Raw genomic sequence first — 55,580 nt, forward strand, 5'->3', positions numbered from 1 at the left:
GCCGACCATCAGCTCGGCGAGTTCGGCGCGGTTGGTGAAACGGGTGTCGCGCTCGGCGACGACGCGGCCGCCGCGCAGCACCACGACGCGGTCGGCAGCGCCCATGACCTCGCCGAGCTTGTGCGAGATGAAGATCACCGACAGCCCCTCGGCCGCCATGCCTTTCAGCGTGCCGAACAGCCGCTCGGCCTCGACCTGGGTCAGCACCGCGGTCGGCTCGTCGAGGATCAGGATCCGGGCGTCGCGGTAGAGCGCCTTCAGGATCTCGACGCGCTGGCGCTCGCCGACCGAGAGGTCGCCGACCCGGGCCTCCGGCTCGACGGCGAGACCGAAGCGGGCGGCGATTGCCACCAGCCGGGCGCGGCCCTTGCGGCGGTCGGACGCGATCGCGTCGAGCCGCTCGGTGCCGATCATCACGTTCTCGAGCACGGTGAGGTTGGGCGCCAGCGTGAAATGCTGGTGCACCATGCCGACGCCGGCCTCGATAGCGGCGCGCGGCCGGCCGGGCGGCAGCACCTTGCCGAACACCGAGACCTCGCCGGCGTCGGCGGTGTAGTGGCCGAACAGGATGTTCATCAGCGTGGTCTTGCCGGCGCCGTTCTCGCCGAGCAGGGCCAGCACCTCGCCCTCGCCGAGGGCGAGCGAGACGTCGTCGTTGGCGGTCAGCGCGCCAAAGCGCTTGGTGACGCCGGAGAGGGCGAGGACGGTCCGCCGGCTCACGTCGGCATCCCCGCGATCGCGTGGGGGAACACCACCGGGCGTTCGGCGGCGACGAGGTCGGCGAGCGCCAGCGCCAGCATGTCGCCGCCGATCGGGGCGAGGATCTGCACGCCGATCGGCAGGCCGCCGCGGTCGGCGCCGCAGGGCACCGACAGCGCGGGCACGGCGCCGACGTTGGCGAGCGCGGCGAAGGGAGCGGTCGCCGCCATCTGCGCGAACAGCCGGTCGGGATCGCCGTGGTCGGGCGGGAAGGCGCCGACCAGGGGCGGCGGGCCGGCGAGCACCGGCGTCAGGATGGCGTCGGCGTGCTCGAACAGCCGCCACAGCCCGTGGGCGACCAGCACGCCGTCGCGGTCGGCGGCGAACAGGGCGGCGGCGGGCATCGCCGCGCCCTCGGCGCGCACCGCCGCGGCGTTCGGCGAGATCTCGTCGTCTGAAACGCCGAGCCCGTCCATCCAGCCGGCGAGCGAGGCGGAGAAGATCGCACGCGCGATGCGGCCGGCGCGGGCGGCGAGGTCGGCGAGCGCCCCGGCGTCGACCGGCACCAGCCGGTGTCCGGCGGCCTCGAGGATGCGGCCGGCGGTCTCGACCGCGGCGGCCTGCTCGTCGCCGATCGCGACGCCGGGTGCCGTCGGCACCACGGCGATCCGGAGCGGGCCGTCGAGGTCGAAGCCGTCGACGTCCGGGTCGGCGAACGGACCCTCGGCGGCGCCGGAGAGCGCGAGCAGGGCGGTGCGGACGTCGCGGACCGCGCGCGCCAGCACCAGTTCGCCGGCGATGCCCATCAGGTGGTTGCCGAAGGCCGGGCCGTTCGGCGTCGCCCCGCGCGAGGGCTTCAGGCCGACGAGGCCGCAGGCGGCGGCCGGCACCCGGGTCGAGCCGGCGGCGTCGGTGCCGTGGGCGATCGCGACGATGCCGGCGGCGACCGCGGCGGCGGCCCCGCCCGACGATCCGCCCGGCGAGCGGGCGGGATCCCACGGATTGCGCGCCACCGGGCCGCCCGGCGGCTCCGAGGTGAGCGCGAGGCCGAACTCGGGCGTGGTCGAGAGCGCGAAGGGCACCAGCCCGGCGCGGCGGAAGCGGCGGGCGAGGGCGCTGTCGACGCCGTCGTCCGTGACGCGGCGGCGGATCGCGGGCGAGCCGGCGGCGGGCGGCAGGCCGCGGGCGGCGTTGCCGAGGTCCTTCATCAGGAAGGGCAACCCGCCGAAGGGCGCGCGGGTGGCGCGCGGGCTGCGGCGGGCGGCGAACATGTCGAAGCGCGCCGCGTCCTCGCGGGCGAGGTCGGGCGCGGCGAAGGTGATCGCGCCGAGCGCCTCCGTCTCGGCGGCGCGGGCGAGCGCCGCCTCGAGGAGGGCGCCCGCCGTCGTCTCGCCGCGCCGGACGGCGTCGGCGAGGGCGGTGGCGTCGGCCGGAGACGGGCTCGCCGCGGTCACCGGGCCGGCTCAGGCCGGCTCGTTGGCGTCGATCGGCACCTCGAAGGCGCCGGACTTGATGGCGGCCTCCTTGGCCTCCATCGCCGGCAGCGCGTCGGCGGGCACCTGATCCTTCACGTAGATCAGCTCGTTGCCGCCGTACTTCATGAAGGAATACTCGGTGTAGTCGCGCCCGACCGGCTTGCCGGCGAGGACGTCGGCGACGATGGCGTCGACGGTCGGCCGGAAGTTCCAGATCGCGTTGGCGAACACCGCGCCCGGATAGCGCGGGGTGTAGTCGATCAGCGAGCCGATCGCGAGCACGCCGCGCTCCTTGGCGGCGTCGGCGGTGCCGATGCGCTCGCCGAACAGCACGTCGGCGCCGGCGTCGATCTGGGCGAGCGCGGCCTCCTTGGCCTTCGGCGGGTCGAACCAGGTGCCGATGAAGCCGTTGAGGAACTTGGCGTCCGGCTTGACCTCCTTCACGCCGAGGCGGAAGGCGTTGATCAAGAGGTTGACCTCGGGGATCGGATAGCCGCCGACCGAGCCGAACACGCCCGACTTCGACATCTTCGCCGCCAGCATGCCGGCGAGATAGGCGGCCTCGTGGTTGCGCGTGCCGAAGACGCCGAAGTTGTCGCCCTCGGGACCGCCCGAGGAGCCCATCAGGAACGCGGTCTCGGGATAATCGGCGGCGACCTGCCGGGCCTCGGCCTCGAGCGCGTAGGACTGGCCCCAGATCAGCTTGACGCCCTGGTCGGCGTATTCGCGCATGGCGCGGGCGTAGTCGGTGGCGGCGACGCCCTCGGAGAAGACGTAGTCGATGGTGCCGTCGGCCGCCGCCGAGGTCAGCGCCGCGTGGATGCGCGAATTCCAGGCGTTCTCGACCGGGTCGGCGTGGATGCCGGCGACCTTGAGCTTCTCCGCGCCGATCGCGGCGCGGCCGAAGAGCGGCAGCGCGCCGAGCGCCGCGGAGGTGGCGAGAAAGCGGCGACGCGTGAACGGATGCGGCATGGTGCTGTCCCCCTCGGTTGCCGTACCGGCCGTCGCGGCCGGGCGGTCCCTCGTTAATTTGTCCAGGTGGTCAAAGGAACGCCCTGCCCAATCCGTTGTCAAGCACCCGAGATGGGCAGGCGATGCCACTCGCGCGGGCAGTTCGCCGCGGTCAGTCCAGCGGCGGCGCGTAGGCGGCGGGGTCGATGGCGTCGGGCCGACCGTCGAGGAACAGCTTCGGCCGCTTCTCCGGCGTCTCGGCGATCACCTTGCCGCGCCGGACCACCGTCAGGCGCGTCGCCTTGGTGCGGATCGCCTCGATCGGGTCGCGGGCCTGGAGGACGACGAGGTCGCCATGGGCGCCGACCTCGAGGCCGTAGCCGGCAAGGCCGAGCGCCCTGGCCGAGTTGACCGTGACGGCGTCGAAGAGCGACCGCATGCCGTCGCGCGAGGTCATCGGCGCGACGTGGACCGCCATGTGCGCGACCTCCAGCATGTCGCCGGAGCCGAGCGAGTACCACGGGTCCATGCAGCAGTCCTGGCCGAGGGCGACGTTGACGCCGGCCGCCATCAGTTCGGGCACCCGCGTCATGCCGCGCCGCTTCGGATAGCTGTCGTGACGGCCCTGGAGCGTGATGTTGATCAGCGGGTTCGGCACGGCGTGCAGCCCGGCCTCGCCGATCAGCGGGATCAGCTTGGAGACGTAGTAGTTGTCCATGGAGTGCATGGACGTCAGGTGCGAGCCGACCACCCGGCCCTGGAGCCCGAGCCGCACGGTCTCGGCGGCTAGCGTCTCGACGTGGCGCGACATCGGGTCGTCGGTCTCGTCGCAGTGCAGGTCGACCGGCAGGCCGCGCTCGGCCGCGATCTCGCAGGACCGCCGCACCGAACGGGCGCCGTCCTCCATCGTCCGCTCGAAATGCGGGATGCCGCCGACGACGTCGACGCCCATGTCGAGGGCGCGCAGGAGGTTGCGCTCGGCGCCGGCCGAGCGGTAGAGGCCGTCCTGCGGGAAGGCGACCAGCTGCAGGTCGATATAGGGGGCGATCCGGCGCTTGACGTCGAGGAGCGCCTCGACGGCGGTGAGCCGGTCGTCGCAGACGTCGACGTGGGTGCGGATGGCGAGGAGGCCCTGGGCGACCGCGAGGTCGCAGTAGCGCAGCGCCCGCTCGGCCACCGCCTCGACGGTCAGCAGCGGCTTCAGTTCGCCCCAGAGCGCGATGCCCTCGAGCAGGGTGCCCGAGCGGTTCAGGCGCGGGATGCCGAGCGACAGCGTCGCGTCCATGTGGAAGTGCGGGTCGACGAAGGGCGGCGACACCAGCCGCCCGGTCGCGTCGATCACCCGGCCGGCCTCGGCGTCGATGCCGGGTCCGATGCCGACGATCCGGCCGCCGTCGATCGCGACGTCGACGCCGCTGCGGCCGTCGGGCAGGTTGGCGTTCTTGACGAGAAGGTCGACCATGGCGGCGTCCGGGCGGCGAGGGCAGGGGCCTCCATCGCACCCGGAAAATCGTGGCCGCGCAAGAGCCTCGGGGCGGTCGTCCCCGGTTCGCGGTCAGGGCTCGTGCCGTTCCGGCGGCATCAGCCGGCGCTCGACGACCCTGAGCAGCACCAGCACCACCACGGCGAGCGCCAGCGTCAGCAGCGCGAGCCGCCACAGCCCGGCGCCGAAGGACAGGCCGACGATGCCGCAGGCCCACAGGTTGGCGGCGGTGGTCAGTCCGCGGACCCGGCCGCCCGAGCGCATGATGATGCCGCCGCCGAGGAAGCCGACGGCGGCCACGAGGCCCTCCAGGATGCGCAGCGGATCGGCGTTGGTGTTCGGGTGCAGCCGCAGCAGCTCGGCGTGGAGTTCCAGCGCCAGGATCGCGGTGGCGGCGGCGGCGAGGGCGACCAGCGCGTGGGTGCGCAGGCCCGCCGCGTGGCCCTTGAGCTCGCGGTCGAAGCCGATGACGAGCCCGGCCAGCGTCGCCGCCGTCAGCTTGGCGAGCATGGTCGAGAGGCCGGCGGTGGACGGTTCGGCGAAGACCTCGGGCATCCGGTTCCCCCTTGCGGCGTCACTCCCGCGGTTCGCCGATCACCGCCGCCGGCAGGCCGGCCCGCTCCAGCCGGATCAGGCGGCCCTCCTGGCGAACCTCGGTCGAACCGGCGATGCGGCGCCAGCGCCGCGGTACGCTCTCGCCGAGGTCGAGCAGCACGTCGCCGCGGGCCGGCGCCAGTGCCCGGGTCGGCACGGCGACGACGAGCAGGCGGGAGCCGTGCCGGCGCGCGAAGGCCAGGACGTCGCTGCCGCCGGCGACCGGCACCGGTTCGTAGCTGCCGGCCCGGAACAGCTCCGGATCGGCGCGGCGGGCGGCGAGCAGGCCGGCGAGCAGGCGCTGCTTCTGCGCGTCCGGCCCCTCGGGCGGATCGGAGGCGAGGGCGCGGACGCGGGCCTCGAAGTCGACGGGGGCGCGGTTGTCGGGATCGACCAGCACGTGCTCGAGGAACTCGGCGCCGCGGTAGACGTCGGGCACCCCGGGCAGGCAGGCCTGCAGCACCACCTGGGCGAGGCCGTTGCGCCGGCCGGCCGGCCCGACCACCGCCAGGATCGCCGCGAGCTCGTCGCGGAAGGCGGCCCCCGCCGCGCTCTCGGTCAGCGCCCGTACGAAGGCCGTGGTCGCCGCCTCGTAGGCGGTTCCGGGCTCGACCCAGGCGGAATGCCGCCGCGCCTCGCGCAGCGCCTTGACGACGTAGCGCTCGGCCCGCGCCGCGTCGATCGGCCAGGCGCCGAGCAGGGTCTGGTAGATCAGGTCCTCGTCGATCGCGTCCGGGGCGTCGAGGCCGGCCACGGTGGCGCGGAGCCCCCGGTGCCGCTCGTGCCAGCGGTCGCAGGCGGCGAGCCAGTCGTCGGCCATCTCGGAGAGCACGTCGATCCGCGCCCGGGTGTCGGCGCCGCGCTTCGTGTCGTGGGTGGAGAGCGGCGTCAGCGAGGCGAGCCCGCGCGCCGCCATCGCGCCGGCGGCCGCGTGGAAGCCGTCGATCGACAGCGTCGGGCGCTCGGGATGGCTGCCGACCTCGTTGACCGAGACCAGCGCGACGGCGCGGTAGAGCTCGGTATCTTCGTAGCCCTTGGCCATCGCCGGCCCGGACAGCTGCTGCACCCGGCGCACGAATTCGGCGCTCTCCGCGTCGGCCGCGCCGTCGGCGAGGATCCCGGTCACCGTCGCGAGCGCCCGCTTCTCGCCGCGCGACAGCGCCGGCCGCGCCAGCGCCGCGGCGGTCTCGAGCAGCCGGACGTCCTCCGGATCGGCCGAAGCGGCGACGTAGGTGCGGTAGACCGGCAGCGCCGCGATCAGGCCGGCGACGACGTCGCGGGCGGTGCCGAGCCGCACCGGGCGGTCGGCGCGGCGGGCGAGGTCGGTGGCGAGGCGGGCGAGCGCGTCGAGTTCGGCCGAGAACACGCGCTCGAGGATCTCGCGCTTGGCCGCGATGCGCCGCGTCACCGGTTCCCCGCCGTGGCCGTTGGCGGCGAGACGGGCCGAGAAGCGGTCCCAGCCGGCGAGGTCGACGAAGACGGCGTTGATCAGGTTCAGCGTCTCGTAGCCGGTGGTGCCGTCGACCGGCCAGGGCCGGAGCGCCTCGCCGTGGCCGAGGATCTTCTCGACGTGCAGGCTGGCGCCGGGTCCGGCGCGGGCGCGCAGCCGCTCGCAATAGGCGGCGGGGTCGGCGAGGCCGTCGACGTGGTCGACGCGCAGGCCGTCGACGACGCCCTCCTCGACCAGCGCCAGCGGCAGCCGGTGCACCGCGTCGAACACCTGCGGCTCCTCGACCCGGAGCGCCGCGAGGTCGGTGATGTCGAAGAAGCGGCGGTAGTTGATCGCCGCGGCGCCCTCGCGCCAGTGCATCGGCGCGTAGTGCTGCTCGGAGACGACCGCGCCGACGTCGGCGCGCCCGATCGCGGCGTCGAGCGCGGCGCGGGCGCCCTCCGCCGCGAGCGCGTCGGCGAGGGCGCGGCGGCGCTCGCGGCGGGTGCCGGCGGTGAAGCGGCCGTCCTCGAGGCCGGCCCAGGCTTCGGCCGCGGCGCCGAGGGCGGGATCGTCCGCGGCTTCCGCGGCGGCGGCGGCGAGATCGCCGACGCTCTTGGGGCGCAGCGGCAGCCGCGTCTCCTCGACGGCGAGGAAGAACCGGCCCTCGTCCGGTTCGACGACGATGCCGGCCCGACCCTCCGCCAGGATCTCGCCCAGCGGCGCGCCGAGCACCGGCAGCACCAGCGGGCCGGCGCTCCAGTCGATGTCGAAGAAGCGCGCGTTGCGCGAGCGGCGGCCGAACTCCAGCACGTCGCGCCAGCGCCGGTTGTCGCCGCCGCCGATGCCGGCGTGGTTCGGCACGATGTCGACGATCAGGCCGAGACCGGCGGCGTGGAGCGCCTCGGCGAGGCGGCGCAGGCCGGCCTCGCCGCCGAGTTCGGGACTGACGGCGTCGTGGTCGACGACGTCGTAGCCGTGGGCCGATCCGGCCCGGGCCTGGAAGATCGGCGAGGCGTAGAGGTGGCTGATGCCGAGGTCGCGGAAATAGGGCACCAGCCGGCGGGCGTCGTCGAAGGTGAAGGCGGTGGAGAACTGGACCCTGTAGGTCGCCGTCAGTGGTCGGATCGTCATCGTGGGGGGCGCGCGCTCGTCGGGTCGTCGGAGGGGCATCCCGCCGCCTCGTCGACGGAATGACGCGGCCAGGGGCAACGCATGGGGCGGAACGACCGACCGGCGAAAAAGGATCCATGGTTTCGCGACCGTCCGGGAACCTTTTGCCGTCTCCGCGCTTTTCTCCAGCGGCGACGCGGGGACGGACCCGCGCGCGAGAGGGTGCGACCGAAGCGTGAAGACGAATTGGGGCGGCCGGCCGGAGGGCCGCGGCGACGACGAACTCGGCTTCCGCACCATGGCGGACCTGATGCCGCAGATGGTCTGGTCGACGCGCCCGGACGGCTTCCACGACTATTTCAATCGGCGCTGGTACGACTTCACCGGCGTTCCCGACGGCTCCACCGACGGCGAGGGTTGGAACGGCATCTTCCATCCCGACGACCAGCCGGTCGCCTGGGAGCGCTGGCGCCGTTCGCTCGAAACCGGCGAGATCTACCAGATCGAATACCGCCTGCGCCGGCGCGACGGCGTCTGGCGCTGGGTGCTCGGCCGTGCCCTGCCGGCCCGCGGCGAAGGTGGCCGCATCCTGCGCTGGTTCGGCACCTGCACCGACATCGACGACCTCAAGCGCGCCGAACTCGCCCTGCACGACAGCGAGGCGCGGTTCCGTTCGCTGGTCGAGGCGACCTCGGCGGTGGTCTGGCGCTGCCCGCCCGACGGCCGGCTCGGCCGCGACCAGGAAGCCTGGGGCGCCTTCACGGGCCAGACCCCCGACGAGTTCGAGGGCGACGGTTGGATCGGCGCGATCCACCCGGACGACCGGGCCCGCACGCTCGCGGCCTGGCGCGAGGCCGTCGCCGCCGGTCGCCTCTACCACGTCGAGCATCGCCTGCGCCGGGCCGACGGCACCCATCTGCCGATGCTGGTCCGCGCCACGCCGATCCGCGCCGCCGACGGCCGGGTCGTCGAGTGGATCGGCGTCCACACCGACGTCTCCGACCTGAAGCGCGCCGAAGCGGCGCTGCGCGACCTCGCGGACGGGCTCGAGACCAAGGTCAACGAGCGCACCGGCGAACTGGTGCGCACCCGCATCGCGCTCGAGCAGGCCAACCGCGGCCTCGAGGCGACCGTGGCGGCGCGCACCGAGGCACTGCGCACCGCCAACGAGGAGATCAAGCGCTTCGCCTACATCGTCAGCCACGACCTGCGCGCGCCGCTCGTCAACATCATGGGCTTCACCGCCGAGCTCGAGATGGCACGGCACACGGTGGAGGACTTCTACGCCCGCGCCGTCGCCGCCGCGCCCGAGCTCGCCGGCGGCGAGATGGCGGCCCTGGTCGAGACCGACTTCGAGGAGGCGATCGGCTTCATCCGCACCTCCACCGCCAAGATGGACCGGCTGATCAACGCCATCCTGACGCTGTCGCGCACCGAGCGGCGGGTGCTGCAGCCCGAACCGCTCGACATGGCGGAGCTTTTGGAGCCGCTCCGGCGCAGCCTCGCCCACCAGCTCGGCCAGCGCGACGCCGTGATCGAGATCGGGCCGCTGCCGACCATCGTCGCCGACCGCCTCGCGGTCGAGCAGGTGTTCGCCAACGTGGTCGAGAACGCGGTGAAATACCTGCGCGACGACCGGCCCGGGCGCGTCGCCGTCACGGCCACGGATGCGGGCGATGACATCGACTTCGCGATTTCCGATAATGGCCGTGGCATCGACCCGCGCGATTTCGGCCGGATCTTCGAACTCTTCCGCCGCGCCGGCGTTCAGGACAGACCCGGCGAAGGCATCGGTCTCGCCTACGTCCAGCTGCTGGTGCGCAAGCTCGGCGGCCGCATCGCCGTGGCCTCCGAGCCCGGCGCCGGAACCACTTTCACCATCACGCTGCCGAAGCGCTTCGACGGCGAGGGGACACGATGACGAATCTCTCCCGGCAACAGCCGGTCACCATCCTGATGATCGAGGACGACGAGGGTCACGCCCGTCTGATCGAGAAGAACATCCGCCGCGCCGGCGTCTGCAACGAGGTCCGTCACTTCTCGAGCGGCACCGCGGCGGTCGAGCACCTGTTCTCGGACGCCCGCGAGGACGGCCCGGTGCTGGTGCTGCTCGACCTCAACCTGCCCGACATGAGCGGCATCGACATCCTCGCCCGCATCAAGGGCGACGAACGGCTGAAGCGCGCGCCGGTGGTGGTGCTGACCACCACCGACGACCAGCGCGAGATCCAGCGCTGCTACGACCTCGGCTGCAACGTCTACATCACCAAGCCGGTGATCTACGACACCTTCGCCCAGGCGATCCGCCAGCTCGGCCTGTTCCTCTCGGTGATGCAGATCCCGGAGGCGCCGTGACCGCCGAGGGCAGGCCGATCAGGCTCCTCTACATCGACGACGACGTGGCGCTCGGGCGCCTCGTCCAGAAGACCTTCGCGCGCCAGGGCATCGACGTCGTCCACGTGCCGAGCGGCGACGCCGGACTCGCATTGCTCGCCGCCGGCGGTTTCGACGCGGTGGCGCTCGACCATTTCATGCCCGACCGCGACGGTCTCGACATCCTGCCCGACCTCGCGGTCGCCGACGGCGCGCCGCCGGTGATCTACGTGACCGGCGCCAACGAGGGCCGCATCGCCGTCGCCGCCATGAAGGCGGGGGCGGCCGACTACGTCATCAAGGACGTCGGCGGCGTGTTCCTCGACCTCCTGCGCGGCGCCGTCGAGCAGGCGCTGGAGGCGCGCGAGCTGCGCCTCGCCCGCGAGCGCGCCGAAGCGGAGATGCGCGTGGCGCGCGAGCGGGCCGAGATGCTGTTGCGCGAGGTCAACCACCGCGTCGCCAATTCGCTTCAGCTGGTGGGGTCGATGGTGGCGATGCAGCAACGCGGTGTCGCCGATCCCGCGGCGCGGGCGGCGCTCGCCGAGACCCAGGGCCGGATCGCCGCGATCGCCCAGATTCACCGCCGTCTCTACACTTCCGCCGACGTCGGCGCCGTCGAGATGCAGTCCTATCTCTCCGGCCTCGCCGGCGAGCTCGAGGCGGCGATGTCGGCCTCCGGCCACGGTCACCGGCTGGTGCTCGACGTGGCGCCGGTGCGCGTCGCCACCGACCGCGCGGTGTCGCTCGGCGTGGTGGTGACCGAACTCGTCACGAACGCGTTCAAATACGCTTACGGGGAGGGCGTCTCGGGCGAGATCCGCGTCGGCCTCGCCGAACGCGGCGGGGGCGGCATCGCCCTGGTGGTCGAGGACGACGGCGTCGGCATGGCCGAGGGCGACGTCAAGGGCTCCGGCCTCGGCATGCGCGTGGTGCGCGCCATGCTCGACGCCCTGCGCGCCACGGCCGAGATCGACCGCGCCCATGCCGGCACCCGCGTCGTCATCCTGGTGCCGGCCGAGACGGCGGCGGCCTGACGTTCGCGGCCGTGCCCGAGGCCCCGGACGACCGGGACCTCGGAAGCTGTTTCAGGCCGCGGCGGCGTGGTCGGGGTCGACCGGACGGGCGGCGAGGATCTCGCGGATCACGTGCGGCGGCACCGGCTTGCGGACGAACACGTGCTCGTGCGCCTTGAGCGCGCTCGGATCCGGCAGTTCGCCGGAGAGCACGATCGTGCGCACCCCGTACTGCTCCTGGACCAGACGGGCGACGGCGAGGCCGGTGCGTCCGTCGGAGAGGTTGACGTCGATCACCGCGAGGTCGATCGGGTGGCGGCTGGCGAGTTCCAGCGCGCCCTGCAGGCAGTGCGCGGGCCCGATCGGGGTGCACCCGGCTTCCCAGGCCATGTCCGCGAGGTCCATGGCGAAGATCGGGTCGTCCTCCACGATCAGGATGTTGCGCAGGGTCATGGGCGTCTTCCTCCATCGTCGCCGTCGGCGCCGTCCACGGACGGGCGGTTCGCGCGCCCCGTTGCGGGGCGTCGGCTCCCGGTTACGGGACAATGCGACGCTCCCCCTCCGGGTTCCGCGGCGGACCGGGCCTCGGCGGCGACGGAACCGCCGGCGCCGCGGTTCGTTCCCGACCTCGGGCCCACCCGCGCCGGGGACCCCCCGTCCCGCCCGCGCCAGGGAGATGACATGACCGATCTTTCCACCCTCGATCCCGCCGCGCCCGCCGTCCGAAGCGCGCGCCGGCGCGTCGAGCCCGGCCAGCCCTTTCCGCTCGGCGCCACGCCGGACGCCGGCGGCACCAACTTCGCCCTGTTCTCCGACCACGCCGAGCGCGTCACGCTCTGCCTGTTCGATCCGGCCGGCGGCGCCGAGACCGAGCGGATCGAGGTCGAGGAGTGCACCAACGGCGTCTGGCACGTCCGCGTGCCCGGCGTCGGCGTCGGCGCGGTCTACGGTTGGCGCGTCGACGGTCCCTGGGATCCGCACGCCGGCCACCGCTTCAACACGAACAAGCTGTTGATCGACCCCTACGCCCGCGATCTCGTCGGCGACCTCGTCTGGGACGACGCCGTCTACGGCTACACCGTCGGCGCCGGCGAGGAGGCCGACCTCGTGCTCGACGGCCGCGACAGCGCCGCCTTCGTGCCGAAGGCCCGCGTGGTCGCGGACGAGGCGCCGCCGCGCCGCGCGGCCGGCGTGCCCTGGCACAAGGCGCTGATCTACGAGGCCCACGTCCGCGGGCTCACCATGCGCCACCCGCGCATCCCCGAGCGCCTGCGCGGCAGCTTCGCCGCCCTCGGCCGGCCGGAGATCGTCGGCCACCTGCGCAAGCTCGGCGTCACCGTGGTCGAACTGATGCCGGTGCACGCCTTCGCCCAGGACCGCCACCTCGTCGAGAAGGGGCTGTCGAACTACTGGGGCTACAACACGCTGTCCTTCTTCGCGCCGGAGCGGCGCTATCTCTCGAGCGGCGCGCGCGAGGAGATCCGCGAGACCGTCGACCGCCTGCACGACGCCGGCATCGAGGTCGTCCTCGACGTCGTCTACAACCACACCTGCGAGGGCAACCACCTCGGCCCCACGCTGTCCTGGCGCGGCATCGACAACCGTTCCTACTACCGCCTGATGCCGGGCGACGGGCGCCACTACGACGACCTCACCGGCTGCGGCAACGCGCTCGACACCAACCACCCGCGCGTCCTGCAGATGGTGCTCGACAGCCTGCGCCACTGGGCGACCGTCCACGGCGTCGACGGCTTCCGCTTCGACCTCGCCACCACGCTCGGCCGGCGGCCCGACGGCTTCGACCCGCGCCACCCGTTCTTCCAGGCGATCCAGCAGGATCCGGTGCTCGGCAATCTCAAGCTGATCGCCGAGCCCTGGGACGTCGGGCCCGGCGGCTACCAGCTCGGCAACTTCCCCGCCGGCTTCTCCGAGTGGAACGGCGACTACCGCGACGTCGTGCGCGACTTCTGGGCCGGTGCCGACGGCCTCATCGGCGCCTTCGCGTCCCGCCTCGCCGCCTCGGCGGACCTCTTCGGCGAGGGACACCGGCGGCCGTGGTCGAGCGTCAACTTCGTCACCGCCCACGACGGCTATACGCTGCACGATCTCGTCACCTACCAGGACAAGCACAACGAGGCCAACGGCGAGGACAACCGCGACGGCCACTCCGACAACAGGAGCTGGAACTGCGGCGTCGAGGGCGAGACGGACGATCCCGACGTGCTCGCCCTGCGCGCCCGCCAGAAGCGCAACCTGATCGCCACGCTGTTCGTCAGCCAGGGCGTGCCGATGATCCTCGCCGGCGACGAGATGAGCAACGGGCAGGGCGGCAACAACAACGCCTATTGCCAGGACAACGAGATCGGCTGGGTCGACTGGCGGAACGAGGACGACCCGGATCTGTTCGAGTTCATCGGGAGGCTCTCGGATCTCCGGCGCCGGCGCACCGCGCTGGCCCGGGCCGAGTTCCTCACCGGCGACCGCGGCGTCCGCGGCCTGCCGGAGGTGACCTGGTACGGCTCGACCGGGGCGCGGATGTCCGCCGACGACTGGACCCAGCCGCACGTCAAGTGCCTCTCGGTCCGGCTGTCGCCGTCGCGCCGGCGCGAACCGGTGATGCTGGTGATGCTGAACGGCGCCGAGGCCGGCGTCGAATTCACCGTGCCGGGTCAGCCCGCCACCTGGCGCCTCGTCGTCGACACCGCCGGCGACGTGCCGGAGGGCGACGAGGTCGCCTCCGGTGACGTCGTCGTGCTGTCGGGCCGCTCGCTGAGGCTCTACGAGGCCGCCATGCCGACGGCGGACGCCGCCGAAACCCCTTCGGGAGACGATCCGACATGACCTACGAGCCCGACCGCACCACGTCCGCCCGTACGTCCGGCGACGGCCGCGACCCGGCCGCCCCGGTCCGCAACCCCACCGAGGCGCGCCAGGGCACGCCGCTCGGCCGCATGCGCCTCGTGCTGGCGATCGGCATCGTCGGCGTCGCCGTGGCGTTCCTGATCGCCTATTGGGCGACCCGCCCCTGACCGACCCCGCGCCGCCCAGGCGGCGCTTTTCCGGGAACCTCCGAAGCGCTTTCGGCATTCCCCTCCCAGCGCCAGGAGCGCTCCGAAATCAGAAGGAGAATCCGATGAAGACGACGTCCACGCTCGCGATCACGGCCGCTCTCGCCCTCTTCGCCGCCCCCGTGATGGCGCAGGACCAGACCTCGCCGACCATGCCGCAGACCACCCCGCCGGCGGCGAGCGACAGCGGCACCTCGGGCACTTCGACCATGCCGTCGACGACGCCCGACACCGCCCAGACCACCCCGCCGGCCGCCTCGACGACCGACACCGCCGCGGCCCCGAGCACCACTGCGCCGACCTTCCTGCAGGCCCAGACCGACATGCAGTTCCTCGGCTCCAACCTGATGGGTGCCGACGTCCGCAGCGCCGCCGACGAGGATCTCGGCGACGTCAACGACGTGGTGTTCGACATGAATGGCAAGGCGGTCGGCGTCGTGGTCGGCGTCGGCGGCTTCCTCGGCATCGGCGAGAAGGATGTCGCGATCCCGTTCGAGCGCGTCACCATCACCCGTCCGGACGCCAACGACGACGACATCCGCATCAGCCTCGACACCACCAAGGACGAGCTGAACGGCGCGCCCGAGTTCACCCGCTGGGCTCCGACCACCGCGTCGGCCACCACGGAGGGCGTGACGCCGAACACCACCGGCTCGACCGTGCGCGACGGTTCCGCCACCGATCCCGCGGCGCCGGTCGCCCCGACCGCCCCGGCGCAGTGACGGCCGGCGCACCCGGTCGACCGTGACGGTTCCGCCCCCGGGAAGCATCGCTTCCCGGGGGCTTTTCGCGCGCATCGTTCGTGCCGCCTCGTCAGAAGTGGAGCCCGCCTGCGGGATGTGCGATGGTGACGGCGATGTTCGCCGGAACCGACGCGATGTCCGAAGAAGACGATCAGCACGTCCCTGGCGCGGCGCTCCTGCCGACGGCGCGGCTCGGCCAACTGTCGGCTACGCTGCGGGCCGAATTCGGGCCGTCGGAGGACGAAGCGACGCCACCGGCGCTCGCCGCGGCCGGAGCGGCCCTCGCGGAGCGGCTCGGCCGCAGCGGCGACGCCGCGACCGCGGGGGACGACGCGGACGACGCACCGTCCGAAGCAGGGGCCGACACCGCCTCCGAGACCGGAGCCGCCGCGGCACTCGGCGGCCGGCGTTGACGGCGTCCGGACGTGCGAACGCCGCGGCCGGAGGTCGGTCCGCGGCGTGTCGGTTCGGGCTCTGGACGGATCAGGCGGCGACGACGGTGTCGCGCGGCATCCGCCCGTCGGTGACGAAGAGATCGTCGGCGCGTTCCGCCTCCAGGAAGGCCAGCATCCGGTTGCGCGCCCGGTTGAGCCGGCTCTTGATGGTGCCGACGGCGCAGCCGCAGATCTCGGCCGCCTCCTCGTAGGAGACGCCGAGCACGCCGATCAGGATCAGCACCTCGCGCTGCTCCGGCGGCAGCCGGTCGAGCGCCTCGCGCAGTTCGAGGCCGCGCAGCGACCATTCCTGGGTCGGCGGCAGCACGCAAGTCTCCGAGACGCAGCCGGCGGCGCCGGGATGCTCGCGTCCGGAGATCTTGAGGCTGGTGTAGAAGGTGTTGCGCTGGATCGTGAACAGCCAGGACTTCAGGCTGGTGCCGGGCTGGAAGCGATGGGCGTTGGCGATGCCCTTGGCCAGGGTCTCCTGCACGAGGTCGTCGGCGTCCGTCGGGTTGCGGACGAGGGTCCTGGCGAAGGCCCGTAGGGCCGGTATCAACGCCGCGATCTCGCGGCGCGCGTCCCACGTCGGTTCGGTCATCGTGCTCGTTCCGGATGGAGACCGCTGCGGACCGGGCGCTCCTCCCCGTCGTCCCCCGTTCGACAACGCCCGCATCACGTGTTCGTTCCCGCGCGCGGGCGGCCCGGCGCCCCCTTGGTGGAACCTGCGGGCCGCTTGGCGCTTCGGTGTCGGCAACGCGAGGAGAACGACGCGAATGGCGCACGTGCGGGTCCGCATCGAGGAAATGGAGTATCGCCCGGCCGACCGGTCGCTGGTCGTGCTGGGCGTCGACGAGTTCCACGCGATCGTCACCGTGGTGATCAGCCCGGTCTATCCGCGCCAGCTCGCGGCCGACCTCCAGTTCGTCGCCAGCCACCCCGACGCGCGCGTCGTCGTCGGCCGTTCGGACGAGCACCCGGTCGGGAACCAGGGTGACGGCACGGTCGTTCCGCGCCGTGAACGCTCGCAGGAGGATGCCATGGACACGGCGCGCAGGGACGAGGGCCAGCCGCTCGGGCGGAGCCCGGTGGACGAGGACGGCACACCGGTATCGCGCCCGTTCGACGACCGCGGCGGCGAGAGTGCCGAGCGTCGGTCGGAGGGCGGCGCAAAGCCTTATACCACCGAGGTCGAGTCCTACCGCTCGGGGCCGCACCGCGGACCGGACGAGCGGGGCCCGCACGCCGACGCGGAGCGGACGTCGCGGCGCCGAGCCGAAGGCGACGACACTCCGGGGCGGAGCCACGCGACCCCCGACGACGTCACCCCCCGCACCTCCGCGGCCGCCGACGAGAGCCGTGTTGCCGCGACCGGGGACCATTCCGGCCGGACGGCGGGTGGCAACCGATGACGGGCGAACCGGACGCCGGCCTCGAAGGCCGCCTCGCCGCACAGGGTCGCCTCGTCGAACTGCTGGTCGCGGCGATGGCGCTGTCCTCGCGCGATCCCGCCGGTCTCGTCGACGACATCGAGCTCCGGCTCGGTCCCCAGTCGGCGGAGGAGGATCCGGGCGCGCTGCCCGACCGCGCCTTCGCCGTCCAACGCGCCGCCGACGCCGAGATCGAGCGGATGCTGCGCTCGGTCCGCGCCATGGTCGCCGCGGCGAACACGGGCGCCGGCACGGGCTGAGCCATGCGGTTCCGGCGGTCTCGGGGCGACGACGTCGGCGCGAAATGCGATCGGCGCATGACCGAATCTGTGTGATCATGACCACGGGACACGGTTCGCGCGCCCGCTCCGGCGCCGCGCCGTCCAGCCAACGGCATTCCACCGGGAGACCATATCGATGCTCGACGACGAGGAGCGGATCCGCCGCAAGGCCTATGAACTCTGGCTCGCCGAGGGGCGGCCGGAGGGGCGGCAGGAGTTCCATTGGGCCGAGGCGCGCGAGATCGTGGCGCTCGAGGACGCCGGCGGCCCGCCGACGGTGCCGGTGACCGACGACGTCGCCGAGCCGGCGATCGCCGTCGAGAACCAGGGCGAGTTCCCCGGTCTCGCCGACCAGGGCGAGGAGAGGACCGGCCCGGACCTCGCGGTCGCCGCCGAGACCGCCGACGTCGAGCCGCTCGCCGTCGACAAGCCCGCGCGCAAGCCGCGGGCGCGCAAGACCGCCGCCGCCGGCGAGGGCGCCGAAGCCCCGGCCGCGCCGAAGCGGACGCGCGCGGCCAAGGCCGTCGCCGATCCGGATGCGCCCAAACCGGCGCGCCGCACCCGCAGGCCCGCGGCCGAACCGGCGGGCTGACCGGCGACCGTGCCAACGAAGCGACCGAGATCGGAGGGCGGGGGCGACCCCGCCCTTCGCGCGACCGAGGGCGTCGACCCGGCGGGTGCGGCGGATCGGCCGGGTCGCGGAACAAGTTCGCCGCGACGGGTGTTCTCGGAACGGAGGGGGCGGGGTCGGACATTCCGACGGTCCACCGAGGAGAACATCGATGGCGGACGATCGCGCCAAGTCACCCCGCGGTTTCGCGGCGATGAAGGGCGAGCGCCAGCGCGAGATCGCGCGCAAGGGCGGCGAGAGCGTGCCGGACGAGAAGCGTTCCTTCGCACGCAATCCGGATCTGGCGGCGGCGGCCGGACGCAAGGGCGGCCAGAACGTGCCCGACGAGAAGCGGTCCTTCTCGCAGAACCGCGACCTCGCCGCGGCGGCCGGCCGCAAGGGCGGGCAGAGCGTGCCCGACGCCAAGCGGTCGTTCTCGCAGAACCGCGAGCTCGCCGCCGCCGCCGGTCGCAAGGGCGGGCAGGCGGCCCACGGCGGGAGGGACCGCGACCGGGCCGACGACGGCGCCGACCGCGACCGTGCCGCGCCCTGAGCGGATTTCGGCGAGATCACGTTTCGGACGGAACGATGGCGCCCCTCGCGTGTTGGCGTTGCAGGTCCAGCATGCGAGGAGGCCGACCATGAGCTCGAACGACAGGGAAGCGCGCATCCGCGAGAGGGCGCACCGGATCTGGGAAAGCGAGGGGCGTCCGGAGGACCGTTCCGACGTCCACTGGGACATCGCCGCCCGCATCATCGACGAGGAGGACGCCGCCGCGGGCGAACCGCAGCGCGAAGCCGCGCTCGACGCGGCGCTCGCCGACACCTTCCCGGCGAGCGATCCGACGGTGATGCAGGAGCCGACCACCGCCATCGAGGGCGACTTGCCGGCGGTGCGACGTCGCAAGGCGTCCTGATCCCCGCCGCCGTAGCCCGGCGGCATGCTCCGTCCCGGGCCCCGGCCCGGGGAAAACGCGCGGCCCGCGGTTGACAACCCGGGCCGACCGCCCGTCTCTTCGCCGTCCCGCCGACCGCCCGGTCGGCCCCGACGCCGAGAGGAGGGCCTGATGGCCGACGCCACCGCCGAGCGCATCGCCGCCGAGATCGCGGCCGAGATCGGTTGCCGGCCGCAGCAGGTGACCGCCACCGTCGCCCTCCTCGACGAAGGCGCCACGGTCCCCTTCGTCGCCCGCTACCGCAAGGAGGCCACCGGCGGCCTCGACGACACCCAGCTCCGCAAGCTCGACGAACGCCTCGCCTACCTGCGCGAGCGCGAGAGCCGGCGCGCCGCCGTGCTCGCCGCCATCGAGGGCCAGGGCAAGCTGACGCCGGACCTCGCCGCCCGCCTCGCCGCCGCCCTCACCAAGGCCGAGATCGAGGACCTCTACGCCCCCTACAAGCCGAAGCGCCGCAGCAAGGCCGAGATCGCCCGCGAGAAGGGCCTCGGCCCGCTCGCCGAAGCGCTGCTCGCCGACCGCGCCCGCGCCCCCGCCGACCACGCCGCCGCCTTCGTCGGCGGTCCGGTCGCCGACGTCAAGGCCGCGCTCGACGGCGCCCGCGACATCCTGGTCGAGCGTCTCGCCGACGACGCCGACCTCGTCGGCCGGCTGCGCGCCACGATGCGCGAGCGTGCCGTGCTGCGTTCGCGCGTCGTCGCCGGCAAGGAGGCCGCCGGCGAGAAATTCGCCGACTATTTCGACCACGCGGAACGCTGGTCCGGCATTCCCTCGCACCGGGCGCTCGCCATGCTGCGCGGGCGCAACGAGGAGATCCTGTCGCTCGACCTCGAGATCGACGCCGACGATCCGTCGCCGTTGAAGCCGGTCGAGCGCATCGTCGCCGACGCGCTGGCGGTGCCGGCGGCGCCGAAGCTGCCGGGCGACGTCCATCTCGTCGAGGTCGCGCGCTGGGCCTGGCGGGTCAAGCTGTCGCTGCACCTCTCGCTCGACCTGATGACGACGCTGCGCGAACGCGCCGAGGAGGAGGCGATCCGCGTCTTCGCCGCCAATCTCAAGGACCTGCTGCTCGCGGCCCCCGCCGGGTCGCGCGCCACCATGGGCCTCGACCCCGGCATCCGCACGGGCGTCAAGGTCGCGGTGGTCGACGGCACCGGCAAGCTGCTCGCGACTTCCACCGTCTACCCGTTCCAGCCGCGCAACGACGTCCGCGGCGCCATGGCCGAGATCGCCGCGCTGATCCGCCGCCACCACGTCGAACTGGTGGCGATCGGCAACGGCACGGCGAGCCGCGAGACCGACCGGCTCGTCGCCGCGCTCCTCGCCGACTTGGCCCCCCCGAAGCCGGTGAAGGTGGTGGTGTCCGAGGCCGGCGCCTCGGTCTACTCGGCCTCCGAGCTCGCCGCCGCCGAGTTCCCCGGCCTCGACGTCTCGCTGCGCGGCGCCGTCTCGATCGCCCGCCGCCTGCAGGACCCGCTCGCCGAACTGGTCAAGATCGACCCGAAGTCGATCGGTGTCGGCCAGTATCAGCACGACGTCGACCAGTCGCGCCTCGCCAAGACGCTCGACGCCGTGGTCGAGGACGCGGTCAACGCCGTAGGCGTCGACCTCAACACCGCCTCGGCGCCGCTGCTCGCCCGCGTCTCCGGCCTCGGCACCGCGCTCGCCGAGGCGATCGTCGCCCACCGCGACGCCAACGGGCCGTTCCGCAGCCGCCGCCGCCTGCTCGACGTCGCCCGTCTCGGCGCCCGCACCTTCGAGCTCTCCGCCGGCTTCCTGCGCATCCGCGACGGCGACGAGCCGCTCGACGCCTCCTCGGTGCACCCCGAGGCCTACGGCGTCGCCCGCCGCATCGTCGCCGCCTGCGGCCGGGACCTGCGCCAGCTGATGGGCGACGCCGGCGCCCTGAAGGCGCTCGATCCCCGCCGCTTCGTCGACGATCGCTTCGGCCTGCCGACCGTGCGCGACATCCTCGCCGAGCTGGAGAAGCCCGGGCGCGACCCGCGGCCGGAGTTCCGCACCGCGAGCTTCGCCGAGGGGGTCGAGGAGATCGCCGACCTGAAGCCGGGCATGGTGCTCGAGGGCACCGTCACCAACGTCGCCGCCTTCGGCGCCTTCGTCGACATCGGCGTCCACCAGGACGGCCTCGTCCACGTCAGCCAGCTCGCCGACCGCTTCGTCAAGGACCCGCGCGACGTGGTCAAGGCCGGCGACGTGGTCAAGGTCCGCGTCGTCGAGGTCGACGTCAAGCGCAAGCGCATCGCGCTGTCGATGCGCAAGGACGACGGCGCGCCGCGCCCGGGACCGCGCGGCGACGACCGCCCCTCCGGCGGCCCGCGCCGGGACGACCGCGGCCCGCGCAAGGACCTGCCGCCCCAGAGCGCGCTCGCGGCGGCCCTCGCCGCCGCCATGAAGAAGTGAGGCGGCGCTCGCCGCCGCGACGAGGAAGCGAGGCGCGCGCGGCCGTTCAGCCGGTGACGCCGCGCGCGACGACGTAGAGGCCGGTGGCGATCACGACGGCGGCGAACAGGGTGCCGAGCGCGCGCTTGCGCGCGGCCAGCCGGCGGCCGAGCGCCATGCCGGCGAGGCCGCCGGCCAGCCCGCCGCCGACGAAGAGGGCGACCAGCGTCCAGTCGACCAGACCGGATACCGCGTAGTTGGCGGCGGTGGTCGCCCCGAAGGCGGTGACGGCCGCCAGCGAGGTGCCGACCGCGTTCGCCAGCGGCATGCCGGTGGCGAACACCAGCCCCGGCACCACCAGGAAGCCGCCGCCGATGCCGAAGAAGCCGGAGAAGGCGCCGACCGTGAAGCCGGTGCCGAGGAGGGCCGGCAGCAGGCGCCCGGCCGTCGCGGCCGTCAGCCGCACCGCCGGGTCGCCCTCGGCGCCGCGCCGGCGCAGCATGACGAGCCCGATCGCGATCATCAGGAGGCCGAACAGCGCGAGCAGGCGCGCGCCGTCGAACGCCTTGCCGACGCTCGAACCGGCGAAGGCGCCGAGGACGCCGGCGGCGGCGAACACGGCGGCGCAGCGGGCCTTGACGTTGCCGGCCCGCCAGTGCGCGACGAGGTTGGCGAAGGCGCTCGCGGCCACCGCAACGGCGCTTGTACCGATCGCGACGTGGGCCGAGGGCACGCCGACCACGTAGACCAGCAGCGGCACCGCCAGCACCGAGCCGCCGCCGCCGATCAGGCCGAGCACCAGCCCGACGAGGCCACCCGCCGCGATGGCGGCGACGTCCGTGACGATCAAGTGCGCCGCTCCCGTCCCTGCGAAGCGTGGTCCCGTTTCCGTCCGCCGCCGCGGTCACACCGCCGCGTCGGCCGCCGGTCCGGCGAGCCGGGTCACCACCTCGGAGCCGCGCCCGAGGGTGAGGCCGACCGGGCACTTGGCGGCGATCTCGACGAGACGGTCGCGCTGGGCGGCGTCGAGGTCGCCGTCGATGTCGAGCACGCGCTCGAACACGTCGGTGTCGCGGCCGTCGGCGCCGACGCGGCGGGCGTGGCGCAGCGTGACCGTCACCTTCCGGACCGCCCAGCCCTTGCGCTCGGCGTACATGCGCACCGTCATCGCCGTGCAGGCGCCGAGCCCGGCCATCACCAGCTCGAACGGGTCCGGTCCGGTGTCGCGGCCGCCGACGGCCTCGGGCTCGTCGGCGCCGAACACGTGCCGGCCCGCGGTCACCACCTGGCCGTAGGGGCCGTTGCCGCTCTCCGCCACGGTCACCAGCCGATCCTTCATGCCATCCTCCGACGCTCTTGAATATTAGAGTTCAATAATATACTTTTCTTCCTGTCCAACCTCAAGCGGGAGATTCCCCGATGCAGAACGTCGGCTCCACGGATCGCATGCTCCGGATCGTCGTCGGCCTGGTGCTCCTGGCCGTCGCCCTCGCCGGTCCGACCCTCGGCTTCTCGATCGTCGCCGGCCTCGGCGCCTGGAAATGGCTGCTCGCCGCCGTCGGTGCGGTGATGCTGCTCACCGGCGTGTTCCGGTTCTGCCCGGCCTACCTGCCGCTCGGCATCTCCACCTGCCGCCGGGACTGACCCGCGCGGCGTCCGGGGCGATCGACGCCGTGGCGGCGGCGGGGAGGTCGGCAATGGCCGTGGACGGGGACGACGGGCCGGTCGCGACGGCGGGGCCCTGTGCGCCGGGATCGCGCGAACTCGCCGTCCTCGAGGACAGGGCGGGCGAGGCCGCCCGCCTGCTCGCCGCTCTCGGCCAGACCAGCCGGCTGTTGGCGATGTGCCGGCTGATGGCGGCCGAGATGTCGGTCGGCGCGCTCGCCGAGGCCGTCGGCCTCGGCCATTCCGCGCTGTCGCAGCATCTCGCGCGCCTGCGCGACCTCGGCCTCGTCGCCACCCGCCGGGACGGCCAGACCATCTACTACCGACTCGCCTCCGAGGACGCGCGCCGGCTGATCGCCGTCCTCCACGACATCTACTGCCGCAGAGGGGATTCTTCGTGACCCACGTCGTCTGCCCGTCCTGCCTCGCCGTCAACCGCGTGCCCGACGACCGCCTCGCCGCCGACTGGCAGAAGGCGCACTGCCCGAAATGCGCCGCGCCGCTGTTCCCCGGCCGCCCGGTCGACGTCGGCGCCGAGGCGTTCCGGCGCACGGTCGAGCGCTCCGACCTGCCCGTGGTCGTGGATTTCTGGGCCTCCTGGTGCGGGCCCTGCCGCGCCATGGCACCGGCCTTCGCCGAGGCCGCCGCCCGGCTCGGCGGTGCGGCCCGCTTCCTCAAGGTCGACACCGACGCCGAACGGGCGCTGTCCGGCGCCCTCGGCATCCGGTCGATCCCGACGGTCATCCTTTTCCGCGGCGGCCGTGAAGTCGCGCGCCGGTCCGGGGCGATGTCGGCACGCGAGCTCGCGACCTTCGTCGCGGAGGCCGCCTGAGACGTATTCGGTGATACAATTCGTTGCACTCTATTGCAGGTGTTCTTGACCGCGATCAACAGGGTGCGTCGGTGAACGGCGGTATGATCTTCCCATCGGATCGAAGGATCCGCAAATACGGAGGAAAGATCATGTCGAAGATCTCCACGTTCACCCTCGCCCTCGCCGCCGCGACGATGATCGCCGGCGTCGCCCTCGCCCAGCCCGCCGGCGACGGCACCGGCTGCGGCCATGGCGCCATGGCCGGCCGGATGCAGCAGGGCATGGGCGCCATGAACGGCGGGGGCGGGATGGGCGGCTGCGGCGCGGGCCGCGGCGCCGGCAATCCGGACGCCCCCGGTCTCGCCCGCTTCGCCACCGTCGACGCCGACCAGGACGGCGTCGTCTCCGCCGAGGAGGCGGCCGCGGCGGTCGAACTGGTCTACGTCGCGATGGACGCCGACGACGACGGCCGGTTGACGCGCGAGGAATACATGGCCGTGCGCATGGGCCCGCAGACCGGCACCAACGCCGCCCGGCAGGCCGAGCGGCAGGACGCCAAGGCCGCCCGCTTCGACGCGATGGACGGCGACCACGACGGAACGGTCTCGCGCGCCGAGTTCCTCGACGGCGGCAAGGCCCGCTTCGAGGCGGCCGACACCGACCACGACGGCAAGGTCACGCCCTGGGAGTTCCGCCGCCAGCACCGCGGCTGACGGCGGCGCGGCAGCGACCGACGCACATCGGGTGGGGTTCGGGCCCCGCCGCCCGGAAGTGGCGGCGGGGCCCGGGTCGTTCGTCGGGGCGGCGGACGGCTCAGCCCCGGCGATCGACCAGGTCGTGCCGGACGGCGGCGTCCGACGTCATCTCGAACCACATCGCGTTGAGCACGGCGAAGGTGGCGGCCAGCGGCAGGCCGAGCAGCCAGGCGAAGTACCACATCGGGGAGTTCTCCTTTTCATGCCGGTCCCGCGAGGTCCCGATCCCCGGGGACCTCGCGGGGGGAAGCGTCAGTAGGCGTGGTCGGCGTCGCGGGCGACGGTGCGCTCGTCGACCTTGCCCCACAGCACCCGGTAGACCCAGGCGGTGTAGGCGACGACGATCGGCATCCCGACCAGGGCGACGACGAGCATGTTGAACAGCGTCGCCCGGCTCGACGAGGCGTCGAACACGGTCAGGCTGGAGCGCGGATCCACCGACGACGGCAGGATCATCGGGAACATCGACACCCCGACGGTGGCGACGATGCCGACCACCGAGAGCTTGGAGGCGAGGAAGGTCAGCCCCTCCCGCCGCGTCGACAGCCCGACATACGCCCCGATCGCGCCGAGGAAGCCGAGGGCGGGCACGGCCAGCAGCAGCGGATGGGCGGCGTAGTTGGCGAACCACGCCCCCGGCACCACCGCGACCTCCTTGGCGAGCGGGTTGGACGGCCCGTTCGGGTCGATCGCGGAGGTGATCGCGTAGCCATCGACGAACAGCCAGAGCGCCACCCCGCCGAGGGCGAACAGCACGATCGTGGCGAGCGCCGCGATGCGCCCGAGCGCACGCGCCCGCACGGCGACCGGGCCGTCGGCCTTGAGGCCGAGCCAGGCGCCGCCGTGCATGACCAGCATCGCCACCGACACGAGGCCGGCGAGCAGGGCGAAGGGGTTGAGCAGGCCGAAGAAGCCGCCGTCGTAGGTGATCCGGAGATCGCCGTCGAGGCGGAACGGCACGCCCTGGAGCACGTTGCCGACCGCGACGCCGAAGATCAGCGCCGGCACGGCGCCGCCGACGAACAGCGCCCAATCCCAGCCCGCGCGCCAGCGTGCGTCCTCGCGCTTGGAGCGGTACTTGAACGCGACGGGCCTGACGATCAGCGCCGCCAGCACCACGAACATGGCGAGGTAGAAGCCGGAGAAGCTGACCGCGTAGAGCGGCGGCCACGCCGCGAAGATCGCGCCGCCGCCGAGGATCAGCCAGACTTGGTTGCCCTCCCAGACCGGGCCGACGGTGTTGATGGCGACGCGCCGTTCGAGGTCGGTCTTCGCCACGAAGGGCAGGAGGGCGCCGACGCCCATGTCGAAGCCGTCCGTCACGGCGAAGCCGATCAGGAGGATGCCGAGCAGCGCCCACCAGACGAGGCGCAGGATCTCGTAGTCGACGAGTTCGTTGAGGATCATGACATGTCACTCCGCGGCGACGGGAACCGCACCGCGCGACGGGGCGGCCGGACGGTCGGTGCGCTCGGGCTCGTCGGATGGACCCTTGCGGACGTATTTCAGCATCAGGCCCATCTCGACCACGAACAGCGCGGTGTAGAGGGCGGTGAACAGCGCCAGCGTCAGCGCGACCTCGCCGATGCCGAGGTTGGACACCGCGACGGCGGTCGGCAGCAGGCCCTCGATCGCCCAGGGTTGGCGGCCGTGCTCGGCGACGAACCAGCCGAGTTCGGCCGCGATCCACGGCAGCGGGATCGACAGCACGGCGAGCCACAGCAGCCGGCGCGAGGCGTCGAGGCGGCGCCGCGAGGCGAGCACGAAGAACACCGCGGTGAGCGCGATGAAGTAGAAGCCGAGCCCGACCATCAGCCGGAACGACCAGAACAGCGGCGCGACCGACGGCACGGTGTCCCAGGCCGCCGCCGCGATCATCGCGTCGGTGGCCTGCCGGGGATCGTCGACGTAGCGCTTCAGGAGGTAGGCGTAGCCGAGCTGGTGGTCCTTGGCCGCGAAGGAGGCCCTGAGCGCGGCCTCGTCGGCCGCGCCGCCGGCCCGGATCCGCTGCAGCTCGTCATAGGCGACGACGCCCTCGCGGATGCGCCGTTCGGCGTCGGCGACGAGGTCGACGATCCCGGGGATCTCCTCGGTCAGCGACCGCGTCGCGATCAGGCCCATGACGTAGGGGATCCTGACGGCGTAGCGGTTCTCGCGCGCCGCCTCGTCCGGCAGGGCGAACAGGGTGAAGGCCGCCGGCGCCGGCTCGGTCTCCCACATGCCTTCCATCGCCGCGAGCTTCATGCGCTGGTGCGCGGTCGCGGAATAGCCGCTCTCGTCGCCGAGCACGACGACGCTGAGCGCGGACAGCAGACCGAAGCTCGCGGCCACCGCCATCGAGCGCAGCGCCAGTTCGCGGTGGCGGCCCTGCAGCAGGTACCAGGCGGAGACGCCGAGCACGAACAGCGCCGCGGTGACGTAGCCGGCCGAGACGGTGTGCACGAACTTCGCCTGTGCCACCTCGTTGAAGATGACCTCGTAGAAGCTCGTCACCTCCATCCGCATGGTGTCGGGGTTGAAGGCGGAGCCGGCCGGGTTCTGCATCCAGCCGTTGGCGATCAGGATCCAGAGCGCCGAGAGATTCGAGCCGATCGCCACCAGCCAGGTGACGACGAGGTGACCGACCTTGGACAGCTTGTCCCAGCCGAAGAAGAACAGGCCGATGAAGGTGGCCTCGAGGAAGAAGGCCATCACGCCTTCGATCGCCAGCGGCGCGCCGAACACGTCGCCGACGTAGTGGCTGTAATAGCTCCAGTTCATGCCGAACTGGAACTCCATGGTGATGCCGGTGGCGACGCCGAGGGCGAAGTTGATGCCGAACAGCGTGCCCCAGAATTTCGTCATGCGCCGCCAGATCTCGCGGCCGGTCATGACGTAAACGGTTTCCATGATGCCGAGCAGGACCGAGAGCCCGAGCGTCAGGGGGACGAAGAGGAAGTGATACATGGCCGTCGCGGCGAACTGCAGCCGCGAGAGGGCGACGACGTCCAGTTCCATGGGTGAGATCCCGGATGGGGACGCGGCGGCGCGCGGCGGCGCGAGGGAGCGCCGTCGGCGGGGCCGCGTTCGGGGAGCGGGGACGGCCGGGCGGCCGTCGCGGCGATGCGCGCCGGGTGCGACGGCGGCGGGTGGCCGCGGTCGAACCGGGGGCGGGGCCGCGCGGGAAGGGCGCGGCGGGGCGTCAGGCCGCGGCGGTCGGTGGTCCGCGCACCCGCACCGAGGCGACAGCGGCGGTGGCGTGCCGCGGCGCGGGCGCCGCGGCGAAGGCGAGATCGGTGCCGAGGGCGTTGCGAAGGCCGACCCCGTCGGCCGCGCCGGCGACGGCGTCGCCCTGCATCAGCGGCAGGCAGAACACGCAGTGGATCGCGCCGTCGTGGAACCCGCCGACCGGCGGGGCGGACGGCACGGTGCCGCCCGTCGACGTGCAGATCACGAAGGGATCGAAGGCGGCCGCCGCCGCGGCCGGGCGGTCGGCGAACAGGAGCCCGAGCACGACGTTGAGCGTGACCGCGAGCATGCCGAGCACGGCCGTCCACTCGCGGCGCAGACGGCCGCGTTCGGGGCTGGTCGACGTGTCGTAGGCGACGCGCATGGCGGTTCCTCGGCCGCGAGGGGCCGGTCGGCGCGGGTAACCGCGCGCCGACCATTGGTAGAGGCGGACACCTGCGCCCGCCATCCGCAGTTCCGCGGAAGGCCGCGGCTCGGGCGGTCGGACGTCGGTCAGAGGTGCTCCTCGACCTTGATCGCCTTCAGCTTGTCGATGCCGAGGGCCTGGAGGGCGAGGCGCTCGTAGAAGGGTTCGGACTTGCCGATCCGGATCTTGCGCAGGAAGTACTTCTCGAAGCCGATCTTGGCCGCGTGCACCCAGAGGCCCGACGAAGACCAGTTGACGTTGCGCGGCGGGATCTGCGGCTGGGCGACGAAGGCGACGCCGCCGTCGCCGAAGTCGGCGAGGCAGACCGCGTTCCAGGTCGCTTCCGCGTCCGGCTCCTTGCCGGCGACGAGCCGGGCGACGTTGTGCGCGGTCGCCGTGACCATGGACTCGATCATGAAGCCGGTCTTCGGCACGCCCACCGGCACCGGCGTCTTGCCGACCGGCGGGATGGCGACGCAGACGCCGACCGAGAAGACGTTGCGGAAGGTCGGGTTGCGCTGGTGCTTGTCGGCGAGGACGAAGCCGCGCGGGTTGACGAGCCCCTCGACGCCGCGCACCGCGGGCACGCCGCGGAAGGCCGGCAGCATCATCGAGAAGGCGAAGGGCAGCTCGTGAGTCGCCTTGACCGAGCCGTCCTCGGCGTGCTCGGCGACGACCATGCGCCCGGCCTCGACCTTCTCGACCTTGGCGTTGCAGATCCACTTGACGTGGTGCTGGCGCATCTCGGCCTCGAGCAGGCCCTTGGTGTCGCCGACGCCGTCGAGGCCGAGGTGGCCGACGTAGGGCTCGGCGGTGACGAAGGTCATCGGCACGCGGTCGCGCACGCGGGCGTCGCGCAGCGCCTTGTCGAGCACGAAGGTGAACTCGTAGGCCGGGCCGTAACAGGACGCGCCCTGGGCGGCACCGACGATCACCGGGCCGGGGTTCTTCACGAGCTCGCGGAAGGCGTCGCGCGCTGCCAGCGCGTGGTCGACGTGGCAGATCGACTGGGTGTGGCCGTCCGGGCCGAAGCCCTCGATCTCGTCGAAGGCGAGGTCGGGGCCGGTCGCGATCACCAGGTAGTCGTAGGCGACGCTGCCGCCGCCGACGAGTTCGACGCGGTTCTCGGCGGGAACCACGCGCGCTGCGCCCTCGGTGTGGAGTTGGATGCCGCGGTCGGCGAACACCGGCGCGAGGTCGACCTCGATCGCCTCGCGTTCGCGCCAGCCGACCGCCACCCACGGGTTCGACGGCACGAAGGAATAGGTCGAGCCCTTGTTGACGACCACGATCTCGTGCCCCTTGCCGAGCACGTCCCTCAGTTCGTAGGCCATGATGACGCCGCCCAATCCGGCGCCGACGACAACCACCCGTGCCATGTCCGTCTCCTCCCGGCAGGTCCCCGCGTCCTCCCGGTCGGCGGGGATGTTCACGTCGCCGATGGCCGAGGCCCTTGCGGCGTCGTTCATGACAGTATATTAGAAGATACGAACACACAAACGGAAAAGAGGCGCCGCATGTTCGGTTTCGGGACGAGGACCACCGTGAAGACGCTGTCGCCGCCCGAGGTGCGCGATCTCCTCGATCGCGGCGCGATCACCCTGGTCGACGTCCGCGAGGCCGGCGAATGGGCGTCGGGGCGGATCCCGGGGGCGATCCACGCCCCGCTGTCGCGGCTGCGCGAACTCGCGCCCGGCATCCCGACGGACAAGCCGGTGGTGTTCTATTGCCTGTCCGGCGGGCGCTCGGCCCAGGCGATCGCCGCCTGCGCGGCCGGTGGCCTTTCGCGCTACGACACCCACATGGCCGGCGGCATCTCGTCCTGGCGCGCCCACGGCCTGCCCCTGACGCGCTGACGCCCGACGGCGATCGACCCTTCCGCCCGCCCCCTCGAGGCGGAGGCGGCGACCCGGATGCGGTGCCGGACTTCCGACGGCACCGCATCCGGGGCACCACCGAGAGGGGTTGCGACCGCCGAATAATTCAGTATCTACTGAAATACGAAAATAGGAGTCTCCGCCATGACCCTCGACCGCAGCGTCCTCGCCTTCGCCGGAGCCATGGTGCTCCTCTCGGTGGTGCTGACCGTGCTCGTGCATCCGTATTTCATCTGGTTCACGGTCTTCGTCGGCGTCAACATGATCCAGTCCGCGTTCACCGGCTTCTGCCCGGCCGCCATGATCTTCAAGGCGCTCGGCGTGAAGCCCGGCACCGCCTTCTGACCCGGAGCCGACGATGCGCCTTCCGCTCGCCGTCCTCACCCTGGCGCTCCTCGCCGGCCCGGTCTCGGCCGGATCCGTCGTGGTGCGGCCGACCGCCGTCCCGGAGTGGAAGGCCGTCTACGGCCGCGTCGAGGCCCGCGACACCATCCCCGCCCGCGCCCGGATCGGCGGCACCCTGGTCGAACTCCTCGTCTCCGAGGGCGACCGGGTCGCCGCCGGCCAGCGCATCGCCACCGTGCGCGACGACAAGATCGCGTTCCAGGTCTCGGCCCTCGACGCCCAGCTGAAGGCGCTCGGCGCCCAGCTGAAGAACGCCGAATCCGACCTCGCGCGCGCCCAGGCTCTGGTCGACAAGGGTGTCGCCACCGCCCAGCGGCTCGACCAGCTCCGCACCCAGGCCGACGTCTACCGCAACCAGATCGCCTCCACCGAGGCGCAGCGCCAAGTCGTGGTGCAGCAGGGCGACGAGGGCGCCGTCCTCGCCCCCGCCGCCGGCCTCGTGCTGACGGTGCCGGTCACCCGCGGCGCCGTGCTGATGCCCGGCGAGACGGTGGCGACGGTCGCCGGCGGCGGCTTCTTCCTGCGCCTCGCCATTCCCGAGCGCCACGCGGCGCTGCTGAGGGAGGGCGCCGCCCTCGACGTCGAGACCGGCACCGGCACGGCCGCCGGCCGGCTCGCCAAGGTCTACCCGCAGATCGAGAACGGCCGCGTCGTCGCCGACGTCGAGGTGGGCGACCTGCCGACCGCCTTCGTCGACGCCCGCCTGCTGGTGCGCGTCCCGATCGGCGAGCGCGCCGCCCTGACGATCCCGGCGGCCGCGGTCGTGAGCCGCGCCGGCCTCGACTTCGTCAAGGTGCGCGCCGGCTCCGGCGAGAGCGAGCGCACCGTCGTGGTCGGCGAGCGCCACGGCGACGCGGTCGAGGTGCTGACCGGCCTCGCGGCCGGAGACGAGGTGATCACGCCATGAAGCTCGGCATCGCCGGCGGTCTGACGCGGGCCTTCATCGGGTCGGCGCTGACGCCCCTGTTCCTGCTCGCCGCGCTCGCCATGGGCCTCGTCGCCCTGGTGACGCTGCCGCGCGAGGAGGAACCGCAGATCTCGGTGCCGATGGTGGACATCCACGTCCGCGCCCCCGGCCTTCGTGCCGAGGACGCGGTCAAGCTCGTCACCGAGCCGCTCGAGACGATCGTCAAGGCGATCGACGGCGTCGAGCACGTCTATTCGCAGACCCGCGACGACGCGGTCATGGTCACGGCCCGCTTCCTGGTCGGCACCTCCGCCGACGCCGCGGTGCTGCGCGTCCACGACAAGCTCGCCGCCAACATGGACCGCATCCCGGTCGGCATCCCCGAGCCGACGGTGGTCGGCCGCGGCATCGACGACGTCGCCATCGTCTCGCTCACCCTGTCGCCGAAGCCCGGCGCCGCCGCGGCGGTCGGCGCCGCCGACCTCACCCGGATCGCCCGGGAACTGCGCGCCGAGGTCGCCAAGGTCGAGAACGTCGGCCTGACCTATCTCGTCGGCGAAACCGGCGACGCCATCCGCATCGCCCCCGATCCGGATCGCCTCGCGCTCTACGGCGTCACGCTGCAGCAGCTCTCGGCCAAGGTCGGCGCCGCCAACCGCGCCTTCTCCACCGGCCTCGTCCGCGACGGCGGCGGCGAGATCGAGGTCGTCGCCGGCGAGACGCTGAAGACCCCCGCCGACATCGGCGACCTCCTGATCACCAGCCGCGACGGCCGGCCGGTCTACGTCCGCGACGTCGCGGACGTCGCCTTCGTCACCGACACCGCCGACCTCCACGTCGCCACCGTCGTCCGCGGCGCCGACGGCGCGCCGGTGCGCGTGCCCGCGGTGACGCTGGCGATCGCCAAGCGTGCCGGCGCCAACGCCGTCACCGTCGCCGAGGACGTGCTCGCGCGCGTCGAGGCCCTGCACGGCCGCCTGATCCCGGAGGACGTCGCGGTCGAGGTGACGCGCGACTACGGTGAGACCGCGAACGAGAAGGCCAACGAGCTCTTGTTCCACCTCGGTCTCGCGACGCTCTCGATCATCGCGCTGGTCTGGGTCGCGATCGGCCGGCGCGAGGCGCTGGTGGTGGCGATCGTGATCCCGGTCACGATCCTGCTGACGCTGTTCGCCGCCAACCTGATGGGCTACACGCTCAACCGCGTCTCGCTGTTCGCGCTGATCTTCTCGATCGGCATCCTGGTCGACGACGCCATCGTCGTGATCGAGAACATCGCCCGCCACTGGGGCATGGCCGACGGCCGTTCGCGCCGCGACGCCGCGGTCGAGGCCGTCGCCGAAGTCGGCAACCCCACCATCGTCGCCACGCTCACCGTGGTCGCGGCGCTGCTGCCGATGCTGTTCGTGTCGGGGATGATGGGCCCCTACATGAGCCCGATCCCGTCCAACGCCTCGGCGGCGATGATCTTCTCCTTCTTCGTCGCGGTGATCGTGACGCCGTGGCTGATGCTGAAGGTCGCCGGCAGGGCGCCGCTCCACGGCGACCACGACGGCCACGCCCACGGCGGCGTGCTCGGACGGGCCTATGCCGCGGTGGCGCGGCCGGTGCTGTCGTCGAAGGCGGCGAGCTGGGCGTTCCTGCTCGCGGTCGGCGTCGCCACCCTCGGCTCGCTCGGCCTGTTCTACACCCGCGACGTCACGGTCAAGCTGCTGCCCTTCGACAACAAGTCGGAGCTCGCCGTGGTGATCGACCTGCCCGAGGGCTCCTCGGTCGAGGCCACCGACGCGGTCGCGCAGGCCGTCGCCGCGGTCGCGCTCGCCATGCCCGAGGTGGTTTCGGTCCAGACCCACGCCGGCACCGCCGCGCCCTTCAACTTCAACGGCCTCGTCCGGCATTCCTACTTGCGCGCCGAGCCGCAACTCGGCGACGTCCAGCTCAACCTGACCCCGAAGGGCGCGCGCGAGCGCTCCAGCCACGCCGTCGCGCTCGACCTGCGCCGGGCGATCGCCGCGGTGCCGGTGCCGGCGGGGACGTCGCTGAAGGTGGTCGAGCCGCCGCCCGGTCCGCCGGTGATGGCGACCCTGCTCGCCGAGATCTACGGTCCCGACGCCGAGACGAGGCGCCGCACCGCCGAGAAGGTCGAGGCCGCCTTCCGCGCCGTGCCCTTCGTGGTCGACGTCGACAATTCCTTCGGCACCCCCGCCGAGCGGATCCGCGCCACCATCTCCACCGACGACCTCGAATTCTTCCACGTCGAGGAGAGCGACGTCTTCGACACGCTGTCGATCCTGAACGGCGCGTCCACGGTCGGCTATTCCCACCGCGGCGGCGGCCGGGCGGCGATCCCGATCGTGCTGGAGCGGCCGAAGGGCGAGAAGGTGCTCGACGAGAAGGCGCTGACGACGCCGATCCCGGCCAACGTGCTGCCGGGTGACCGCGGCGTGGTCGAGCTCGGCGACGTCGTCCGGCTCCGCCGCGAGACCGCGTCCTTCCCGATCTTCCGCCACAACGGCCGCTTCGCCGAGATGGTCACCGCCGAACTCGCCGGCGCCTACGAGGCGCCGCTCTACGGCATGCTCGCCGTCTCCGAGGCGCTGGACGCCGAGGATTGGACCGGCCTCGAGAAGCCCGCGATCGCGCTCCACGGCCAGCCCGCCGACGAGACCCGGCCGACCCTGCTCTGGGACGGCGAGTGGGAGGTCACCTGGGTGACCTTCCGCGACATGGGCGCCGCCTTCGGCGTCGCCATGCTCGGCATCTACATCCTGGTGGTCGCCCAGTTCGGCTCGTTCAAGCTGCCGCTCGTCATCCTGACGCCGATCCCGCTCACCTTCATCGGCATCCTCGGCGGCCATTTCCTGTTCCACGCGCCGTTCACCGCGACGTCGATGATCGGCTTCATCGCGCTCGCCGGCATCATCGTGCGCAACTCGATCCTGCTGGTCGACTTCGTCCGCCACGCCCCGCGCGTCGAGACCGGCCCGGACGGGGCGTCGCGCGAGCGCACGCTGACCGAGATCCTGGTCGAGGCCGGCTCGATCCGCTTCAAGCCGATCCTGCTCACCGCCCTCGCGGCGATGATCGGCGCGGCGGTGATCCTGACCGATCCGATCTTCCAGGGCCTCGCGATCTCGCTGCTGTTCGGCCTCGCCTCCTCGACCCTGCTGACGGTGTTGGTGATTCCGGCCATATACAGGGTGCTGAGGACGTGAGGGCGAGGGCATGGCCGCGAGGGTCGGGAACGGGGGAGGGCGGCCGGGAGCCGTGACGGCCGTGCCGCCGTCCCGGGGCGCGCTCGCCTTCGCGCTCGCCGCCAGCCTTTTCGCGATCCCGCAGGCCCTGCTGCTCGGCGATGCCGTCGCCACCGTCGCGATCGGCCCGGACGCCGGCCTGACCGGTCTCGTCGGCTGGCCGCTCTGGCTGCTCCTCGCCGCCGTCGGTGTCGCCCGGGTCGGCCTCGACGCCGCCGCCACCCGGCTCGCCGGCCTCGCGGCGGTCGCCGCCAAGGGCGTCCTGCGCGGCGCCTGGCTGTCCGGCTTCGCGCGCTGGTCGCCGGTCGCGCCGCGGCGGGCCGCGACCGGCGACGTCGTCGCGACCCTGGTCGACCGCGTCGACGGGCTCGACCCCTGGTTCGTGCGCTACCCGATCGCGCGGCTGCGCATGGCGGTGGTGCCGCCGGCGATCCTCCTCGCCGTGTTGCCGCTGAGCTGGGCCGCCGCGCTGCTGCTGCTCCTCGCCGGCCCGTTCATTCCCGTGTTCATGGCGCTGATCGGTGCGCGTGCGCAGGCGGTCGCCCGCCGCCGGCTCGACGAGGCCGGCGACCTCGACTCGCTGCTGCTCGACCGCGTCGGCGGCCTCGCGACCCTGCGCGCCCTCGGCGCCGGCGACCGCGTCGCCGCCGAGATCGCCGGTCGCGGCGAGGCCCTGCGCGGGCGCACCATGGAGGTGCTGGCGGTCGCCTTCCTGTCGTCGGCGGCGCTGGAGTTCTTCGCCTCGGTCGGCATCGCCCTCGCCGCCGTCTTCATCGGCTTCCACCTGCTCGGCTTCATCGGATTCGGCGGCGACTTCGGCCTCGCCGGCGGCGTCGCGATGCTGGCGTTGGCGCCGGAGTATTTCCAGCCGTTGCGCGACTTCGCCGCCGCCTACCACGACCGCGCCGACGCCCTCGCCCTCGACGCGCGCGGCGAGGACGTCTTCCGTGTCGCCATCCCGCGCATGGCGGCGTCGACGCGGCGCCGGCGCGCGTCGGCCCCTGCGGAGGCGCCCGCCGTCGCGGTCCGCGACCTTCGCGTCGCCGCGGCCGGGCGGTCGGGTACGGTGCTGGACGGCGTCTCCTTCGACCTCGCGGCCGGCGGCCTCCTCGCCGTCACCGGGCCGAGCGGGGCCGGCAAGACCACTTTGCTCGCCTGCCTCGGCGGTCTCCTCGCCGACGTCGAGGGCACCGTCCTCGTCGGCGGCCGGGCACCCGGCGACGCCGCCGGCCCGCCCGCCTGCTGGCTCGGCCAGGAGCCGCTGATCCGCCAGGGCTCGGTGCTCGCCAACCTCGCCCCCGCCGGCGTGCCGCCGTCGCGCGACGAGGCGTGGCGGGTGCTCGGCGCGGTCGGGCTCGCCGACGTGGTGCGGCGGATGCCGCGCGGCCTGCTGACGCCGCTCGGCGAGACCGGCGCCGGCCTGTCGCGCGGCGAACTGCGCCGGATCGCGGTGGCGCGTGCCCTGCTCGACCCCGCCCCGCTGGTGCTCGCCGACGAGCCCACCGCCGACCTCGACGCCGTCTCCGCCGCCATCGTCCGCCGCGCCGTCGTCGCCATGGCCGGGCGTCGTACGGTGGTGGTCGCCACCCACGACGAGGCGCTCGCCGCCCTCGCGCCGGCGCGGCTCGCCCTCGCGGCGGTGCCGGCATGACCGGGACGCGCGCGCTCGCCGCGCTGCTCTCCGCCTTCGCCCGCCGCTGGCCCTGGCGCCTCGCCGGCGGGGTGGCGCTGGCCGCCGCCGCGCTCGCCGCCGGCGCCGGCCTGCTCGCCGCCTCGGGCAACCTGATCGCCGGCTCGGCGCTCGCCGGCCTCGGCCTGATCGTGTTCGACACCTTCCGCCCGAGCGCGATCGTGCGCCTCCTCGCGATCGTCCGGACCGCCGCCCGCTACGCCGAGCGGCTCTCGACCCACGACGCCACGCTGCGCTTCCTCGCCGACCTCCGGGTCGACGTCTTCCGCGGCCTCCTCGCCCGTCCCCGCGGCGGCGAGCGGCCGGCGCTGCTGTTCAACCGGCTCGCCGGCGACCTTTCCGCCCTCGACGGCCTGCCGATCCGCTTCGCGGTTCCGGTCGCGGCGGCGGCGCTCACGCTCGCGGGCACCGCGCTGGCGCTGTCGGCGGTGTCCTGGACCCTCGCGGCGGCCGCGACCCTGCCGGTCGCGCTCGGCGGCGTCGTCGCGCCGGTGCTGCTCGCCGGCCGGGGCGGTTGGGCGGCGCAGCGCAAGCAATACGCCCTCGATGCCGCCCGCGTCCGCCTCGTCGACCTCGACCGCGGCCGCGCGGAACTCGGGGCCGGCGGCGGCCTCGCCGAGGCGGCGGCCGGCGTCCACGACGCCTTCCAGCGCGCCGCCGCCGCCGAGCGCGCCACCTGGAGCCTCGACCTCGCCGTCCGGCTCGCCGCCGGCCTTGGCCACCAGGGCGCCGTGCTGGCGACGCTCGCCGTCGGCGCTGGGCTCCATCGCGACGGCGCGCTGTCCGGCCCGGCCTTCACCGGCGTGGTGCTGTTCTCGCTGGCGCTCGGCGAGGCGGTGGCGCCGCTGCGGGCGCTGGCGCTCGAGTACGGCCGCTGGACCCTCGCCGCGCGCCGGATCGCACCGCTCGCCGCCCCCGTCGCGCCGGCGTCGCCGCCCGTTTCGGAAGGATCGGGCGGTGCCGTCGCGCGGCTGGCCGGCGTCGCGGTCCGGGAGGCGGGGGCTGCGACCGCCCGTCTCGAGGGCGTCGATCTCGTGGTGGTGCCGGGGCGGCGGATCGCGCTGGTGGGACCGAGCGGCGGCGGCAAGTCGACCCTGATCGGCCTCCTCGCCGGCACCGTCGCGGCCACGGCCGGGAGCGTCCGGCGGGCGCCGGGGCTCGTCGTCGTCGGGCTCGGCCAGCGCACCGAACTCTTCCGCGGCTCCGTCGCCGACAACCTCCGCCTCGCCGCGCCGGACGCCGGCGACGGCGCCCTCGCGGCGATGATCGAGGCGGTCGGGCTCGGCCCGGCGCTCGGGCCCGACGGCCTCGCCCGCCGTCTCGGCGACGGCGGGTCGGGCCTGTCCGGCGGCGAGCGCCGGCGCCTCGCGATCGCGCGCACGTTGCTCTCCGACGCCGACCTCTACCTCCTCGACGAGCCGACCGAGGGGCTCGACGCGGTCGCGGCCGCGCGGGTGTTCGACCTCGTCCTCGAACGCACCGCCGGCCGCACGCTGGTCTTCGCCACGCACCGCCCCGCCGAGGCGGCGCGCGCCGACGTCGTCGTCGAGATCCGCGACGGCCGCCTCGCCGCCGCCGTCCCCGCCGCTCAGTGGCGCGGGGCGGTCGACGCGTAGATCTTCTTGGCGATCATGACGGCGAACGGGATCGCGACCAGGAAGCCGGTGCCGGCGGCGAACGGGATCAGTTTCATGCCCTGGGCGTAGAGCGAGGGCACGGTGACGACGACGGTGAGGAACGAGCCGGCGAGGGTGGTGCCGAGCATGATCCAGACGAGGATGGCGAGCTTCAGCATATTAGAAACTCCTTTCGGAACGCGCCGACACTAGCCTTGTCGCCGATCGGGGGACTTGACGTGGATCAACCGGAGGAGGAACGGGCGATGAACCCCTGGGACCAGCGCTACGACCGCGCCGACTACCTGTTCGGCACCCGCCCGAACGCCTTCCTGGAGCGGTGCGCGCCGCTGCTCCGGCCGGGCGCCACGGCGCTCGCGGTCGCCGACGGCGAAGGTCGCAACGGCGTCTGGCTCGCCGAGCGCGGTCTGGCCGTGCGCTCTGTCGACGGATCGGCGGTGGCGGTCGCCAAGGCGTGCCGGCTCGCCGCCGCGCGCGGCGTTGCGCTCGCGGCCGAGGTCGCCGACCTCGACGGCTGGGACTGGCCGATCGGGACCTGCGACGTCGTCGTCGCCATCTTCGTGCAGTTCGCCGCGCCGCCGCTCCGGGCGCGTATGTTCGCGGCGATGCGCGCCGCGCTCGCTCCCGGCGGCCTGCTGCTGCTCGAGGGTTACCGCCCCGAGCAGATCGCCTACGGCACCGGAGGACCATCGGCGGTGGAGAACCTCTACACCGCCGACCTGCTGCGCGCCGCCTTCGCCGACTTCGAGATCCTCGAACTCGCCGCCTACGACGCGGTGCTGGAGGAGGGCACCGGCCACGCCGGCCCCTCCGCGCTGATCGATCTCGTCGCCCGCCGGCGGTGAAGCCGCCGACCGGCCCGCGTCCGGCTCAGTTCCAGCCGACCACGCCCTTGATCTCCGTGAAGTCGTGGATGCCCCAGTCGGCGTATTCGCGGCCGTTGCCGGACTGCTTGTAGCCACCGAAGGGCGCCATGGTGTCCCAGGCGGGGTAGTTGAGGTAGACCGAGCCCGCCCGCATCCGGAGCGCGACGCGGCGGGCGTGCTCGACGTCGCTCGACTGCACGTAGGCGGCGAGGCCGTAGACGGTGTCGTTGGCGATCCGGATCGCGTCCTCTTCGTCGGCGTAGGACAGGATCGACAGCACCGGCCCGAAGATCTCCTCGCGGGCGATCGTCATCGCCGGCGTGACGTGGCCGAACACGGTCGGCCGCACGTACCAGCCGCGGTTCAGGCCGTCGGGACGGCCGGGGCCGCCGGTGACGAGGGTGGCGCCCTCGGCGATGCCGGTCTCGATCAGGCGCTGGATCTTGTCGAACTGCAGCTGGCTGACGACCGGGCCGAGGTCGGTGCCCTCGGCGCGGGGATCGCCGACCTTGATCGCCTCGGCGGCGGCCTTGGCGATGGCGAGCGCCTCGTCGTGGCGGTCGGCCGGCACCAGCATGCGGGTCGGCGCGTCGCAGGACTGGCCGGAGTTGCCGAAGCAGGAGGAGACGCCCTTGGCGACGGCGTCGGCGAAGTCGGCGTCCGGCAGGATGATGTTGGCCGACTTGCCGCCGAGCTCCTGGGCGACGCGCTTGACCGTGTCGGCCGCGGTCTTGGCGACCAGGATGCCGGCGCGGGTCGAGCCGGTGAACGAGACCATGTCGACGTCCGGATGGCCGGCCATGACCTGCCCGACGTCGGGACCGGTGCCGTTGACGAGATTGAACACGCCCGCCGGCACGCCGGCGGCGTCCATCACCTCGGCGAAGACGATGCCGCTGATCGGGGCGATCTCGGACGGCTTCAGCACCACGGTGCAGCCGGCCGCGATCGCCGGCGCCACCTTGCAGACGATCTGGTTCAGCGGCCAGTTCCACGGCGTGATCAGCGCGCAGACGCCGATCGGCTCGCGCAGGATCGTGGTGGTGCCGCGCGTCTCGACGAGTTCCATCGCCTCGAAGGCGGCGATGGTCGCCTCCATGTGGCCGCGGCCGGCCCAGGCCTGGCTGTCGAGCGCGAAGGGCAGCGGCGCGCCCATTTCCCGGCTGACCGCGTCGGCGATGTCGTCGAAGCGGTCGTTGTAGGCCGCGAGGATGCGCTTCAGGAGATCGAGCCGCTCGGCCTTGGAGGTCGCGGCGAAACGCGGGAACGCGGCCTTGGCGGCGGCGACCGCGCGGTCGACATCGGCGGCGCCGCCGATCGCGATCTCGGTGAACGCCTCCTCGGTGGAGGGGTCGAGCACCGCGAGCCGGCGCGGCTCGACCGGGTCGACCCAGCGGCCGTCGATGTAGAACTGGAGATGGTGGCTCATCGGATCACCTCGGACTGTCCGTCACGCGGACGGAGCGGTGGCGGCCCCGTCGGGGTCCGCGGGAAGCAGGGCGCAGGCGGAGCCCGGGCGGAGCGCCACGGCGACGCGGTCGCCGGCCTTCGGCGCAGCCGCGCCGCCGCCGCGGGCGACGTCGACGATCAGCTCGGGGCCGTCGTCGTCGAGCCGGACGTGGACGCGCAGGCTGCGGCCGTGGAACACGCTGCCCTCGACGGTGCCCGCCGCGGCGCCGGCGGTGCAGGCGGTGGCGATCGCGAGATCCTCCGGGCGCAGGCCCGCGAGCACCCGGTCGCCGGCCCGGAGCGACGAGGCGGCGTCGAGGGACGCGGTCAGCGTCATCCCGGCGGTGGCGACCGACGCTGAGCGCGCGCCGTCGCGGGCGAGGACGCGGCCGGGCACGAGGTTCATCGCGCCGATGAAGCTCGCCACGAAGCGCGTCGCCGGACGGTCGTAGAGTTCGGCCGGGCTCGCCGCTTGCTCGATCCGGCCGCGGTTCATCACCACGATGCGGTCGGAGATCGACAGCGCCTCGGTCTGGTCGTGGGTCACCATCACGAAGGTGGTGCCGAGTTCGCGCTGGAGCCGCTTCAGCTCGATCTGCATCTGCTCGCGCAAGTTTGCGTCGAGCGCCGACAGCGGCTCGTCGAGCAGCAGCAGCCGCGGCTCGCAGACGATGGCGCGGGCGAGCGCGACGCGCTGCTTCTGGCCGCCGGACAGCGCCTGGACGCGCTGGCCGGCCTTGTCGGCGAGGCCGACCCGTTCCAGGGCGTCGGCGACGCGGCGGCGGCGTTCCCCGGCCGCGATCGGCCGCAGCGACAGGCCGAAGCCGACGTTCTCGGAGACGTCCATGTGCGGGAACAGGGCGTAGTCCTGGAACACGGTGTTGACCGGCCGGGCGAACGGGCGCAGCGCCGTGACGTCGCGGCCGTCGAGCCGCACGGTGCCGCCGGTCGGCGCCTCGAAGCCGGCGATCACGCGCAGCGTCGTGGTCTTGCCGCAGCCGGACGGCCCGAGCAGGCTCAGGAACTCGCCCTCGGCGATGTCGAGGTCGACCGCGTCGAGCCCGAGCGTGCCGCCGGGGAAGCGCTTGCTGACGGCCTCGAGCCGGAGCAGGGCGTCAGTCGCCATCGTGGGCCTCCTCGCGGGCCTTCTGCGTGTTGACCCAGACGATCCGGCAGGTCTCGGCACCGGTGTTGCGGAAGGCGTGCGGCAGCGTGCTCTTGAAGGCGAAGCTGTCGCCGGTCCGGAGCACGTAACGGGTGGCGTCGACGGTGAGTTCGACCTCGCCGGCGGTGACGATGCCGAACTCGTTGCCGGCGTGGGCGTAGGTGTCGGTGCCGCCTCCGGGCTCCACCGTCACCAGCATGCCGGTCAGCACGGCGCCGGGCGGCGAGAGGAGGTCCTTGGCGATGCCCTCCGACTTCACCGGCAGCGGCCGGCGCCGACCGGCGCGCACGCAGTAGAGGTCGTTCTCGGTCTCCTCGTCGCCGACGATCAGCGCCGACGGCTCGACGTCGAGCGCGGCGGCGAGCGGCCAGATCACGCGCACGCGCAGCGAGGTCATGCCGCGCTCGATCTGGCTGAGCGCGCCGATCGAGATGCCGGCGCGGGCGGCGAGGTCGGCCAGCGAGAGATTGCGCTCCAGGCGGAGCGCGCGCACCCGCCGGCCGAGCCGGACGTCGGCCTCGTCGGCGTCGCGGGCGGCCCTGTCGGTCGTGTCCGTGGCGTCGGTCATCCCGTTCCTCTTGGGTCGGCCGGCCCCGGCGGTCGTGCCGCCGGGGCGGTTGGTCCCGGTCCGGTCGGCGGATCAGCCGCCGGCCTTGACCTTCTCGAACATCTTGGCGAGTTCGTCGGCCTGTTTCATCGGGCCGGTGAACACGGTGGTCTTCAGCGCCGCGTCCGGATCGGCCGGCAGCTGCAGGTTCTCGAGCGTCTCCTTCGGCACCTCGGCGAAGGCGGTGGCGGTGGAGGCGCCGTAGCCGTAGTCCTCGATCAGCTTCTTGCCGGACGAGGGATCGAGCCGGGCGTTGATGAAGTCGTAGGCGAGGTCGACGTTGGCGGAGTCCTTCAGCATCACGAAGCCGCAGGCCCAGGTCAGCATGCCCTCCTTCGGCTTCATGAACTCGACCGGCACGCCCTGCTTCTTCAGCGCCACCGCCGAGGCGTTCCAGGTCATCGCCGCGACGAGTTCGCCCGAGGCGAGCGACTGCTCGACCGAGGTCATGTCGGTGGTGTAGCTCGACAGCAGCGGGCGCTGCTCGCGCAGCTTGTCGGCGACCTTGTCCATCTCCGCCGCCGTCATGTCGAACGGGCTGACGCCGGAAAGGAGCGCGGCGACCACGGGCGTGTCGTGGACGGCGTCGATGGTCGCCATCCGGCCGGCGTAGGCCGGATTCCAGAGGAGGTTCCAGCTCGCCTCCGGCTTGTCGACGAGGTCGGTGCGGTAGAGGATCGAGGTGTTGCCCCAGTCCCAGGGCACCATCCAGACCTTGCCCGGGCCGGCCTGGATGTCCGGCAGGTCGCGGAACACCGGGAAGATCTTCTCCCAGTTGGCGATCCGCGCGATCTCGATCGGCTGCAGCAGGCCTTCCTTGTTCCAGCGCGCGATCTTGTCGTAGCAGGGATGGGCGACGTCGGGCCGGAAACCGGCCTTGACCTTGGTGAAGGCGTCGTCGTCGTCGCCGAAGGTCGAGACCTCGACGCCGTCCGGATGGGCGGCGAGGAAGCCCTGGTGGAACTCGGGCAGCTCGTAGCCCGACCACGTGAAATAGGTCAGCTTGCCGGCGGCCTCGGCGGCCGCGGGCGCGAGCACCGCCACGGACACCAGCGCTGCGGCGAGGACGTGGGAAAGCGCGCTCCCCTTCTTCGTCTCGGTCATGTCGTTCTCCTCTGGTCGCCCCGCCTCTTCGCCGGGCGGGGTCTCGTCGTCGGTTCGGTCGGGTCAGGCGGGCAGCCGCCGCAGTCCGCGGCGGCGCAGCATCTCCGCCGCGCCCGCGATCGCGATCGAGGCGCAGAGGATCGCGGTGCCGAGGGCCATCACCGTCGGCAGCGATTTCGGGAAGCGCAGCTGGCTCCAGACGTAGAGCGGCAGCGTCGGTTCGGTTCCGGCGAGGAAGAAGGCGACGATGAACTCGTCGAAGCTGGTGAGGAACGCCAGCATGAAGGCCGAGGCCGCCGCCGGCGCCGCCAGCGGCAGCATCACCCGGCGGAACACCACGGCCTCGCCGGCGCCGAGGTCGCGCGCCGCCTCCGGGATCGAGCGCGGTACGGCGGCGAAGGCGCCGCGCATCACGATCACCGTGGTCGGCAGCGCCACCAGCACGTGGCCGAGCACGATCGCGATCCGGGACGGGCCGAGGCCGGCGAGGTTGACGACGATCAGCAGCGCGATGCCGACGATCACGCCGGGGATCAGGATCGGCAGCCGGGCGAGGCCGGCGACCAGCCAGGAAAAACGGGTGGCGAAGGCGAGTTCGGCATAGGCGACGGTGACGCCGCAGCCCGTCGCCACCGTCGCGGCGGCAAGGCCGACGACGAGGCTGTTGAGGAGCGCACCGCGCAGGGTGTCGTTGCCGGCGAGGCCGGCGTACCAGGCGAGGGTGAAGCCCTTGAGCGGAAAGGCCGCCTGGATCGAGTCGTTGAACGAGAACAGCGGGATCAGCGCGACCGGCAGGTAGAGGAACACGAGGTAGCCGGCGACGTAGCCGGAGAGCCAGCGCGGGGCGGGGGCGGCGGTGCTCACGTGCGGCTCCCGAAACGGCGGTCGCCGAGGCGGACCAGCAGGATCGCGGCGAGGATCACCGCCATCACCACCACCGCCAGCGCCGCCCCGAACGGCCAGTCCTGCGCCTTGCCGAACTGGGCCTGGATCAGCGTGCCGATCATCGTGCTCGACGGGCCGCCGACGAGGGCCGGGGTGACGTAGTCGCCGACCGTCGGCACGAACACCACCACGGCGGCGGCGAGCACGCCCGGCATCGAGTTCGGCAGGATCACCCGCCGGAAGGTGGTGAAGGGCCGGGCGCCGAGGTCGGCGGCCGCCTCGGTCAGCGAGCGCGGGATGGTGTCGAGCGAGACCAGGATCGGCAGGATGGCGAAGGGCGCGTAGGCGTGCGCCAGCGTCAGCACCACGGCGGCGGGGGTGTTGAGGAGAGCCGTCGACGGGGTGTCCCAGAGGCCCGTGGCGGTGAAGGCCGAGTTCAGCACGCCGTTGTAGGCGAGCACGATCTTCCAGGCGAACACGCGCAGGAGATAGCTGGTCCAGAACGGCAGCGTCACCAGGAACAGCACCAGCGCCCGCCGCCGCCCGGCGTGGAACGACAGCCAGTAGGCGACCGGGTAGGCGGTGGCGACCGTCGCCAGCGTGACGAGGCCCGCGATCGTCAGCGAGCGGGCGATCACCATGGCGTAGAGCGGGTCGGTGCCGACGGTGGCGAAGTTGTCGAGCGTGAAGCCGGCGCCGAACAGCGAGCCGTCGTTGACACGGAAGGAGAGGCCGACCAGGAGCGCCAGCGCGAACAGGATCAGCACCAGCGTCACCACGGCGCCGGGCGCGCTCGCGGCGAGGCGGAACGCCCGCTCGCCGCCGTCTCCGCCCTGGATCCCCGCCCCGCCGGCCATCGCGCCCTCGCTCTGTGAAGTGAAGATAGTATTTTTCAGTTCTGTGAAATCGTCAAGCCACTCTTCTCATCGTTCCAGGGCGTCGAGCAGGCGGTAGCTGGTGATGGCGGCGGCGACGCCGATCTGACGCAGGCCGTGCAACGGGATCGGCCGGATCGGCGAGACCGGGAAGGGCAGGGCGTCGACCGCGTCGGCGGCGAGCGCCGGGCCGAGGGCGAGGCCCATGGCGGTCATCAGCCCGACGCCGCGGCCCTGGCAGCCGACGAAGGCGAAGAGGCCGGGCTCCGGCCGGTGCAGGTGCGGCAGGTGGTCGGTGGTCACGGCGACCCGGCCGAACCAGCGCGCGTCGATCGGCGTGCCGGCGAGCGCCGGATAGAGCCGCGTCAGCGCCCGCTCGAGATGCGCCCAGTCGGCGGGCGAACGCGGCAGGCCCATCCGCCCGCGGCCGCCGAGCACGATCCGGCCGCCCGGGCCGCGGCGGTGGTAGACCAGGATCCGCCGCGAGTCCGACACCGCCTGCCCGCCTGGAAGTACGCCGGCTAAGAGCCGCTCCGGCAGCGGCGCGGTGGCGATCTGGAACGAGTGCAGCGGCACCAGTGTCCGCGCGAGACCGGGGATCAGGCCGTCGGTCGCCGCGTTGGTGGCGACGACGACGCGCGGCGCCCGGATCTCGGCGCCGCCGGCGGTCACGACCCAGCCGCCGCCCTCGCGCCGGAGCCCGGTCGCGGGCGCACCGGCGGCGATCGCGACCCCGGCCGCGGCGGCGATCCGCGCCAGTTCCTGGACGTAGGCGAGCGGGTCGATCGTGCCGGCGCGGCGGTCGATCCAGCCGCCGACGTAGCCGCGGGCGCCGGTGAAGGCGGCGATGCCGGCGGCGTCGAGCGTCTCGGCGGGGGCGCCGAGCGCCTGCCAGGCCCGGGCGCGGGCGTGGCCGGCGGCGAGCGCCGTCTCGCTCACCGCCGCCTGGATCCAGCCGTTGCGCGCGTGGGGGACGGCGAGGCCCTCGGCGGCGATCAGGTCGAAGACCCGGTCGGCCGTCGTCGCGGCGAAGTCGACGAGCGCCCGGCCGCGGACCTCGCCGAAGCGGGCGACGAGCTCGGCGGGGTCGTATTTCAGGCCGGGGATGACCTGCCCGCCGTTCAGCGCCGAGGCGCCGCGGCCGATCGCGTCGGCCTCGACGAGGCGGACGGCGAGGCCGCTGCGCGCCGCCGACAGCGCGGTGGCGAGCCCGAGGATGCCGCCGCCGACCACCACGAGGTCGGCTCGCTCGGCGGCGCCGAGCGGAAGGGTCGGGATCGACGGCGCGGCCGTGCCCGGCCAGATCGGGGTTCGGAACGCGCGGCTCGGATCGGTCACCATGGACCTCGTGCGAAGGTGAAGGGGATGGCCCGCACCTTCGCACGCATGAAATCCGAAATCAAATTTTCATGACGCCTCGGCGCTCGGCACCGGATGAACCACGCGCAGGCGGGCGTCCGGTTCGGCGAGCGCGCCGCGGATCGCCGCCATCGCCGCCACCGTGTGCGGCTCCATCTCGGCCGCGGGGCCGACCACGTGGTCGAGGATCTCGAGGGCGCGCCGGCGCTGCTCGGGCGTCGTCAGGAGCCGCGGCAGCGCCGCGATCGCGGCGTCGCGCTCGAATTCGACGATCACGGTCTGGCGGTGGATGATCGTCGCCCGCTCGGCCGCGGGGATGTCGCGGAACGGCGGCCACGTCGTCATCACCTCCGACGAGCGCTCGAGCCGGTCGCGCCGCACCGAGCCGCGGGCGTTGGCGAGCACGATCATCATCCGGATCACCGCCTCCGGCAGGCCGCCGGCGCCGACGCCCTTCAGGATCTCGCGCACCTCCGGCAGCCGGTAGAGCTCGGCGGCGTCCGCCGCCGGCCGGCGCACCGCGGCGCCGCGGCCAAGGAACTGCGCCAGCGGCGACATCCAGATCGACAGGAAGGCGATCTCGTACCACGCGTCGCGCATGTCGCGGGCGAAGTCGATCGCCTGCTCGAAGGCCTCGGCGGCGAGCGCCTCGGCGCGCCGGAACGGGTGCTCGGCGGCGAGCGGACGACGATTGGTGCGGATCCTCACGGCCGACGCCGCGATCGGCGCGGCGAGCGGATTGGCCTGCGCCGGCAGCCGGCGCGACAGCCGCGCCGGGTGCAGCGCCCGGAGCACGGCGGCCGACTGCGGGCTCGACAGCGCGTGCACCAGCGGCCGGGCGGTGATCTCGTAGGCCTCGGCGGCGATCCGGCTGACGCGGTCGACCGCGGCGAAGCCGACCTCCTCGCGCCGGTGGTCGCCGTCGAAGGCGCGGATGTCGTCCATGGTGCGCTCGCGGAAGCTGACGACGAAGCGGGCGTCGAGCCCTTCACCGGTGCTGTCCTCGATCACCATCTCGTAGAGCCCGGGGGCGAGCGCCTCGATCGTCTTCATCGTCGAGGTCATCTCGGCGTGCTCGCGCCGGGCGATCGACGACGACACGAAGATGCCGAGATGGCCGACGGTGTCGTGCACCATGTAGACGATGCGCTGGCCGCGGATCTTGATCTCGTGCTCGTCGGCATAGGCGTCGGCGATCCAGTTCAGCGCCTGCTGCGGCGGCGTGATGTTGTCGCCGCGGCTGGCGAACACCACGATCGGCGCGCGGATCGCCGCGAGGTCGATCGGCCGTCCGCCGGCGAGCCGGGCCTCGCCGCGCGCCAGCCGGTTGCCGACGAACAGCTGCTCGACGATCCAGTGGATCTCCGCCTCGTTCATGAAGTGGTAGCCGCCCCACCAGCGCTCGAACTCCAGGAAGCGCTCGCGGCCGCGGTCGACGTCGGCGAAGAGGTCGTGGTACTTGCCGAAATAGTTGCGCGCCGGGTTGAGCAGCTCGAAGTTCGAGACGAGGTTGGCGCCGTCGAACTCGCCGGCGCCGAGGTCGGACAGCACGAGCGCCGGCAGGACGCCGCCGAGCAGGCCGCCGTTGTAGCGCATCGGGTTCTCGCCGATCCGCCCGGACCACGTCGCCACCGGCGCGCCGTTGACGATCACCGGCCCGGTCGAGCCGGGATGGGTCGCGGCGACCAGGAGCGCCGCCCAGCCGCCCTGGCAGTTGCCGACCAGCACCGGTCGCGGCGCATCCGGGTGGCGCTCGGCGACGACGCGCAGGAACTCGCCCTCGGCGTAGGTGACGTCGGCCAGCGTCTGCTTCGGTTCCGGATGCGGGCGGAACGCGACGAAATACACCGGGTGGCCGTCGCGCAGCGCCACGCCGACCTGGCTGTCCGGCTTGAAGCCGCCGATGCCGGCGCCGTGGCCGGCGCGCGGGTCGATGATGACGTAGGGCCGCTTCCACGGCTGCACCGTGACGCCCGCCGGCGGCACGATGGCGAGCAGCATGTAGTTGACGGGGACGCGCAGGTCCCGGCCGTCGACCACCACCTCGTAGTCGTAGATCAGCACCGGCGGCGTGCCGGCCGCCTCGTGGGCGAGGTCGTTCTCGCCGCGCTCGCGCAGGATGTCGGCGGTGAGGATCGCCCGTTCGGCGGCGTCGTGGAGGTAATTGGCGGCGAGCGCCGGCACGTCGCCGGCCGAGAGCCGGGCGGTCATCTCGTCGGCGAGCGCGTGCGCCCGGCCGTACCACGCCCGCGCCCGTTCGGCGTGGGTCCGGCCGATCCGCTCGAACTGCCGGCTGACGGATTCGTGCAGGAGGTCGGCCTGTTCGGCGACGGCGGCGATGCCGAAGGCGGCTTCCGGCGGCAGGGAGAGGCGGCGGGCGTCCATGGTGGCTGTCCTGTCCTGGTTCTCGGGCCGGCCGCAACGGTTCAGGCGGCGGCGGTGCGGCCCGTTCGCGCGGCGCCGAGCGCCGCGAGCGTGTGCTCGGCGATCATGGTCTCCTCGTCCGTGGGCAGGACCATGACGGCGACGCGGCCGTCGGCCCGGCTGACGGTGAAGTGACCGGCCGTGTTCGCCTCGGCATCGAGCGTGAGCCCGAGGAACTCCAGGCCCTCGACCACGGCGGCGCGGATCGGGGCGGCGTGCTCGCCGATGCCGCCGGTGAACACCAGCGCGTCGAGCCCGCCGAGCACGGCGGCGAGGCCGCCGAGTTCCTGGCGGATGCGGGCGACGAAGAGCTCGATCGCCTGCCGCGCCTCGGGCCGGTCGGAGGCGAGCAGCGTGCGCATGTCGCCGGAGAGGTCGGAGACGCCCCTGAGGCCGGAGCGGTTGTAGAGGAGATCGGTCACCGCCGCGGCGTCGAGGCCCTTGGCGGTCATCAGGTGCAGCACCACGCCGGCGTCGAGCCGGCCGCAGCGCGTGCCCATCGGCAGGCCGTCGAGGGCGGTGAAGCCCATGGTCGAGCCCATCGGCCGCCCGCCGAGGAGCGCGCACATCGAGGCGCCGTAGCCGAGGTGGGCGATCACCACGCGTCCGGCGAGGCGCTCCGGCGCCAGCCGGCGGGCGACGTATTCGTAGGAGAGGCCGTGGAAGCCGTAGCGCCGCACGCCCTCGTCGAACAGCGCGCGCGGCAGGGCGAAGGCCTCGGCGGCGTAGGGTTGGCCGCGGTGGAAGGCGGTGTCGAAGCAGCCGACTTGCGGCGCGCGCGGGAAGGCGGCGCGGGCGGCGCGCACGCCGGCGAGGTTGTGCGGCTGGTGCAGGGGGGCGAGCGGCACCAGCGCGTCGAGCGCCGCGAGCACGCCGTCGTCGAGCGCCACCGGTTTGTCGAAGGCGACGCCGCCGTGGACGATGCGGTGGCCGACCGCGACGATCTTCTCGGCCGGGAACATGGTGTCGACCCAGCCGAGGATCACCGCCAGCGCCGCGGCGTGGCCGATCGCGCCCTCGCCGAGCGCCACCGTGGCGTCCGCCGCCGCGCCGGTGCGCCGGGCGCGGAACCGCGGCGCCGTCGACAGCGCCTCGACCTGCCCCCGCGCCACCGCCGGCCGTCCCGAGACGGTCGGGAACAGGGCGAACTTCACCGACGACGAGCCGGCGTTGAGAGTGAGGACGAGGTCGGTCACGACGCCGCCTCCCGGGCGTGGACGAGCGCCGGCACCGGCGCGGGCACCTCGGCGGCACCGAGCGCGCGGCCGGTGCGGCGGAAGTGGTCGTGGAGCTGGGCGAGCACGCAGGAGGCGAGGCGCGCCCGCTCGTCGTCGGCTCGGCTGGTCAGGATCACCGGCACCCTCGCGCCGACCACCAGACCGGCGGCGCGGGCGCCGGCGACGAAGGTGAGTTCCTTCGCCAGCATGTTGCCGGCCTCGAGGTTCGGCACGATCAGCACCTCGGCGCGGCCGGCCACCATCGAGGAGATGCCCTTGGTGCGCGCGGCCTCGACGTCGATCGCGTTGTCCATGGCGAGCGGACCGTCGACGACGCCGCCGCGGATCTGGCCGCGCTCGGCCATCTTCGACAGCGCCGCCGCGTCCACCGTCGAGGGCATCGCCGGGTTGACGGTCTCGACCGCGGCGAGCACGCCGACCCGCGGCCGTTCGACGCCGCAGGCGATGGCGAGGTCGATGGCGTTCTGGGTGATGTCGACCTTGGCGGCGAGGTCCGGGGCGATGTTGAGCGCTGCGTCGGAGATGAACAGCGGGTGGTCGAGCGAGGGCACGCCCATGACGAAGACGTGGCTGAGCCGGCGCGGCCCGCGCAGGCCGGCCTCCTTGCGGATCACCTCGGCGAGCAGCACGTCGGAATGGACGTTGCCCTTCATGATCGCCGCCGCCTCGCCGCGCCCGGCCATGGTCGCGGCGACGTGGGCGGCCTCGTGCGGATCGGGAACGTCGACGAGGCGGAAGGCCGAGAGGTCGGCGCCGAGCTCCTCGCCGGTCCGGCGGATCGCTTCGGCGTCGCCGATCAGCACCGGCGCGATCAGGCCCTCGCCGGCGGCGAGCAGCACGCCGCCGAGCGAATGCCGGTCGTCGGGCGCGACCACGGCGGTGACCAGCGGCGGCCGGCTACGGGCGAGGGCCGTCAGGCGGGCGAACGGGTCGCGGTGGGCGAGGAACAGGCGCGGCAGGTCCGGCACCGGCGCGGCCATCGCCTCGGCCGGGGCGTCGACCTCGGCGAGGCCCTCGCAGACCGTGGCGCCGGTGGCGTCGACCACCAGCGTCTCGAACACCGCCCGCGGGCTCGCCCGCTTGCCGATGCAGGTGACGATCACCCGGAGCCGCTCGCCGATCTCGACCCGGCGCTGGAAGCGCAGCCACTGCGAACGGTAGAGGGTGCCGGGGCCCGGCATGGTGTTGCCGAGCACCGACGAGATCAGCGAGCCCACCCACATCGACGGTGCGGTCGGCGCCGGTCCGGCGTCGTCCTCGGCCGGCACGACGAGCGGGTTGAGGTTGCCGGAGACGTGCGCGAACAGGAGCAGGTCCTGCGGCGTGCAGGTGCGCCAGGCGGCGCCCCAGGAGCCGACCGCAAGGTCGTCGAACGGCGTGTTGGCGTTGATCTGCTGCATGGGGCGGCCCCGTTTCAGGCGGTGACGTGGAAGCCGGCGTCCACGTGCAGCGTGGTGCCGGTGATGGCGCGCGCCCCGGGCGAGCACAGGAAGACCGCGGCGGCGCCGACGTCGTCGATGGTGGCGAGCCGCCCGAGCGGGGCGCGCGCCGCGGCGGCGGTCATCATCTCGTCGAAGCGGTCGATGCCGCCGGCGGCGCGGGTGGCGATCGTGCCGGGCGAGATCGCGTTGACGGTGACGTCGCGCGGGCCGAACTCGACGGCGAGCGCCCTGACGCTCGCCTCCAGCGCCGCCTTGACCGGACCCATCAGGTTGTAGTGCGCCACCACCCGGCGGGCGCCGTAGAAGCTCATCGTCAGGCAGGCCGAACCCGGCGGCATCATCGGCTCCGCCCGACGGGCGAGGCGCAGGAAAGAGTGCACCGAGACGTCGACCGCGGTGGCGAAGCCCTCCGGCGAGCTGTCCACCAGCCGGCCGTGCAGATCGCCGCCCGGCGCGAAGGCGACCGAGTGCACCAGGATGTCGAGCCCGCCCCAGCGCTCTGCGATCGCGGCGAACAGCGCGTCCTCCTCGGTGGGGGAGGCGACGTCGAGCGGCAGGGCGATCGCCGCGCCGAGTTCGGCGGCGAGCGGGCGGACGTGCGGCTCGGCCTTGGCGTTGAGCCAGGTGACGGCGAGATCCGCGCCGGCGGCCTTCAGCGCCCGGGCGACGCCGTAGGCGATCGACTGCCCGTTGGCGATGCCGACGACGAGGGCGCGTTTCCCGGGTAGTCCAAACGGTGTCACGACTACTCCGACCGATCTGTTTTGCTCTGCAGCATCCTTGGAGGACTCGATTAAAAATTCATGGCGGCCTGCCTCGGTCGTTCTACATATACGCGCCAATACATATCGGTTGTTTCGGCAGTCGCGCTCTGGATTTTCGCCGTTCGGCTGCGGCCGACCATACGACTGCTTGCGTCGGCGTCGTTTGTGCGCTGCACTCCACCGAATCGCAGGGAGGGCCCCATGGCCGGCATCGTCGTCGCCGTCGCGCAGACCAAGGGCGGATCGGGCAAGACCACGCTCGCCGCCCATCTCGCCGTCGCGCTGTCGCCCGGCCGGTCGGTGGCGATCCTCGACATCGACCCCCAGGGCAGCCTCGGCCAGTGGTTCGAGCGCCGCGAGACCCGGCTCGGCGAGGGCCGCACCGGCCTGACCTTCCGCACCGCCAGCGGCTGGGGCGCCCGCCGCGAGGCGCGCATCCTCGCCCGCGAGCACGACCTCGTCGTCGTCGACACCCCGCCGAAATCCGACCTCGAGGCGCGGCAGGCGCTGGAATCGGCCGCCCTGGTCGCGATCCCGGTGCAGCCGAGCGCGGTCGACCTGTGGGCGACCCGTGCCACGCTCGAGCTCGTCGCCGGCGGCCCGGCGACGATCCTGGTGCTGAACCGGGTGCCGGCCCGCGCCAAGGCGCTCGACGCCGTCGCCGCCGAGATCCGCGCGCTCGGCGCGCCGCTGGCGGCCACCACCCTGGGCAACCGCGTCGCCTTCGCCTCCGGCATGGGCGTCGGCGCCACCGCCGGCGAGGTCGCCCCCGGCGACAAGGCCGACGCCGAGGTCGCAGCCCTCGCCGCCGAGATCCTCGCCCGGCTGCCGGCGTGAAGCCGGGACCGCACCGGACGGACCTTTCGTAACGGTCCGTCGCGCGCCCGAGCCGGCAGAGCGCGGAAATCCGCCGCCCGTCTTGCGCGAGGTCATGGCGGCCGACACATCCGGATGCAATTGGATGCACGCGCCCACCGGCTCCGGCGGCTATGACCGTGCGGGGCCGGCGCCGCGCCGGTCCACTCCGGAGCCCGCCGCATGCACGCCCCGCTCGCCACTCCACCCGACACCGGCCGTGCCGTCGCCGACGTCCTCGCCGGCGCCGACCGCGCCGCGCGCCGCCGGCGGCTCGTCTCGCGGCTCGTCTGGATCGTCGTGATCCTGGCCCTCGGTGCCGGCGGCCTCGTCTGGTGGGAGGGACGCTCGGAGCCGACCACGGTCTACGCCACGCGGCCGATCGAACGCGGCGGGCTGGTCGTCACCGTCACGGCCACCGGCACGCTCGAGCCGACCAACACGGTCGAGGTGTCGAGCGAGCAGTCGGGCACCGTGCGCCGCGTGCTGGTCGACTACAACGACCCCGTCCGCAAGGGCGGCACGATCGCCGAACTCGACACCGACCGGCTCGCCGTCGAGGTGACGGCCGCCGAGGCCAAGCTCGCCGCCGCTCGCGCCGGCGTCGCCGAGGCCCGCGCCACCATCGCCGAGAAGAAGGGCGCACTCGACCGCAAGGTCACCCTGCTCGCCCGCCGCGTCGTCACCGACCAGGAGGTCGACAGCGCTCGCGCCGACCACGACCGCGCGCTCGCCGCCATGACCAGCGCGGAAGCGCAGGTCGAGGTCGCCGCGGCCGACCTCGCCGTCGCCCGCACCAACCTCACCAAGGCCTCGATCCTGTCGCCGATCGACGGCGTCGTGCTGACCCGCGCGGTCGAACCGGGCCAGACCGTCGCCGCCTCGCTGCAGGCGCCGGTGCTGTTCACCCTCGCCGAGGACCTGAAGCGGATGCAGCTCGGCGTCGACGTCGACGAGGCCGACGTCGGCCGCGTCGCCGAGGGCCAGCCGGCGACCTTCACCGTCGACGCCTATCCCGGCCGCAGCTTCCCGGCGCGGATCCGCTCGATCCGCTACGCCTCCGAGACCACCCAGGGCGTCGTCACCTACAAGGCCGTGCTCGACGTCGACAACGCCGACCTCGCGCTCCGCCCGGGCATGACCGCCACCGCCGAGATCGAGGTCGAGCGCGACGCCGACGCGCTGCTCGTGCCCGCCGAGGCGCTGCGCTGGGCGCCCGATCCGGTCGCGACGACGAGCGGCGGCAGCCTGTTGTCGCGCATCCTGCCGCGCCCGCCGCGCCCCGGCCCGACCCGCACCGACCAGGACGGCCGCACGCTCTACCTCCTCCGCGACGGCGTGCCGACCGCGGTGCCCGTCGAGCTCGGCGGCAGCGACGGTCAGAAGACGGTGGTGCGCGGCGCCGTGGCGGCGGGCGATCCGGTGGTCGTCGACGCGACGACGTCGAAATGACCGCCGTGTCCGCCGCCCGCCCCATCGTCGAGTTCCGCGGCGTCGAGCGCCGCTACGGCGTCGGCGACGCCGAGGTCCGGGCGCTCGCCGGCGTCGATCTCGCCGTCGCCGCCGGCTCCTTCGTCGCGATCATGGGACCGTCCGGCTCGGGCAAGAGCACGGCGATGAACGTGATCGGCTGCCTCGACACCCCGACGGCCGGCGAATACCTGTTCGACGGCGTGCCGGTCGGCGGCCTCGGGCGCCACGCCCGCACCATCCTGCGCCGGAACTTCCTCGGCTTCGTCTTCCAGGGTTTCAACCTCCTGCCGCGCACCACCGCGCTCGAGAACGTCGAACTGCCGTTGGTCTACCGCGGCGTGCCGCCGGCGCGCCGGCGCGCGCTTGCCGCGGAGGCGCTCGCCCGCGTCGGCCTCGAGGGGCGCGGCCACCACCTGCCGTCGCAGCTCTCGGGCGGCCAGCAGCAGCGCGTCGCGATCGCCCGCGCCATCGTCACCGATCCGATGGTGCTGCTCGCCGACGAGCCGACCGGCAATCTCGACACCCGCACCAGCGAGGCGGTGATGGATCTCCTGACCGAACTCAACGCCGAGCGCGGCATCACGGTGATCATGGTCACCCACGAGCCGGACGTCGCCGCCTACGCCGGCCGCACCATCCGTTTCAAGGACGGCCGCGTCGACGCCGACGACCTCGCGGGGGCGCCGCGATGCTGACGGAGACGATCAAGCTCGCGGTGCTCGCGATCCGCCGCAACGCGGTGCGCTCCTTCCTGACCGTGCTCGGCATCGTCATCGGCGTCGCCGCGGTGATCGCCATGGTCACCGCCGGCAACGGCGCCACGGTGCAGATCACCCGCGAACTCTCCAGCCTCGGCAACAACATGCTGTTCGCCCGGCCGGGACAGGAGGGGCCGGGCGCGCCGAGCTCGCAGGCACGCTCCTTCACGCTGAAGGACGTCGACGCGATCGCCCGCCAGGTCCCGGGCGTGCGCGCGGCGACGTCGCAGTCGCAGACCTCCGCGGTGGTGGTGGCCGGATCCCGGAGCCGCTCCACCGCGGTCTCCGGCACCGACGCCGCCTATCTCGTCATCCAGGACTGGAAGCTCGCCTCGGGGCGCAACTTCACCGACGGCGAGATCCGGGCGGGCCGGCCGGTCTGCATCGTCGGCGAGACCGTCCGGGCGGACCTGTTCGGGCGCAAGGACCCGGTCGGCGACACCATCCGCGTCGGTGCTGTGTCCTGCCCGGTGATCGGCGTGCTGGAGGCCAAGGGCCAGTCGACCATGGGCACCGACCGCGACGACGTCGTGCTAATGCCGATCCGCGCCTTCCAGCGCCGGATCCAGGGCAACACCACGGTCGGCACCATCCTGATCTCGGCGGCGGACGGCGTCGACACCGCC

General features: G+C 73.4%; 55 protein-coding genes (2 of these 55 running past the window's edge). 28 read left to right on the plus strand and 27 right to left on the minus strand.

The window, feature by feature from the left end:
* The 6 genes from EDD54_RS18185 to treY form a co-directional block, all read right to left on the minus strand.
* A protein-coding gene (locus EDD54_RS18185) for an ABC transporter ATP-binding protein (protein WP_126539434.1) crosses the window boundary here: on the minus strand, positions 1-720 show its beginning. The gene continues 792 nt to the left of window position 1, outside the view; the window shows 720 of its 1,512 coding nt (coding positions 1-720); its start codon is at positions 718-720; its stop codon lies beyond the left edge, outside the window.
* A complete protein-coding gene (locus tag EDD54_RS18190; RefSeq protein WP_126539432.1) occupies positions 717-2,153 on the minus strand; it encodes an amidase in 1,437 nt (478 codons plus the stop codon). Before EDD54_RS18190 ends, EDD54_RS18185 begins: the two co-directional genes overlap by 4 nt.
* Positions 2,154-2,162: 9 nt before the next feature.
* Positions 2,163-3,146, minus strand: a complete 984-nt coding sequence (locus EDD54_RS18195) for a BMP family protein (RefSeq protein WP_126539431.1) — start codon at positions 3,144-3,146, stop codon at positions 2,163-2,165.
* 151 nt (positions 3,147-3,297) lie between these two features.
* Positions 3,298-4,587 (minus strand): amidohydrolase family protein, encoded by a 1,290-nt coding sequence (locus tag EDD54_RS18200; protein ID WP_126539429.1) that lies wholly within the window; start codon positions 4,585-4,587, stop codon positions 3,298-3,300.
* Positions 4,588-4,680: 93 nt separating this feature from the next.
* Positions 4,681-5,163: an MgtC/SapB family protein gene (locus tag EDD54_RS18205; RefSeq protein WP_126539427.1), complete on the minus strand. Its 483-nt coding sequence runs from the start codon at positions 5,161-5,163 to the stop codon at positions 4,681-4,683.
* Between the two features lie 19 nt (positions 5,164-5,182).
* Positions 5,183-7,765 carry a malto-oligosyltrehalose synthase gene (gene treY, locus EDD54_RS18210; RefSeq protein WP_166653469.1) on the minus strand — a complete coding sequence of 861 codons (2,583 nt, stop codon included), beginning with the start codon at positions 7,763-7,765 and terminating at the stop codon, positions 5,183-5,185.
* A 214-nt stretch (positions 7,766-7,979) separates the two neighbouring features.
* On the opposite strand from treY, the gene EDD54_RS18215 reads away from it, so the two are divergent.
* The 3 genes from EDD54_RS18215 to EDD54_RS18225 are packed head-to-tail and all read left to right on the plus strand — an operon-like array spanning position 7,980 to position 11,151.
* Positions 7,980-9,665: a sensor histidine kinase gene (locus EDD54_RS18215; RefSeq protein WP_126539423.1), complete on the plus strand. Its 1,686-nt coding sequence runs from the start codon at positions 7,980-7,982 to the stop codon at positions 9,663-9,665.
* Positions 9,662-10,099 (plus strand): response regulator, encoded by a 438-nt coding sequence (locus EDD54_RS18220; RefSeq protein ID WP_126539421.1) that lies wholly within the window; start codon positions 9,662-9,664, stop codon positions 10,097-10,099. Before EDD54_RS18215 ends, EDD54_RS18220 begins: the two co-directional genes overlap by 4 nt.
* A complete protein-coding gene (locus EDD54_RS18225; RefSeq protein ID WP_126539419.1) occupies positions 10,096-11,151 on the plus strand; it encodes a sensor histidine kinase in 1,056 nt (351 codons plus the stop codon). The genes EDD54_RS18220 and EDD54_RS18225 overlap by 4 nt, the downstream gene beginning before the upstream one ends.
* A gap of 51 nt (positions 11,152-11,202) precedes the next feature.
* On the opposite strand, the gene EDD54_RS18230 is transcribed toward EDD54_RS18225, so the two are convergent.
* Positions 11,203-11,583: a response regulator gene (locus EDD54_RS18230; protein WP_126539417.1), complete on the minus strand. Its 381-nt coding sequence runs from the start codon at positions 11,581-11,583 to the stop codon at positions 11,203-11,205.
* A gap of 228 nt (positions 11,584-11,811) precedes the next feature.
* On the opposite strand from EDD54_RS18230, the gene glgX reads away from it, so the two are divergent.
* From glgX to EDD54_RS18250, 4 genes are all read left to right on the plus strand, one after another.
* Complete coding sequence (gene glgX, locus EDD54_RS18235; RefSeq protein WP_126539415.1) at positions 11,812-13,971, plus strand: glycogen debranching protein GlgX; 2,160 nt, start codon at positions 11,812-11,814, stop codon at positions 13,969-13,971.
* On the plus strand, positions 13,968-14,159 hold the full coding sequence (locus tag EDD54_RS18240; RefSeq protein ID WP_126539413.1) for a hypothetical protein: 192 nt from the start codon (positions 13,968-13,970) through the stop codon (positions 14,157-14,159). The genes glgX and EDD54_RS18240 overlap by 4 nt, the downstream gene beginning before the upstream one ends.
* Before the next feature lie 104 nt (positions 14,160-14,263).
* The gene (locus EDD54_RS18245; protein ID WP_126539411.1) at positions 14,264-14,920 is read left to right on the plus strand and encodes a PRC-barrel domain-containing protein; all 657 of its coding nucleotides are present in this window, start codon (positions 14,264-14,266) and stop codon (positions 14,918-14,920) included.
* Positions 14,921-15,042: 122 nt separating this feature from the next.
* Positions 15,043-15,354, plus strand: coding sequence for a hypothetical protein (locus EDD54_RS18250; RefSeq protein WP_126539409.1), 312 nt, complete (start codon positions 15,043-15,045; stop codon positions 15,352-15,354).
* Between the two features lie 70 nt (positions 15,355-15,424).
* Here EDD54_RS18250 and EDD54_RS18255 read toward each other — a convergent pair whose 3' ends face one another.
* A complete protein-coding gene (locus EDD54_RS18255) occupies positions 15,425-15,976 on the minus strand; it encodes a sigma-70 family RNA polymerase sigma factor (RefSeq protein ID WP_126539407.1) in 552 nt (183 codons plus the stop codon).
* 175 nt (positions 15,977-16,151) lie between these two features.
* Between EDD54_RS18255 and EDD54_RS18260 the strand changes: the two genes are divergently transcribed.
* From EDD54_RS18260 to EDD54_RS18285, 6 genes are all read left to right on the plus strand, one after another.
* Positions 16,152-16,787, plus strand: coding sequence for a hypothetical protein (locus EDD54_RS18260; protein ID WP_126539405.1), 636 nt, complete (start codon positions 16,152-16,154; stop codon positions 16,785-16,787).
* Positions 16,784-17,065 (plus strand): hypothetical protein, encoded by a 282-nt coding sequence (locus tag EDD54_RS18265; RefSeq protein WP_126539403.1) that lies wholly within the window; start codon positions 16,784-16,786, stop codon positions 17,063-17,065. The genes EDD54_RS18260 and EDD54_RS18265 overlap by 4 nt, the downstream gene beginning before the upstream one ends.
* A gap of 157 nt (positions 17,066-17,222) precedes the next feature.
* Positions 17,223-17,678: a DUF2934 domain-containing protein gene (locus tag EDD54_RS18270; RefSeq protein WP_126539401.1), complete on the plus strand. Its 456-nt coding sequence runs from the start codon at positions 17,223-17,225 to the stop codon at positions 17,676-17,678.
* Between the two features lie 190 nt (positions 17,679-17,868).
* A complete protein-coding gene (locus EDD54_RS23690) occupies positions 17,869-18,249 on the plus strand; it encodes a con-10 family general stress protein (RefSeq protein ID WP_165644969.1) in 381 nt (126 codons plus the stop codon).
* Positions 18,250-18,337: 88 nt separating this feature from the next.
* Positions 18,338-18,613, plus strand: coding sequence for a DUF2934 domain-containing protein (locus EDD54_RS18280; RefSeq protein WP_126539399.1), 276 nt, complete (start codon positions 18,338-18,340; stop codon positions 18,611-18,613).
* Between the two features lie 150 nt (positions 18,614-18,763).
* The gene (locus EDD54_RS18285; protein ID WP_126539397.1) at positions 18,764-21,073 is read left to right on the plus strand and encodes a Tex family protein; all 2,310 of its coding nucleotides are present in this window, start codon (positions 18,764-18,766) and stop codon (positions 21,071-21,073) included.
* Positions 21,074-21,119: 46 nt separating this feature from the next.
* Here the strand turns inward: EDD54_RS18285 and EDD54_RS18290 are convergent, their stop codons facing one another.
* The gene (locus EDD54_RS18290) at positions 21,120-21,902 is read right to left on the minus strand and encodes a sulfite exporter TauE/SafE family protein (protein WP_126539395.1); all 783 of its coding nucleotides are present in this window, start codon (positions 21,900-21,902) and stop codon (positions 21,120-21,122) included.
* A gap of 54 nt (positions 21,903-21,956) precedes the next feature.
* Complete coding sequence (locus EDD54_RS18295) at positions 21,957-22,391, minus strand: OsmC family protein (protein ID WP_126539393.1); 435 nt, start codon at positions 22,389-22,391, stop codon at positions 21,957-21,959.
* Positions 22,392-22,471: 80 nt separating this feature from the next.
* Here EDD54_RS18295 and EDD54_RS18300 point away from each other — a divergent pair, with 80 nt between their 5' ends.
* The 4 genes from EDD54_RS18300 to EDD54_RS18315 all read left to right on the plus strand — a co-directional run bounded on the left by EDD54_RS18300 (position 22,472) and on the right by EDD54_RS18315 (position 24,244).
* Complete coding sequence (locus EDD54_RS18300; RefSeq protein WP_126539391.1) at positions 22,472-22,696, plus strand: YgaP family membrane protein; 225 nt, start codon at positions 22,472-22,474, stop codon at positions 22,694-22,696.
* A 53-nt stretch (positions 22,697-22,749) separates the two neighbouring features.
* Complete coding sequence (locus EDD54_RS18305; RefSeq protein WP_126539389.1) at positions 22,750-23,118, plus strand: ArsR/SmtB family transcription factor; 369 nt, start codon at positions 22,750-22,752, stop codon at positions 23,116-23,118.
* A complete protein-coding gene (gene trxC / locus EDD54_RS18310; RefSeq protein WP_126539387.1) occupies positions 23,115-23,549 on the plus strand; it encodes a thioredoxin TrxC in 435 nt (144 codons plus the stop codon). Before EDD54_RS18305 ends, trxC begins: the two co-directional genes overlap by 4 nt.
* Positions 23,550-23,680: 131 nt before the next feature.
* The gene (locus tag EDD54_RS18315; RefSeq protein ID WP_126539385.1) at positions 23,681-24,244 is read left to right on the plus strand and encodes an EF-hand domain-containing protein; all 564 of its coding nucleotides are present in this window, start codon (positions 23,681-23,683) and stop codon (positions 24,242-24,244) included.
* 100 nt (positions 24,245-24,344) lie between these two features.
* Here EDD54_RS18315 and cydX read toward each other — a convergent pair whose 3' ends face one another.
* The 5 genes from cydX to EDD54_RS18340 form a co-directional block, all read right to left on the minus strand.
* Complete coding sequence (cydX, locus tag EDD54_RS18320) at positions 24,345-24,470, minus strand: cytochrome bd-I oxidase subunit CydX (RefSeq protein WP_126539383.1); 126 nt, start codon at positions 24,468-24,470, stop codon at positions 24,345-24,347.
* A gap of 68 nt (positions 24,471-24,538) precedes the next feature.
* Positions 24,539-25,693 carry a cytochrome d ubiquinol oxidase subunit II gene (gene cydB, locus EDD54_RS18325; RefSeq protein WP_126539381.1) on the minus strand — a complete coding sequence of 385 codons (1,155 nt, stop codon included), beginning with the start codon at positions 25,691-25,693 and terminating at the stop codon, positions 24,539-24,541.
* 6 nt (positions 25,694-25,699) lie between these two features.
* Positions 25,700-27,283, minus strand: a complete 1,584-nt coding sequence (locus EDD54_RS18330) for a cytochrome ubiquinol oxidase subunit I (protein ID WP_126539379.1) — start codon at positions 27,281-27,283, stop codon at positions 25,700-25,702.
* 184 nt (positions 27,284-27,467) lie between these two features.
* Positions 27,468-27,878, minus strand: a complete 411-nt coding sequence (locus EDD54_RS18335; RefSeq protein ID WP_126539377.1) for a DUF2946 family protein — start codon at positions 27,876-27,878, stop codon at positions 27,468-27,470.
* 128 nt (positions 27,879-28,006) lie between these two features.
* Positions 28,007-29,299: an NAD(P)/FAD-dependent oxidoreductase gene (locus EDD54_RS18340; RefSeq protein WP_126539375.1), complete on the minus strand. Its 1,293-nt coding sequence runs from the start codon at positions 29,297-29,299 to the stop codon at positions 28,007-28,009.
* A 138-nt stretch (positions 29,300-29,437) separates the two neighbouring features.
* On the opposite strand from EDD54_RS18340, the gene EDD54_RS18345 reads away from it, so the two are divergent.
* The 6 genes from EDD54_RS18345 to EDD54_RS18370 all read left to right on the plus strand — a co-directional run bounded on the left by EDD54_RS18345 (position 29,438) and on the right by EDD54_RS18370 (position 37,669).
* On the plus strand, positions 29,438-29,776 hold the full coding sequence (locus tag EDD54_RS18345) for a rhodanese-like domain-containing protein (RefSeq protein WP_126539373.1): 339 nt from the start codon (positions 29,438-29,440) through the stop codon (positions 29,774-29,776).
* Between the two features lie 165 nt (positions 29,777-29,941).
* Positions 29,942-30,142: a YgaP family membrane protein gene (locus tag EDD54_RS18350; RefSeq protein ID WP_126539371.1), complete on the plus strand. Its 201-nt coding sequence runs from the start codon at positions 29,942-29,944 to the stop codon at positions 30,140-30,142.
* Between the two features lie 13 nt (positions 30,143-30,155).
* Positions 30,156-31,109: an efflux RND transporter periplasmic adaptor subunit gene (locus EDD54_RS18355; protein WP_126539369.1), complete on the plus strand. Its 954-nt coding sequence runs from the start codon at positions 30,156-30,158 to the stop codon at positions 31,107-31,109.
* Positions 31,106-34,324 (plus strand): efflux RND transporter permease subunit, encoded by a 3,219-nt coding sequence (locus EDD54_RS18360; RefSeq protein WP_126539367.1) that lies wholly within the window; start codon positions 31,106-31,108, stop codon positions 34,322-34,324. Before EDD54_RS18355 ends, EDD54_RS18360 begins: the two co-directional genes overlap by 4 nt.
* Positions 34,325-34,385: 61 nt before the next feature.
* Entirely contained in the window at positions 34,386-36,014 is a 1,629-nt protein-coding gene (locus EDD54_RS18365) for an ABC transporter ATP-binding protein/permease (protein ID WP_126539365.1), read from the plus strand.
* Complete coding sequence (locus EDD54_RS18370) at positions 36,011-37,669, plus strand: amino acid ABC transporter ATP-binding/permease protein (RefSeq protein ID WP_126539363.1); 1,659 nt, start codon at positions 36,011-36,013, stop codon at positions 37,667-37,669. Before EDD54_RS18365 ends, EDD54_RS18370 begins: the two co-directional genes overlap by 4 nt.
* On the opposite strand, the gene EDD54_RS18375 is transcribed toward EDD54_RS18370, so the two are convergent.
* The gene (locus EDD54_RS18375; protein WP_126539361.1) at positions 37,642-37,848 is read right to left on the minus strand and encodes a hypothetical protein; all 207 of its coding nucleotides are present in this window, start codon (positions 37,846-37,848) and stop codon (positions 37,642-37,644) included. The two genes, EDD54_RS18370 and EDD54_RS18375, sit on opposite strands and share 28 nt — an antisense overlap.
* An 87-nt stretch (positions 37,849-37,935) precedes the next feature.
* Between EDD54_RS18375 and EDD54_RS18380 the strand changes: the two genes are divergently transcribed.
* Positions 37,936-38,535, plus strand: coding sequence for a methyltransferase domain-containing protein (locus tag EDD54_RS18380; RefSeq protein ID WP_126539359.1), 600 nt, complete (start codon positions 37,936-37,938; stop codon positions 38,533-38,535).
* A gap of 25 nt (positions 38,536-38,560) precedes the next feature.
* On the opposite strand, the gene EDD54_RS18385 is transcribed toward EDD54_RS18380, so the two are convergent.
* From EDD54_RS18385 to fabI, 11 genes are all read right to left on the minus strand, one after another.
* Entirely contained in the window at positions 38,561-39,985 is a 1,425-nt protein-coding gene (locus tag EDD54_RS18385; RefSeq protein ID WP_126539357.1) for an aldehyde dehydrogenase family protein, read from the minus strand.
* 21 nt (positions 39,986-40,006) lie between these two features.
* Positions 40,007-41,131, minus strand: a complete 1,125-nt coding sequence (locus EDD54_RS18390; protein ID WP_126539355.1) for an ABC transporter ATP-binding protein — start codon at positions 41,129-41,131, stop codon at positions 40,007-40,009.
* Complete coding sequence (locus EDD54_RS18395; RefSeq protein ID WP_126539353.1) at positions 41,121-41,738, minus strand: cupin domain-containing protein; 618 nt, start codon at positions 41,736-41,738, stop codon at positions 41,121-41,123. The genes EDD54_RS18390 and EDD54_RS18395 overlap by 11 nt, the downstream gene beginning before the upstream one ends.
* Before the next feature lie 72 nt (positions 41,739-41,810).
* Positions 41,811-42,881 (minus strand): ABC transporter substrate-binding protein, encoded by a 1,071-nt coding sequence (locus EDD54_RS18400; protein WP_126539351.1) that lies wholly within the window; start codon positions 42,879-42,881, stop codon positions 41,811-41,813.
* A gap of 63 nt (positions 42,882-42,944) precedes the next feature.
* Entirely contained in the window at positions 42,945-43,745 is an 801-nt protein-coding gene (locus EDD54_RS18405) for an ABC transporter permease (protein ID WP_126539349.1), read from the minus strand.
* Positions 43,742-44,623, minus strand: coding sequence for an ABC transporter permease (locus EDD54_RS18410; protein WP_126539348.1), 882 nt, complete (start codon positions 44,621-44,623; stop codon positions 43,742-43,744). The genes EDD54_RS18405 and EDD54_RS18410 overlap by 4 nt, the downstream gene beginning before the upstream one ends.
* A gap of 66 nt (positions 44,624-44,689) precedes the next feature.
* The gene (locus EDD54_RS18415) at positions 44,690-45,982 is read right to left on the minus strand and encodes an NAD(P)/FAD-dependent oxidoreductase (RefSeq protein ID WP_126539346.1); all 1,293 of its coding nucleotides are present in this window, start codon (positions 45,980-45,982) and stop codon (positions 44,690-44,692) included.
* 66 nt (positions 45,983-46,048) lie between these two features.
* Positions 46,049-48,385, minus strand: a complete 2,337-nt coding sequence (locus EDD54_RS18420) for a DUF3141 domain-containing protein (RefSeq protein ID WP_126539344.1) — start codon at positions 48,383-48,385, stop codon at positions 46,049-46,051.
* A 41-nt stretch (positions 48,386-48,426) separates the two neighbouring features.
* On the minus strand, positions 48,427-49,620 hold the full coding sequence (locus EDD54_RS18425) for an acetate/propionate family kinase (RefSeq protein WP_126539342.1): 1,194 nt from the start codon (positions 49,618-49,620) through the stop codon (positions 48,427-48,429).
* Positions 49,617-51,062 carry a bifunctional enoyl-CoA hydratase/phosphate acetyltransferase gene (locus EDD54_RS18430; RefSeq protein WP_126539340.1) on the minus strand — a complete coding sequence of 482 codons (1,446 nt, stop codon included), beginning with the start codon at positions 51,060-51,062 and terminating at the stop codon, positions 49,617-49,619. Before EDD54_RS18430 ends, EDD54_RS18425 begins: the two co-directional genes overlap by 4 nt.
* Before the next feature lie 14 nt (positions 51,063-51,076).
* A complete protein-coding gene (fabI, locus tag EDD54_RS18435) occupies positions 51,077-51,847 on the minus strand; it encodes an enoyl-ACP reductase FabI (protein WP_245515820.1) in 771 nt (256 codons plus the stop codon).
* Between the two features lie 222 nt (positions 51,848-52,069).
* Here fabI and parA point away from each other — a divergent pair, with 222 nt between their 5' ends.
* The 4 genes from parA to EDD54_RS18455 form a co-directional block, all read left to right on the plus strand.
* Positions 52,070-52,705: a ParA family partition ATPase gene (gene parA, locus EDD54_RS18440; protein ID WP_126539336.1), complete on the plus strand. Its 636-nt coding sequence runs from the start codon at positions 52,070-52,072 to the stop codon at positions 52,703-52,705.
* A 201-nt stretch (positions 52,706-52,906) separates the two neighbouring features.
* Positions 52,907-54,175, plus strand: coding sequence for an efflux RND transporter periplasmic adaptor subunit (locus tag EDD54_RS18445; RefSeq protein ID WP_126539334.1), 1,269 nt, complete (start codon positions 52,907-52,909; stop codon positions 54,173-54,175).
* Entirely contained in the window at positions 54,172-54,891 is a 720-nt protein-coding gene (locus tag EDD54_RS18450) for an ABC transporter ATP-binding protein (RefSeq protein WP_126539332.1), read from the plus strand. The genes EDD54_RS18445 and EDD54_RS18450 overlap by 4 nt, the downstream gene beginning before the upstream one ends.
* A protein-coding gene (locus tag EDD54_RS18455; RefSeq protein WP_126539330.1) for an ABC transporter permease crosses the window boundary here: on the plus strand, positions 54,885-55,580 show its 5' portion. It continues 510 nt past the right edge of the window; the window shows 696 of its 1,206 coding nt (coding positions 1-696); it begins with the start codon at positions 54,885-54,887; its stop codon lies off the right edge, out of view. Before EDD54_RS18450 ends, EDD54_RS18455 begins: the two co-directional genes overlap by 7 nt.

Origin of the sequence: Oharaeibacter diazotrophicus (genome assembly GCF_004362745.1) — a bacterium.
Lineage (GTDB): Bacteria > Pseudomonadota > Alphaproteobacteria > Rhizobiales > Pleomorphomonadaceae > Oharaeibacter > Oharaeibacter diazotrophicus.

Excerpts from the sequence above, each read along its gene's own strand:
- EDD54_RS18250 (WP_126539409.1), top strand. The coding sequence starts at position 15,043 with ATGGTGACGGCGATGTTCGCCGGAACCGACGCGATGTCCGAAGAAGAC.
- EDD54_RS18415 (WP_126539346.1), bottom strand. The coding sequence starts at position 45,982 with ATGGTGACCGATCCGAGCCGCGCGTTCCGAACCCCGATCTGGCCGGGC.
- EDD54_RS18280 (WP_126539399.1), top strand. The coding sequence starts at position 18,338 with ATGAGCTCGAACGACAGGGAAGCGCGCATCCGCGAGAGGGCGCACCGG.
- EDD54_RS18285 (WP_126539397.1), top strand. The coding sequence starts at position 18,764 with ATGGCCGACGCCACCGCCGAGCGCATCGCCGCCGAGATCGCGGCCGAG.
- EDD54_RS18380 (WP_126539359.1), top strand. The coding sequence starts at position 37,936 with ATGAACCCCTGGGACCAGCGCTACGACCGCGCCGACTACCTGTTCGGC.
- EDD54_RS18350 (WP_126539371.1), top strand. The coding sequence starts at position 29,942 with ATGACCCTCGACCGCAGCGTCCTCGCCTTCGCCGGAGCCATGGTGCTC.
- EDD54_RS18370 (WP_126539363.1), top strand. The coding sequence starts at position 36,011 with ATGACCGGGACGCGCGCGCTCGCCGCGCTGCTCTCCGCCTTCGCCCGC.
- EDD54_RS18355 (WP_126539369.1), top strand. The coding sequence starts at position 30,156 with ATGCGCCTTCCGCTCGCCGTCCTCACCCTGGCGCTCCTCGCCGGCCCG.
- glgX (WP_126539415.1), top strand. The coding sequence starts at position 11,812 with ATGACCGATCTTTCCACCCTCGATCCCGCCGCGCCCGCCGTCCGAAGC.
- EDD54_RS18390 (WP_126539355.1), bottom strand. The coding sequence starts at position 41,131 with ATGGCGACTGACGCCCTGCTCCGGCTCGAGGCCGTCAGCAAGCGCTTC.
- EDD54_RS18360 (WP_126539367.1), top strand. The coding sequence starts at position 31,106 with ATGAAGCTCGGCATCGCCGGCGGTCTGACGCGGGCCTTCATCGGGTCG.
- EDD54_RS18300 (WP_126539391.1), top strand. The coding sequence starts at position 22,472 with ATGCAGAACGTCGGCTCCACGGATCGCATGCTCCGGATCGTCGTCGGC.
- EDD54_RS18315 (WP_126539385.1), top strand. The coding sequence starts at position 23,681 with ATGTCGAAGATCTCCACGTTCACCCTCGCCCTCGCCGCCGCGACGATG.
- EDD54_RS18400 (WP_126539351.1), bottom strand. The coding sequence starts at position 42,881 with ATGACCGAGACGAAGAAGGGGAGCGCGCTTTCCCACGTCCTCGCCGCA.
- EDD54_RS18270 (WP_126539401.1), top strand. The coding sequence starts at position 17,223 with ATGCTCGACGACGAGGAGCGGATCCGCCGCAAGGCCTATGAACTCTGG.
- EDD54_RS18420 (WP_126539344.1), bottom strand. The coding sequence starts at position 48,385 with ATGGACGCCCGCCGCCTCTCCCTGCCGCCGGAAGCCGCCTTCGGCATC.
- EDD54_RS18260 (WP_126539405.1), top strand. The coding sequence starts at position 16,152 with ATGGCGCACGTGCGGGTCCGCATCGAGGAAATGGAGTATCGCCCGGCC.
- EDD54_RS18430 (WP_126539340.1), bottom strand. The coding sequence starts at position 51,062 with ATGCAGCAGATCAACGCCAACACGCCGTTCGACGACCTTGCGGTCGGC.
- EDD54_RS18200 (WP_126539429.1), bottom strand. The coding sequence starts at position 4,587 with ATGGTCGACCTTCTCGTCAAGAACGCCAACCTGCCCGACGGCCGCAGC.
- EDD54_RS18295 (WP_126539393.1), bottom strand. The coding sequence starts at position 22,391 with ATGAAGGATCGGCTGGTGACCGTGGCGGAGAGCGGCAACGGCCCCTAC.
- EDD54_RS18205 (WP_126539427.1), bottom strand. The coding sequence starts at position 5,163 with ATGCCCGAGGTCTTCGCCGAACCGTCCACCGCCGGCCTCTCGACCATG.
- EDD54_RS18445 (WP_126539334.1), top strand. The coding sequence starts at position 52,907 with ATGCACGCCCCGCTCGCCACTCCACCCGACACCGGCCGTGCCGTCGCC.
- EDD54_RS18255 (WP_126539407.1), bottom strand. The coding sequence starts at position 15,976 with ATGACCGAACCGACGTGGGACGCGCGCCGCGAGATCGCGGCGTTGATA.
- EDD54_RS18220 (WP_126539421.1), top strand. The coding sequence starts at position 9,662 with ATGACGAATCTCTCCCGGCAACAGCCGGTCACCATCCTGATGATCGAG.
- EDD54_RS18410 (WP_126539348.1), bottom strand. The coding sequence starts at position 44,623 with ATGGCCGGCGGGGCGGGGATCCAGGGCGGAGACGGCGGCGAGCGGGCG.
- treY (WP_166653469.1), bottom strand. The coding sequence starts at position 7,765 with ATGACGATCCGACCACTGACGGCGACCTACAGGGTCCAGTTCTCCACC.
- EDD54_RS18305 (WP_126539389.1), top strand. The coding sequence starts at position 22,750 with ATGGCCGTGGACGGGGACGACGGGCCGGTCGCGACGGCGGGGCCCTGT.
- EDD54_RS18340 (WP_126539375.1), bottom strand. The coding sequence starts at position 29,299 with ATGGCACGGGTGGTTGTCGTCGGCGCCGGATTGGGCGGCGTCATCATG.
- EDD54_RS23690 (WP_165644969.1), top strand. The coding sequence starts at position 17,869 with ATGGCGGACGATCGCGCCAAGTCACCCCGCGGTTTCGCGGCGATGAAG.
- EDD54_RS18335 (WP_126539377.1), bottom strand. The coding sequence starts at position 27,878 with ATGCGCGTCGCCTACGACACGTCGACCAGCCCCGAACGCGGCCGTCTG.
- EDD54_RS18450 (WP_126539332.1), top strand. The coding sequence starts at position 54,172 with ATGACCGCCGTGTCCGCCGCCCGCCCCATCGTCGAGTTCCGCGGCGTC.
- EDD54_RS18345 (WP_126539373.1), top strand. The coding sequence starts at position 29,438 with ATGTTCGGTTTCGGGACGAGGACCACCGTGAAGACGCTGTCGCCGCCC.
- EDD54_RS18265 (WP_126539403.1), top strand. The coding sequence starts at position 16,784 with ATGACGGGCGAACCGGACGCCGGCCTCGAAGGCCGCCTCGCCGCACAG.
- cydB (WP_126539381.1), bottom strand. The coding sequence starts at position 25,693 with ATGATCCTCAACGAACTCGTCGACTACGAGATCCTGCGCCTCGTCTGG.
- EDD54_RS18375 (WP_126539361.1), bottom strand. The coding sequence starts at position 37,848 with ATGCTGAAGCTCGCCATCCTCGTCTGGATCATGCTCGGCACCACCCTC.
- EDD54_RS18395 (WP_126539353.1), bottom strand. The coding sequence starts at position 41,738 with ATGACCGACGCCACGGACACGACCGACAGGGCCGCCCGCGACGCCGAC.
- parA (WP_126539336.1), top strand. The coding sequence starts at position 52,070 with ATGGCCGGCATCGTCGTCGCCGTCGCGCAGACCAAGGGCGGATCGGGC.
- EDD54_RS18245 (WP_126539411.1), top strand. The coding sequence starts at position 14,264 with ATGAAGACGACGTCCACGCTCGCGATCACGGCCGCTCTCGCCCTCTTC.
- EDD54_RS18330 (WP_126539379.1), bottom strand. The coding sequence starts at position 27,283 with ATGGAACTGGACGTCGTCGCCCTCTCGCGGCTGCAGTTCGCCGCGACG.
- EDD54_RS18195 (WP_126539431.1), bottom strand. The coding sequence starts at position 3,146 with ATGCCGCATCCGTTCACGCGTCGCCGCTTTCTCGCCACCTCCGCGGCG.
- EDD54_RS18240 (WP_126539413.1), top strand. The coding sequence starts at position 13,968 with ATGACCTACGAGCCCGACCGCACCACGTCCGCCCGTACGTCCGGCGAC.
- EDD54_RS18230 (WP_126539417.1), bottom strand. The coding sequence starts at position 11,583 with ATGACCCTGCGCAACATCCTGATCGTGGAGGACGACCCGATCTTCGCC.
- EDD54_RS18385 (WP_126539357.1), bottom strand. The coding sequence starts at position 39,985 with ATGAGCCACCATCTCCAGTTCTACATCGACGGCCGCTGGGTCGACCCG.
- cydX (WP_126539383.1), bottom strand. The coding sequence starts at position 24,470 with ATGTGGTACTTCGCCTGGCTGCTCGGCCTGCCGCTGGCCGCCACCTTC.